Here is a 56,883-nt window from a genome sequence, read left to right on the forward strand (position 1 = left end):
GAGGTGCGGGCCGACTGGAGCCTGATGGGAGCACCGATCTGAGAACCGCGGCCCACTCGTTGACCCCCTTGCCCCCTTGACCGCCTCCACCGACCTCGCCGTCGACATCGGCGTGCCGAGTGCGCGGCGCGACCGACTCACCCGTCTGAACGTGCTCCCGTGCCGAGCTTCCCAAGCTGAGGGCACGAGTTCGACTGTCGTCACTCGCTCTTTTGAAGCCCCAGGTAAGCGGCCTGGGGCTGTTGCGTTGCACGCGGAGAGCGCGAGTGCCTGGTGGGCACCGCACGCTCACCGCCCTCATTGCCGAAGCACGCCGCTGAACCGCGGTTTCATGATCCAAGTTTCATGCGGCAGCGGGCGTTACGGCGCGGGGAAACTCGCCTCGGCGCGCAGGGGCGTCGCGCAGTACCCGGAATGCCTTGTGGCGGCCCGGAGGACGCGCGGCGCGGAAGTCGCGGCGGTCGAGGGTGAGGACGGATGCCCCACCGCACGGCTCACGGGCACAGGGACACCGATCCGCGGTATGCGGCGCTCCGCTTCGGGGCGGCAGGCCCTACCCTGATCCCCGTGAGGCAGGCAGGCGCTGGGAAGGATGATCGGCGATGACGCCCCTGAGCACCGGGGACCCGGAGTCCATAGGCGGGTACACCCTTCTCGGTCGGCTCGGGTCGGGCGGCATGGGAGACGTCTATCTTGGAGTCTCGGCCTCGGGACGGCAGGTCGCGGTCAAACTCGTGCGCGGGTCGTACGCCCAGGAGGAAGAGTTCCGCACGCGCTTCCGGCAGGAGATCGCGGCAGCGCGCAGAGTGAGCGGCGCCTTCACCGCACCTGTCGTGGACGCCGACCCGGACGCCGACCGGCCGTGGATGGCGACGCTCTATGTGCCGGGGCCCACCCTTGCCGAAGTCGTGGAGAAGGACGGCCCGCTGAGCCAGCGGGAACTGCGCGCGCTGGGGCTGGGGCTCACCGAGGCGCTGCGCGACATCCACCGGGCGGGCCTGGTGCACCGGGACCTCAAACCGGGCAACGTCCTGATGACAGGGGACGGTCCGCGCGTCATCGACTTCGGCATATCGCGCGCTTCCGACAACCAGAGCCTCACCATGACCGGGCGCATAATCGGCACTCCGCCCTTCATGTCGCCGGAACAACTGGACTCTCCCCGAGACGTCACCCCGGCCTCGGACGTGTTCTCGCTGGGGTCACTGCTGGTGTTCGCGGCCGTCGGCTCAGGGCCGTTCGACGCGGGCAGCCCCTACACGACCGGCTATCAGGTGATGCACGAGCCCCCGGATCTCGACGGGGTGCCCGATGCGCTCCTGGGCATCGTCGAGCGCTGCCTGGACAAGGACCCGGCCGCAAGGGCGGAACTGGCGGACCTGCACCGCATGCTCCAGGCGCTGCCGGAATCCGACGCCACCGCGCCCCCGAAGGCCAAAGAGTCCGCGAAACCCCGGCCCCGCCCCACCCCCTGGGGTGCGGCCGGCACCTCCGCGGCCGCTGCGACCGGCACCGGCAAGGGACGCCGAGCCCGGATGCTGCTCGCCGGCCTCGGCACGGCCCTGGCCGTCACGGGGCTGAGTATCGGGGTGGGTTTCTTCGTCTCGGGCCGGGACACGACCACAGCCTCCGACGCCACCGCCGCAACGGCCCGCGCGCGTGCGGCGTCGCTGCCCGACGGCTGGCGGCCGTGGCGCACGGCCCTTCGGCACGACGTGCCGGGTGTCCCTCTCGACTACCAGAGCCCCGGATGCGTGTCGGAGGGAAACGCCCTGTTCTGCGGCGGTACGGGCTTCACGGCCGCCAGGATCGACGCGGCTTCCGGCCGCACCCTGTGGCGGTCCGGCACCCGCCCTCAGGGAGTGCAACCGATCGGCGTTCGCGGCGGGCTGGTCTACGTGTACGAGGATCCGGACGATACGACCAGGCGCCTGGTGGCCCTCGACGCCGGTACCGGACACCGGCGGTGGCAACGCGACATCAGCAAGTCCGAGAACGCGGTTCTGTACAGGAGCGGACTGCTGACGCTGTCTGCCGACCACTCGTGGTTCGTCGCCTACGGTCCTTCCGGCAAGGAGCTGTGGCGGGGGCGCTCGTTGGACGAGTACTGCACCCCGTCGGCGCCGGGAGGCGTCCCTTACGCCCTGTGCTCGGCCGGCACCGAGCCCGGCCAGGCCCCGGTGGACCTGATGAAACTCGAACCCGGCAGCCTGACGGAAACCGCCACACTGCCCCGGAAGGCGGAAGCGCTCGGCGCTGTCGGCGGGCAACCCCTGTTCCTCGCCCCCCGGACCGCGAAGGACGTCTATGAGTCCGGGTACGAACGGCCGTACGACGCGCTGCTGCGAGTCGACCCGGAAACCGGGCAGATCAGGCGGATACCCCTGGCCCGCCCGCTGACCGGCGTGGCCACCCTTGTGGACGGTGTCGTCTACTTCGTCCGGGCCGACGGGTCGGTCACTGCGGTGTCGGCGGACAGCGGCAGACAACTCTGGCAGAAGGCGACGGACATGGAGAGTCTGTCCGCGCCCGCGGTGTCGGCGACGTACAAGCGGGTCTATTTCTCCAACCGCTTCGGCCGCCTGCTGGCACTGGACAGCCGCACCGGAGCGGAGGTGTGGCGCACCTCCGCACTGGACGACCCCGGGGACAAGGCGCAGAACACCCCGCCGCGCGTGCTGCTCGTGAAGGACGCGATCGTGGCGACGGCCGGCGACACGGCCTTCTCCCGGAGCCCGGACGGGCCCAACTGACCTGCCGACAGGTCTGCACCCACCACTGTCGGCAGGTCGTCTCGGGGTTGTTCGTCGTCCGGGCCGGCTCGGTGCCGCGCACGTCCACCGGGTCGGCGCGCCTCTCTGGACCGCACGCCCCACCTCACTGCTACGACTCTTCTCGTTCAGGTGATTTCTGTACAGTAAGCCACTTCACCGGACCTACTATCCCGTCTCGTGACAGACAGGCAGACCCGGAGAGCATCCGACGTGGTCGTCCTCGGCGCCGGACCGGCCGGGCTCGTGCTCGGCAATCTCCTTCAGGACAGCGGGATCGACTGCGTCATCCTGGAGCGTGCCGAGCGCGCACACATCCAGACGCGGGCGCGCGCCGGGTTCCTGGCGGCCAACACCGTAAGGATCCTGGAGCGGCACGGGCTGGCCGAAGGGCTGCGCCGGTGCGGACAGGCCCACAGCGCGTGCGAGTTCCGCACCGCGGACGGCAGGTTCCGGCTGGACTACAGCGGGCTCGGGCGCGGTGAGTGGCATACCGTCTATCCCCAACAACGGCTGGTCACGGATCTGTTGACGCGGTTCCTGGCATCCGGCGGGCAGGTCGAATTCGCCACCGAGGCAGTGGCCGTCCTCGACACCGACACCGATCGGCCCTCGGTGACCGTGCGCGAGGCGGACGGGCGGCCCGGCACATGGCGGGCGCGGTACGTGGCCGGGTGCGACGGGCGGCACGGCGCGGCCCGGCGGTCGCTGCCTGCCGACTCGGTGCGTCGGCACCACTGCGACCACGGCGTGACCTGGCTCGGACTGCTCGCCGAGGCGCCGCCCAGTATGGACGCCGTCGGGTACGCCGTGCACGAGCGAGGCTTCGCCGGGCACATGGCGCGCACGAGCGAGATCACCCGCTACTACGTGCAGTGCGAGCGCGGCACCCCGGCCGATGCCTGGTCCGAGGAACGGATCTGGGACGAGCTGGAGCTACGGATGCGGGGGAAGGAATACGGCCCGCTGCACCGTGGACGTGTCGTACAGCGAGCCATCGTCGACCTGGAGTCCGATGTACTCGAACCACTGCGTCACGGTTCGCTGTTCCTGGTGGGCGATGCCGCCGCCCTCGTCAGCCCGTCCGCGGCGAAGGGCGCCAATCTCGCGGTCCTGGAGGCGGAGATCCTCGCCGACGCCCTGATCGACGACATCGTCCACGACCACTCCGACGGGCTCGACGCCTACTCCGCGCGGTGCCTGGCGTACATCTGGCGTGCGCAGGAGTTCTCGCACTGGATGATCCGGTTGCTGCACGGCCCGTCCGGCTCGGACGGCACGTCGATGTTCCACAACTCCCTGCGGCGCTCCCGCATCACTTCGCTGCGTACGTCGCGCAGCCACCAGGACTGGTTCGCCGAGCACTACGTCGGCGTCTGAGGTCCGGATCCTGTCCCGTCTCCCCGCCCCGTCTTCCTGCCCCTTCCCGGTCCTTCCTGTCCCGTCTTCCTGTCTGTCTTCCTTCCTGCCCCGCGTCATCCCAGACCTGAATGAGGAATCCCCGCAATGATCACGACGTTGTCGGGCGACACGTCCCGCCTGCTCGCGACCGTCGACTTCGTCAAGGAACAGGACACCGCCACCCTGCTCCCGCTCCTGTTCCCCGGGCTCGACGGTCCGGAGCTGCGGACTCTCACGGAGCACTGCCGTTTCTCCCACGCCGCGCTGCTCGTCTTCCCGTCGGACGAGGCGGAGTTGCGCGCCATGCTCACCGACTGCGGGCTCGTCGCGGACGCGCCACCCCGGCCGAGTGTCGTCGTACGGGAGCGACTGGCCGTGCGGTATCGGCGGCCGGCGGCCGAACTGGACGTCGGCATCCTGCGCCCCGCAGTGCTCGGCGCGGACGGGGCGCACCGTATGGTCGAGGTGTTCGCGCTGACCGTGCCGCCGGGATCGGGCCTGGACGCGATTGCCGTGGCCGAGCGGGAGCGGCAGCACGAGGCACATGTCGCCTTCGAGGTCGTAGCGCCCGACCCGCTGGTGCTGCGTGGCCTGTGCGCGACCTTCGCCCGCTACGGAGCCACCCCGGACGGCGGCGGCTACAACCCGCACGAGAACGGCACGGTCTTCTACTTCGGCGCGGCCGCCGAAGCCAAGGTCGGTTGCCGGCGCGTGGAGCTGTACGTTCCCGGCGACCACCGCGACGTGCTCGCCGCCCACCTCGACGAGCATCGCGCCCGACAGCCCGCCGAAACGCTCCTGCGCCTGCTGACGGGGGCTTGGACGACGCAGGCGCTGACCGCGTTCACTCAGCTCCGGGTACCTGACGCCATGGATGGCGAGCGAGGGGCGGACGTCGAGGAACTGGCTCGGGAAGTCGGCGCGAGGCCGCGGAATCTGGCGACGCTGCTGCGCTATCTCGCGATGCTGGGCGCGGTGACGGAAGGCCGCGACGGCTTCCGGCTCACCGAGCTGGGCGCGCTGCTGCGGGCCGGCGCCCCGGGGTCGATGCGGGCGCTGGCGCTGATGTACGGCGGCCCGTTCTACCAGTCATTCGCCGGACTCGGGCACACCGTGCGCACGGGGCACGTCGCCTTCGAGCACCTCTTCGGCGAGAACCACTTCGACCATTTCGCCCGCGACCCTCACCTCGCGGAACTCTTCGACCAGTCCATGGCCGCCGGATCCGCCATGTTCGACCCGGTCCCCACGCATCCCGCGCTCACCGCCGCGGCCGAGGCACCCGCCGGTGGCACGGTGGTCGATGTCGCGGGTGGCAACGGGGAACTGCTCGGCCGCATCCTCGCCGCGCACCCCCGTCTGGACGGGGTCCTGCTGGAGCGCCCGCACGCTGTCGAAGCCGCCCGCCACCGACTCGAGGAGGCCGGCCACGGCACGCGATGCGTCTTTCTGGCCGGCGACTTCGCGGACGTACCCGCGGGCGGTGACGTCTACGTCCTGTCCCGCGTCCTGCACGACTGGGACGACGAGCGCTGCCGCGAGATCCTGCGCCACTGTGCCCGCGCGATGCCCGATCACGCCGATCTGCTCGTCATCGAACGAGTACTGCCCCCCGACGGCTCGGTCTCGCTGGCAACCGCCTGGGATCTCCACATGATGTGCAACGTCGGCGGGCGCGAACGGCACGCCGACCACTACGGCACGCTGTTCGCCGACGCCGGCCTCGCCCTGGTGGACCGGACACCGCTGCCCCTGGAGGGCCATGTGTTGCACGTCAGAAAGGCCCGGTCGGCCTCGGCGTGATGGCAGGGAGTGCTCCGGCGGTGCAGCTGATGTATGGGCGCGGAGCCGCAGCCGTCGCCCTCCGAACGGTCGGAGGGCGCAGCGGCAGTGAGTGTCCGAGTGACGTGACAGGCCGACGTACATCGGCGGACGAGCGCGGACGCGTACGGACCACCGAAGCGGGCGCTCCGCTAGGGTGCGCCGCATGATCGACGAAGCCCCGGCCTGCCCCGAGTGCAGCCGGCCCATGGCGTCCGGCGGCCTCGTGCTCTCCAGGCGGGGGGACGACGGCCGGCGGACGTGCCGGTCGCTGTGGAGGTGTGCCGGTCGGCATGTCTGGTGGGGCTGGGCCGACCGGCCGGATGAGCCGTTGGAAGTCTGCCCGGTGCCGGGGCTCTTCCGCTGACATTCGACTCTGACATCAACGACCACGGGCGGCGACGACAGTCGGCAGCCGTGTGCGGCACTGGTGCACGACCGGGACGTGCCGGCCGCAGACGCGGTCCCGGGGGAGCCGGGCGGCAACCGTCGCAGCTCTCCCCGTAGGGACCCGGATCACCGGCAAGGTCATCGGCCGGCGAGCCTTCGGTGTCATCACAGAGTGTGCTGGGCGGGTGACGGGTGAATCCTTCCTGGGGCGTCTCCGCGCCGTGCGAGGCCGTCCTGGGCCGGTCGACGGCGACCGACAGTGACAGACGAGCCACCGTCGCCACCAGCGAAGCCCCAGGTCAGGGCCCCCGGATCAAACGGGTTACCACCCAAGGCTGGCAGTCAGGCAAGATGGGGTGTATCTGCCCACTGCCAGATTTCAAGCTGCCGGACGGTTTCTCTTGGCTGAGTTCATTTACACCATGCGCAAGGCGCGCAAAGCGCACGGCGACAAGGTGATCCTCGACGACGTCACCCTGAACTTCCTGCCGGGTGCCAAGATCGGCGTCGTCGGCCCGAACGGTGCCGGTAAGTCGACCGTGCTGAAGATCATGGCGGGGATCGAGCAGCCGTCGAACGGCGACGCGTTCCTGTCGCCGGGCTACAGCGTGGGCATCCTGCTGCAGGAGCCGCCGCTCACCGAGAGCAAGACCGTCCTGGAGAACGTCCAGGAGGGTGTCGCCGAGATCAAGGGCAAGCTCGATCGGTTCAACGAGATCGCCGAGCTGATGGCCACCGACTACTCCGACGCGCTGCTCGACGAGATGGGCAAGCTGCAGGAGGAGCTGGACCACGCCAACGCATGGGACCTCGACGCCCAGCTCGAGCAGGCCATGGACGCGCTCGGCTGCCCGCCCGGCGACTGGCCCGTCACCAACCTCTCCGGTGGTGAGAAGCGCCGCGTCGCGCTCTGCAAGCTGCTGCTGGAGCAGCCCGACCTGCTGCTCCTCGACGAGCCCACCAACCACCTCGACGCCGAGTCGGTGAACTGGCTGGAGCAGCACCTGGCCAAGTACCCGGGCACCGTCGTCGCGGTCACCCACGACCGGTACTTCCTCGACAACGTCGCCGGGTGGATCTGCGAGGTGGACCGCGGCCGTCTCCACGGCTACGAGGGGAACTACTCGAAGTACCTGGAGACCAAGGCCTCCCGCCTCAAGGTCGAGGGCCAGAAGGACGCCAAGCGGCAGAAGCGGCTCAAGGAAGAGCTGGAGTGGGTGCGGTCGAACGCCAAGGGGCGTCAGGCCAAGTCCAAGGCCCGTCTCGCGCGGTACGAGGAGATGGCCGCCGAGGCCGACAAGATGCGGAAGCTGGACTTCGAGGAGATCCAGATCCCGCCGGGGCCGCGGCTCGGCAACGTCGTCGTCGAGGTCGACAAGCTGAACAAGGCCTTCGGTGAGAAGGTCCTCGTGGACGGCCTCAGCTTCACGCTGCCGCGCAACGGCATCGTGGGCGTCATCGGTCCGAACGGTGCCGGCAAGACCACGCTGTTCAAGATGATCCAGGGCCTGGAGACCCCGGACTCCGGCGACATCAAGGTCGGCGAGACCGTCAAGATCTCCTACGTCGACCAGAGCCGCGAGAACCTCGACCCGAAGAAGACGCTGTGGGAGGTCGTGTCCGACGGGCTCGACTACATCAACGTCGGCCAGGTCGAGATGCCGTCCCGCGCGTATGTGTCCGCCTTCGGGTTCAAGGGGCCGGACCAGCAGAAGCCGTCCGGTGTCCTCTCCGGCGGTGAGCGCAACCGTCTCAACCTGGCGCTGACCCTGAAGCAGGGCGGCAACCTGCTGCTCCTCGACGAGCCCACCAACGACCTCGACGTCGAGACCCTCAGCAGCCTGGAGAACGCCCTGCTGGAGTTCCCCGGCTGCGCCGTGGTCGTCTCCCACGACCGGTGGTTCCTCGACCGAGTCGCCACGCACATCCTCGCCTACGAGGGTGAGTCGCGGTGGTTCTGGTTCGAGGGCAACTTCGACTCGTACGAGAAGAACAAGATCGAGCGGCTCGGCCCGGACGCCGCGCGTCCGCACCGCGCCACCTACAAGAAGCTGACCCGGGGCTGATCTCTTGCGTCACGTCTACCGCTGCCCCCTGCGCTGGTCCGACATGGACGCGTACGGCCATGTCAACAACGCGGTCTTCATCCGTTACCTGGAGGAAGCCCGCATCGACTTCCTGTTCCGCCCGGAAAAGGAGTTCAAGCAGGGGTCCGTGGTGGCGCGCCACGAGATCGACTACAAGCGGCAGCTCGTCCACCGGCACCACCCGGTGGACGTCGAGCTGTGGGTCAAGGAGATCAAGGCCGCGTCCTTCACCATCGCCTATGAGGTGAAGGACGACGACCTGGTCTACGTACGGGCCGTGACGGTGGTCGTGCCGTTCGACTTCGAGGCCCAGCGGCCCCGCCGGATCACGTCCGAGGAGCGCGAGTTCCTCGAGGAGTACATGGACCGGGCCGAGGAGACCGACGAGGAGGCCGTCGCCGCATGACGGTGCTCCACCTCGCCGACGAGACGGAGGCGGCGGACCTCGCCGCCTTCCTCTCCCGGCTGCTCCACTACGACCGTGGAGCCGCGGTGCGCCTGCAGGCGATCGGGACGGCGCTCGCCGTGTTCGGGCGCCCGCCGTCCTTCGAGGTCCTGGTGGTCCGCGCGGTACGGCTGGCCAAGCCGTACGAGAACGGACTCGATGTCACCCTCGACGTGACCGTCTCGGCCGGCGAGTTCCTGGAGTTCCTGGACGAACGGGCGGCCACGGCCGCCGTACCGGCCGCGGTCACCGGACCGCCGTGGGCCGGTGTCCTGCCGCCGCGCGGCGGCTGGCGGCCCGAGCCGGGGCTGCCCGTGCCGGACACGCTGCGCAGAACGGTCACCGAGGCCGTCGCCGAATTCCGTTCCCGCACGGACGAGTTGGCGCCGGACCGGCGTACCCGTGCGGAGCTGGACCGGATCGGGCGGGACATCTGGTCCCGGGAGATAGCGGAGACCCGGCTTCCCGTGCGGGCCGTGCACGCGGCGCAGTCCCTGGGCTTCCTGCGGCCGGGGGCCGCGGCGGCCGACATCGGACTGTTCTCCTCCGGCGCATGGCTCAGGCTGCGGACGCCGTACGGGTCCGTCGTGGTGCGGCGAGCGGGCCTCGGCACCCTCGGCGTCAGCGTGCGCTGACCGGTCCAGCTCAGGCGCCCTCGTGGTCAGTGTGTGCTGACGGGTCCAGCTCAGGCGCCCTCGTGGTCAGTGTGTGCTGACGGGTCCAGCTCAGGCGCCCTCGTGGTCAGTGTGTGCTGACCGGCCCAGCTCAGGCGCCCACGCCGTCAGCGTGCGCCGACCGGCCTCGCCCCCGCCCCTACCTCTCCTCGCTGTCGTCCGGCCACACGCCGATGTGGTCCGGTTCCAGCTCCAGCGCCACTCGGTCGCGCATGTTCAGGGCCTTCGTGTACTCGGCGGGCAGCTGGAGACGGCCCGCGCGGTCGAGCATGGCGTACTCGCGGGCGACCACCGTCTCGTGGCCCGTCGTGGCGTCCACCTCGCTGCGGCGCAGCACCTCGGTGGAGGTGCGGCCGTCGCGGATGGCGACCGTGCGGCGGACCTCGCCGGCCACCGTCTGGTCGTGGGTGACGATCACGATGGTGGTGCCCAGGGTCTCGTTCGCCGTGCGGAACGCGTCGAAGATCTGCGCGCCGGTCTGGGAGTCGAGTTCGCCGGTGGGTTCGTCGGCGAGGAGGACCGCGGGGGCGTTCGCGAGGGCCACCGCGATCGCGGTGCGCTGCTGCTGGCCGCCGGACATCTCGTGCGGGTGGCGGTCGCGGCAGTCGGCCACCTGGAGCAACTCCAGCAGTTCCAAGGCGCGTTCGGTGCGGGCGCGGCGGCTGGTGCGGGTGCCGGACAGCTGGAGGGGAAGGGCGACGTTCTGGGCCGCGGTGAGGTAGGGGAGCAGGTTGCGGGAGGTCTGCTGCCAGACGAAGCCGACCACCTCACGACGGTAGGCGAGGCGGTCCTTCGCGGTCATGGCGAGCAGGTCGCGGCCGGCGACCCGGGCCGCTCCGGCGGTGGGGGTGTCCAGGCCGGCCAGGATGTTCATGAGGGTGGACTTGCCGCTGCCCGAGGCGCCGACCAGGGCCATCAACTCGCCTTCGCGGACGAGGAGGTCGAGGCCCTGGAGGGCCTGCACCTCCACGCCGTCCGCGGAGAAGATGCGGACGAGGCGGTCGCAGGTGATGAGGGCGTCATGGCCGTAGGCGGGGCGGTTGCGGGTTTCGGTGACCCGGTCGGCGAGGTCGGTGAGGCTCGGGTGGGATGTCATGGGGTCTCCTGCAGGGGTGCCCTGTGCTGCTGCCGGCCGGGGATGGGGTCGCCTGCCCGGGCTCGCGGGATGCGTACGTACCTGCGCTCGCTCATCGCCCGTCCCCCGCCCGCAACTCCCGTACCGACCCGCGTCTTCCCGTCCACCACGCCTGTATCGCTGCGACGCCCACCGCGAGGGCCACGACCGTGACCGCCGGTGCCGTCAGCGACCAGGTGTCCGGATGGAGTACGACCTCGTCCACCCCGGCCTGGGGTGAGGTGAGGGCGATGGTCGTCAGGTCGATGCCGGGGGAGAGGAGGCGGACGGCCGCCCAGCCGGTCAGGGTGCCGCCGGCCGCGGCCAGGAGGGCCTGGGGGAGGGACTCCAGGACGAGGAGGCGTCGGCCCTGGGCGCGGGTGAGGCCCATCGTGCGCAGGCGGGCCAGGAGCGCGGCGCGCTCGGGAGCCGCCCGCAGCAGCGCGAGGAGCAGGGCGAGCACGGCGAAGCCGGCGCCTGCCGCCACCGCCGCCGTGTAGACGTGCCCGGCGCCGGTCTGCAGCGGAGAGTCGGCGTACCGGGACCGCTCCTCGGCCCGGGCGTGGACCGAGGCCGCGGCGGGGGCCGCACGGCGCAGCGCGTCCGCGTCCAGGTGGGCGCCGGTCAGCAGCAGTGACGTCGGGCGGGCGGCCGCCGAGGGGAGCCCGGCGCGGTCGACGACCAGGAAGTCGGCGCCGGGCACCGCGGGAGTGCGGTCGCGGACCGTGGTGATCCGGACGGTGACGGCGCTGCCGTCCGCCAGCCGTACCAGGAAGGGGCGTTGGGTGCCGTAGGCCCGGGCGACGGAGGGGGAGGCAACGGCGGGGAGGGTGTCCGCGCCCTTCAGCCGGCCGGAGGGGAAGGCTCCCAGGCCGGTGCCGGACGCCAGCTTCGCGTACGGGGCGGGGTCCACGCCCACCAGCTGTACCGTGTCCTCGCCGTCCAGCGGCTGCGCCTCGTAGGTGATGCTCACTGCCGCCACCGCCCCTACCCCGGGCAGCCTGCCCATCCGAGCGGCCAGGCCCGTCGGGAGCGGGGCGGCCGAGTCCAGGCGGGCGTCGGCCCCCACGGTGAGCAGGGCCGCCCGGTCCCTGGCGTCGGCCACGCCCGCCAGGACCGAGCCGCCGAAGGCCGCCGTGGTGAGCGCGGTCAGCAGGGCGAGCAGGGGCAGCACCGCGGAGGTCCTGGTGCCTCCGGCGCGGGCCAGGGACAGATGGCCCACCGCCCCGCGCAGCCGCCCGGCCGGGCGGGCGAGGCGGCGCAGCAGCAGGGGGTAGAGGCGAAGCAGCAGCAGGGCCGCGATGATGCCGGTCAACACGGGGGCCAGGGAGACCAGCTGACCGGCCGAGGTGCCGCTTCTGCGCAGGGTCGCCACCGCCCCGGCCGCCAGGGCCAGCAGCGTCACCTCGGCGACCGTGCGGCGCCGGGAGGGCCGTACGGCCGTCACGTCCTCGCGCGGGGCTGTCATCCGTACCGAGCGGTGGACGAGCGCCGCGTTCAGCGGGAGGGCGGCGCAGGCGGTGAGGGTGACGGCCAGGGCGGCGGCGACGGCGTGGCCGGTGCGGGCGCCGGGGAAGAGCAGGAGCGCGGCCGCCAGACCGGTCGCGCCCGCGGGTACGGCGACCACGGCGGTCTCGGCCAGCAGCCGGCCGGTGAGGCCGGGCAGGGAGGCGCCCCGGGCGCGGAGCAGGGCGAGTTCGGCGCGACGGCGGTCGGCGGCCAGACCGCCCGCCATGAGCAGCACGACGGCGACGACCGTCGCCGTGCCGGCGGCGGCCACCGCGACCAGCGGGGAGATGCCCTCGCGCAGGCGGGAGAAGGAGGCGAGGACGTCGTCCAGGCCGGTGAGGACGTCGCTCTCCGGGTCGGTGAGGGCGCGGGCGCGTCTGAGGCCGGGGCCGGACTCCAGCGAGGCGACGGCGGAGTTCAGACGGTCCGGGTCGTGGGCGCGCAGGCTGTCGAGCCGGGGCGCGAAGTACCAGTAGCGGAAGAACTTCGCACCGGTGCTCGGCAGGGCGGGGGCCGCCTCCTGCGGGAGCAGGAGCGCGCCCAGCCAGTAGTACTGCGGCGGGCCGGGTACGTTCATCCGGGCCAGGCTGGGCGTGCGCAGCAGCGGGACGGTCGACCAGTAGGCGCCGGCGGGGTCGCGCGGGACGAGGACGCCCGTGACCCGGACGGCGAGGGGACCGCCGTCGATGCCGGGTACGTGGATGACCGAACCCGCCTTGATGTGCATGCTCTTGGCGGTGGCCGCGGTGACGGCGGCCTCCGCCTCGTGCGTACTCGCGTCCACGGGGCCCGAGGTGCGCGGCAGCCGGCCCTCGCGGACGCGCGCGTGATCGGCCAGACCGCTCTGCGCGACCAGCGAGACCTGGGCGGGCACACCGCTCGGACGCGGGATCCAGGGATCGACGACCGTGCTGCCGGTCTCGGTGGCGACGCCGTACGCCGACTGGTCGCGGTCGATGGGCAGCGAGCCCCCGACCGTCGTGAGCAGCTTCTCGTACTGCCGTTTCAGCGCGTCGGGCCGGAGCAGCGTGTCCGGATCGTCGTCGGACATACCGAACGGGGGCGGCGGTGCGCTCACCCGCACGGTGGTGCGCTCGGGCTGGGCCTGATGGAGGGCGTGCCGCAGGCCCGCGTCCTCGTACCGGTCGACGGCGCGCGGGAAGGCGCCCGCCAGACAGGCGGTCAGCGCGACCAGCAGCGCGAGCGCCAGGGCGGCACCGGGCGCGGCGCGCAGCCGGGTACGCACCCAGGGCGCGACGGCAGGCACGGAACTCACCTCACTCACCACCCTGTTCGCGCAGCGCCCGCGCGGGATCGGCCCGGCGCAGGGCCGCCACGGCCGAGACCACGAGCGGAGCCGCGGCGACGGCCACCAGGAGCAGCACCACGCGGCCGGGTGGGAGCCGGACCAGCAGGTCCGGCACCGGCCGGGTGGCCTCGCCGGTCAGCACGATCAACGGAAGCACTCCCCGGGCCAGTACGGTGCCGAGGGCGACCCCCACCGCCAGGGCCAGACCCACCAGGACCGCCTGCTCGACGGCGACCGTCCGGGCCAGCCGGCGGCGCGGGGCGCCCAGGGCGCGCAGGACCGCGAAGTCCGCCTCCCGCGCCCGCAGCGACCCGGCGGCGCCCACGGCGAAGCCGACCGCGGCGAGGGCCGCCGCCACCACGGCCGCCGCGGCGAACGCGGCCGTCGGACCGGCGCCGAAGGGGTCGTCGCGCAGCTCGGCGGCGATCTCGTCCCGGACCACCACCTGCTCCGGGTCGACGTCCGGCAGCGCCCGCACGGCGGCGGCGACCCGGGCAGCGGCGCCCGGCGCGGTGCGCAGCCACCACTCGTCGGGTGTGACGCTGCCCCCGTACCGCGCCTGCAACGCCCGGTTCGCGGCGCGCAGATCGACCAGGACGGCGCCTCCGTCGTGGCTGCCGGAGGCCGCCGGGGCGCCGGTGGTGGGCAGCGCGTGCACGGACCGGACGATCCGCACCGGCAGGCTCTGGTCGCCGATCGTCACGTCCACGCGCTGTCCGGTGCGGGCGCCCGCCGAGTCCAGGAACCGGTCGGTCACGACGGCCGTCACCTCGGGCGGCGCGGGGCGGGCCACCCGGAGCTGGACGGACACGCTGGCGACCGTCCAGCTGCTCGCGTCCGGAAGGTATCCGGTGCCGTAGGAGACGGTCAGCGGCCGGGTGGAGACCACCCGGGGCCGGCTGGGGCTGGTGGTGGGGCCGGAGACGGCCGCGCCGCCGGTGTCCACGGCCGTGCTCCACGAAGCCGGCAGCGCGAGCGGGCGTCCGGTCCCGTCGGTGCCCACCGCCGTCAGGTCCCGGACCGTGAGCCGGTGTCGCTCGGCGCGCTCCGTGGGCTGGATCATGTCCAGCTGGAGTCCGGTGAACATCGCCCCGCCGGGGGCGGAGGTCAGATCGAGGGTGAGGGCGTGCGGGCGCCCGTCGGCGGGGAGCAGGCCGAGCGGCACCTGGTACGGCACCCCGTACCGGTCCTCGAGACCGGCCGTGACGTCGGCGGTCGTCCCGGGACCGGCGGAGCTGTGCAGGCTCGCCGTCAGCCGCAGCCGTGCGGTGTGGGCCGGCACCCGGGTCCCGGCCGGGGAGTCCTTCGGCGCCAGCGCGGCCAGCAGCGGCTTCACCGGTACGGCCGCCAGGTCCGGGCGCATCAGCATCGCGTCCGCCGTGTGCGCGGTGTCCATGGCCAGGACCGTCGCCGTGCGGTCGCCGGACAGGGGCTGCTCGCCGCGCGCGGCGGGGACCGCCTCGCGCACCCGCGGAAGCGCCGCGTACAGGTCCGTACGGCCCAGTCCGCTGTCCGCGGTGGACAGCACCCGCACCGGCACCCCGGCGCGGAAGTCGGCCTGGTCGTCCTGCGAGCGGTCCCAGGAGGACGCCTGCCCGATGGCCAGCATGCCGAGCGCGACGGCGAGCACGAGCAGCAGCACCGGACCCGCGGCGCGCGCGGTACGGCGGCTGAACTGCCAGCCGGCCAGCGCCATCGGCAGCCCCCGCCCGGCCGCCGCCCACCGTTCGGCGAGCCGGGCCACGGGCGGCAGCAGCCGCAGGGTCAGCACGGTTCCGGCGAGCAGCGCCAGCGCGGGCGCGGCGACCAGCAGCGGATCGACAGCGAGTGCCCCCGACCGGTCGGCGGCCACACCTCCCGAGTCCTGCTCCCCCAACTGCCAGTAGGCCACGGCGGCCACGGCGAGCAGGCCGAGGTCGGCACCGGCGCGAAGCGGGGTGGGCAGCAGACCGCCACCGGCGCGCCGGGCACGAGGTGCGGTCCGGGCATCGGACGCGCCGGAGGAACGGCCCTGCCCGAAGCGGGAGACGAGCGGGCGCGTCCGGCCCGGTTCCGCGCCCGGCCGTGCGCGCCTGCCGGGCTGTTCCGCGTCGGCTCCCGTCAGCGCCGGCAGGGTGACCATCAGCGCACAGCCCAGGGCCACGCAGGCCGCCACCAGCCACACGCCGGGGCTGCCGCCGGGCGGGAGGTCCAGGTGCAGGTCGAGGCGGGTCAGCGGGCCGTGGGCGGTCAGCAGGGTGGTGAGCGGTCCGGCGAGCAGGGGCGCGCAGACGGCGGCCGGGAGGGCGAGCAGCAGGGCCTCGGCCGCGGCGAGGGCGGCGATCCGGGCCCGGGAGGCGCCACGGGCCCTCAACAGCCTTGTCTCTGCGGTCCGTTCGGTGCCCAGCAGCCGGGCCACCAGCAGCAGCGCGTACCCGGCGAGCAGCACCAGCTGGAGCACGACGATGAGCAGGGTGGAGCGGGAGACGAGCAGGGAGCGGTCGGCCCGGTCCAGGACGTCGGGCAGCGAGGTCGTCGACGCCGTCACGCCGGGCAGGGCGTGGGACGTGCGCAGCGCCCCGCTCCCGGTCCGCGCCGCGGTCCGCAGCGCCCCGATCCGTCCCGTCGTCACCGAGCCGAAGTCGGCCGACGCCAGCCAGGCCGTCGGTCCGGTGCTCACCCGTCGGCCGGTGAGGACCGAGGGGTCGGCGAGCAGGGGCCCGTACGTCGTGAAGCCGGACTTCTTCACGCCGCGTCCGAGCAGGTCGTCCAGCTGCCAGTACGGCGCGTCGGTGGCGGCCGGCCGGTAGAGCCCGGTGACGCGCACCCGGACCGTCCCCTCGCCCAGCCGGTCGGCCAGCGCGAGTCGGTCGCCGGGCTTCAGCCCGAGCGCCTTTCCGGCCGCCAGGGGGAGGGCCACCTCGACCTCGCCGGCCGTGCGGCCCGGGAGCCGCCCTGACGTCGCCCGGACCTGCGTATGGTCCAGCGCCGCGAGATAGGTCAGGTCCGGGTCGCCCGACCGCTGGTCGGGTGCTTGCAGTGAGCGGGGCAGCGCGTACGGGCCCGAGCGGCGCAGCGTCCGTACGGTCACCGGCAGTCCAAAGAAGGTCCTGCGCGCGCCCCGGAGGACGGCGGCGTCGGCGGCGGCGCGTTCGCCGGCCGGCACGTCGGCCTTGACCGTCAGCGAGGTGGCGGCCGCGTTGCGCGGGTCGTTCAGCACGTGGCGCAGCGCCGCGTCACCGATCGCCCCGGAGTACGCCGCGAGCGTCGCCAGCACCGCCGTGGTCAGCAGCACGGTGAGCAGCGCGGAGCCCAGCAGCAGTCGGTGTGCCCGCGCGCGCGAGACGACGAACCCCGTCACCCGACCCCCGTGTCGTCCGGACTTCCAGAATCTGTTTCCAGATCTTCGGGCGATGCTTGCAGAGGCAACAGCCACGGGTAAGCGATTGTCGACCGGTCTATACCGGATCGTGACCGGATTCCGGCGTCAGGCGACCGGAATCCGGCGTTCAGTGACTCCTGTGGCCGGAATCCTGCGTTCCGGCGGGCGTCGGCCGGGCGTGGGTCAGTCCGGCGTGTTCACCATCGACTGGGCCGCGTACGTCAGGTAGTTCCACAGCGTCCGCTCGTGCTCCTCGGACAGCCCCAGCTCGTCGACGGCCACCCGCATGTGCTTCAGCCAGGCGTCGTGCGCGGCGCGGTCCACGGTGAACGGTGCGTGCCGCATGCGCAGCCGGGGGTGGCCGCGGTTGTCGCTGTAGGTGGTGGGGCCACCCCAGTACTGGATGAGGAAGAGGGTCAGCCGCTCCTCGGCCGGGCCCAGGTCCTCCTCCGGGTACATCGGTTTGAGGATCGGGTCCCCGGCGACTCCCTCGTAGAAACGGTGGACGAGCCGGCGGAAGGTGTCCTCCCCGCCGACCTGCTCGTAGAAGGTCTGCTCCTGAAGCGTGCCGCGCCGAATCTCTTTCACCCGTCCATCGTCTCAGACCGGGTGACGCAGGACTCAAGGCTTGGGACCGCTGTCCCGGGTCGGCCCTAGTGTGGGGATATGGGCGCCTACGACACCGGGATCGAGGCCCTCGCCGACGTGGCGCGGGCCGCGTTGGTGCGGGAGATCGACGCCGACGGGACCTGGGACGAGGACCCGGTGTGGCGCGAGGCGTTCATGGCGGTGCCCCGGCACCTGTTCGTGCCGTACTACTACCTCGGCGTCGAGGGCGGCTACGAGCGCCGCTGGGGGGAGAGTCCGGAACCCGAGGCGCGGGCACGCTGGGTGCGTGGCGCCTACGCCGACACCCCGCTGGCCACCCGGCTGCGCGACGGTGAGCTGCTCTCCTCCAGCAGCCAGCCCTCACTGATGGCGCGGATGCTGGTCGCGCTGCGGGTCGAGGACGGCAACCGGGTCCTGGAGGTGGGCGCCGGCACCGGCTACAACGCGGCCCTGCTCGCCCACCGGCTCGGCGACCACGACCTCGTCACCACCGTCGACCTGGAACCGGAGATCACCGAGTCGGCCCGGCGGCACCTGGCCGCGGCCGGGTACCACCCGGCGGTCGTCACCGGCGACGGCGCGCGCGGAGTGCCCGAACGGGCCCCGTTCGACCGGATCATCGCCACCTGCACGCTGCCCACGGTGCCGCGGGCCTGGCTCGCCCAGTGCCGCCCCGGCGCCCGCATCCTGACCCCGATGGCGACCGGACTGCTCGCCCTCACCGTCCACGACGCCGGACACGCGGAGGGCTGTTTCCTGCCCGGGGCGGCCTACTTCGTGCCGCTGCGCGGCACGGTCCGGGCCGAACCGGGGGAGGTGTCCCTGCACGGGCTGCCCAGGCAGGCCCGCGTGCACGAGCTGTTCCGTTTCCTGCTCGCCCTGACCCGGGGCGGCCTCGACCCGGAGGAGGCATGCGCGCTGTGGGAACACGAGGGCAGGCCGGGCCGGGGCCGGTACGGCGTCACGGTCGGCGCCGATCGCGTGTGGGCGTGGCTGGACGATCCGGAGGGGCCGTACGCCTGGCCCCTCCCCTGAGGCCGCTCCGGCGGATCAGGTCCCAGGGGCTCCGGCCGGCTCAGCCGCCGCAGCGGCTTCGGCCGGCCGGCTCAGCCCCTGCGGATGGTGATCGTCGTCCAGGCGCCGACATGCACCCGGTCGCCGTCCTGCAGCGGCACCGGCACGAACGGCTGGATCGGCTCGTCCGAGCCGTTGACCGTGGTGCCGTTCGTCGAGTTCTGGTCGACGACGGCCCAGCTGCCGTCCGGCTGCTGGACCAGCACCGCGTGCTGGTGCGAGACACCCGGGTCCTCCGGCGGCACCGAGAGGTCGACGTCCGGGGTGTCGCCGGTGGAGTGCCGGCGGCGGCCGATGGTGACCTGGTTGCCGGTGAGCGTGCGCTGCTGCTCGGGCGAGTAGGCGGGCAGGTTGAGCCCCGCGGCCTCGGGGCCCGAGCGGTGCATCATCGCCATGAAGTACTCGCGGTCCGGGCCGATCGTCGCCGTCCATGTCAGCGGACCCTGCGGCGCGTGCGGGAAGCCGGGGCCGGGAGGGGCCTGGGTGGCGCCGGGCGACGGGTAGCCGTAGCCGCCGGGGCCGCCGGAGAGGCCGGTGGACGACGGCGGGGAGATCACCCAGTCGTCCTCGCCGCCGCCGAAGGCCGGACCGCCGGCCGGGGGCCGGCCGGTCTCCTGCGGGAAGGCGGGCGGTGCGGGCGGGCCGGACTGCTGGAAGGCCTGCGGCGGACCGCCGGCCGTGCCGCCGGGACCGGCGGGCGGGGTCGGGCCGGGCGGCGGCGGAACCGGACGCGAGGGATCGCCGCCGAAGCCGGAGGGGCCGGGCGCGCCGGGACCGGAGGGCTCACGGCCGAAGGGCGGCGGGCCGGACGGCCCGCCGGGACCCTGCCCCGGACCGCCGCCGAAGCCGGACGGGCCGCCGGGACCGCTCTGGCCCTGCCCGGGGCCGCCGACGAAGCCCGACGGCGGACCGGACGGATGCCGGCCGCCACCGAAGCCGGACGGGCCACCCGGCCCCGCCGGACCGCCCGTGGTGGGCGGCGGGCCGGACGGGCGGCCGCGTTCGCCGGCGAACGGCGTCGGACCCGACGGCTCGCTGCCGAAGGACGGGATCGGCTCGGCGGGCCGGTTCATCTGCGAGGGCCGCGAGCCCTGGTACTCGTACGAGTCACCGCTGCCGTAGGTCGCGCTCGGCGGCTGGAAGCGGGGCTGGGGCGGGTGCGGGGCCGCCGGGGTGTAGGAGGTGGCCGTGTTGGTCAGGAAGTTCCACCGGCACTCCTCGCAGAAGGGCGCACCCCCCTCGCGGGGCGTACGGCACTGCGGGCACAGCTCCGGCTCGGGCCCGCCGGGCGCGGACGGGCGGCCGCCGGGCTGGCCGCCCTGCGGGGGCGGGAAGCCGTAGCCGCCGGCGGGCGGGGGCGGCGGGGGCGGAGGTACGGCACCGGCCATGCGGTGACCGCAGACCTCGCACCAGTCGTCGGAACCCGACTGGTGTCCGTTCGGGCAGGTCGGCATGTCGGCGCTTCCCCCTCTCCTTCAGGTCCTGCTCAGTGCTGCTACGTCACTACTTCTTTACACGAACAGTCTTTGTGGACCGTGTCTCGAGAGTCATCTCGTCGGCCTCCGCGACCTTCGCCTTCAGTCGCACAGTACCTGTCGCGGCATCGACCACGTCCACCACCTTCGCAAGCAGTTTCGCAGTATCGGCGTTCCCCGAGGCGCTCGCGAGCTGAACAGCGCGCCCCAGTTTGGCCGTTGCTCCATCGAAATCGCCCGCTTTGCGAAGATCGAGCCCTTGCTGGATGGCTTGTGCCAGTTCGGCCTGCCCGGTGTAGTGGGCCACTTGGGGGCTGATCGAGGTCGAGGCCGTCATGTCGTCGGTCCACACGGCCCGTACCAGCCCCTGCGCACCGAGGTTCTGCACCGAGCCTCCCCCGCTCCCGGCTGCGCCCGGGCGGGAGGTGTCTCCGGGCTGCGGGACGACCAGCGAGACCCGGGCGGCGAGCATCTCCTGGCCGAGGCCGGCCGCCGGGACCTCCACGCACAGGTGGTAGTCGCGGGACTCGTCGCCCCAGGACCCGGTGGGGTAGTCCCCGGCACGCGGTCCGGCCTCCGTGCGCCGGCCGGTCAACTCCTCCACCGTGGGCGCCACTTGCTTGACGAACCTGATGGTCGTACCGACCGGAGTCCACACCCGCAGCGCGACGTCGGCGACCTCCTTGCCCATCGCCGTCTCCATCATCCGCGTGAAGTCGTCGGCGAGGCCCGCCGGGTCGGCGACGATGTCGGCGGTGCCGAGCAGCGCGGAGGCGATGCCTGTGACTTCTTTCACTTCCCAGTCGGTGCCCACGCCCCGCGCGTCACAGGTGAACCGTCCGGCGCACTCGGTCAGCGCGGCCCGGAGATCCTCCGGTGACTCGTGCTCGTTGCGTCCGTCGGTGAGCAGGATGCCGTGCCGGATGGTGACGTCCGCCGCGGACAGCAGCCGGTCGGCGAGCCGCAGCCAGGTGCCGATCGCCGTCCCGCCGCCCGCGCTGAGCCGGCGCAGCGCCTGCTTGGCCTGCTCGCGCGTGGTGGCGTCGGCGACCGCGAGACGGCCGGCGCCGGGGTAGACCTCCTTGGCGACGTGCGTACCGCCGATCACCGCGAAGCGGGTGCCGTCGCGCAGGGTGTCGATCGCGGCCGCCGTGGCGTCTCGGGCGTTGCGCATCTTGGTCGGCGGGTAGTCCATGGAACCCGAGCAGTCGACCATGATCGCCACCGCTGCCGAGGGGCCCTGGCCGGGCGCGTACAGGTGCGGGGCCAGGGTGGCGGCGCTCCCGATCGTGCCGCCGCCGGTCGCGGTCACGGTGACGATGGCGTTGACCTCACGGCCGCCCTCGGGCAGGTACTCGTTCTGGTAGACGTCCATCGAGAACTGCGGGGCGTTGGACTTTGCGAAATTGGCCATGCTGGTTCGAATCCCCCTCGGACACCCCGCTGACGCAGGGCGGTGCGTGTGGACGGACCGGTCCCCTCCGGCCCGCCGTGCTTCCCCGTGGTGTTGCGGCCTCAGGCCGATCCTGCCCCCTGCGGCGGTGCCGGGAACGGCAGGACGGCCACTGTTACGTTGTCGTGGCCCCCGCCGTCCAGGGCGTGGCCGACCAGAACCCGGGCGCTGTGCAGCGGCCGGGCGGCCGCGTCCGGCGGGACGATCTCGGACATCTCCTCGGCCGTCTCGGCGTAGTTCCACAGGCCGTCGGTGCACACCACCACGACCCCGGGCCGGTCCGGCTTGAAGGAGGCGGTGTGCGGCTCCAGTTCGTAGGCGTCCGCGCCGAGCCAGCCGGTGATCGCGTGGGCGCGCTCGTCGGCGTACGCCTCCGCCTCGCTCATCAGGCCGGCCGCCACCATCTGGGCGGCCCAGGAGTCGTCCTCGGTGAGCCGGGCCGGGGGCCCGCCGCCGTCCGCCGGCACCCAGTAGGCGCGGCTGTCGCCGACCCAGCCGACCACCAGCAGCCCGGGGGTGACGATCGCGCCGACGATGGTGCAGGCCGGGGCGTTCTGGTGCGGGGCGTGCTCGCGGGCCGTAGCGGGCTCCTCCGCCAGCGCGTTGACGGACTGCGCGGCGGCGACGATCGCCTCGTGCATCGCCTGCTGCGGGTGGGTGCCGCGCGGCAGGGCGGCCAGCAGGATGTCACCGGCCGCCTGGGAGGCGGCCGCCGAGGCCTCGTCGGGACGGGTCGCCGAGGACACGCCGTCACAGACGATCGCCAGGGCGACCGGCGAGCCGTCGGACAGCGCGGTGTGCCCGACGGTGAACGCGTCCTCGTTGCGGTGGTGGCGCAGACCGCGGTCGCTGACCGCGGCGACCGGGCCCGACTCCCGCTCCATGTGGTCGCGTTCGCGGGGCTGGGCGTGTCCGCAGTTCTCGCAGTAGCCGTCGCTGTCCACCCGGCCCGACCGGCAGGCCACGCAGACCTTCTGCGGGTCGGCGGGCACGGTGGAGGCGTCGACCGCGCGCGGGTCCGGTGCCTGCAGCGGGTACTCGTCGGGCTCCGGGGGCCGGTCGAAGCGCACCCCGGAGACCGGGGGCTGCTCGGACCCGGCCGGCTGCTCCTGGGCATGCAGGGGCTTGCCGCCCGAGTCGGTGCCGGGCAGATCGGCCGGCACATGCACCGCGCCCGGCGTGCTGCCGGAACCGGCCGGCTCGGGGGCGGGCCAGTCCGTTCCGTCCCGCGGCGCGGGAGCCATGGTCAGCGTCGGATGGTCCTGCGGCGGGACGGGCACGACGGAGAGGTCGTATCCGCACGCGCCGCAGAACAGGTCACCCGACTCGAGCGGCTCCGCACAGCTCGGGCACTTCGACAGTGCGGTCTGCTGGGGCATCTGCGACATCAACTACACCCACGTCCGGGGGCGGTAACGGTTGGCCCGTTCCACCAGCTCGATCCTCTCCTCGCCGCCGGTCGCCAGCCGGGCCAGCGTGCGGTACGCGCGCTCCAGGCCGAAGCGGAGACCCCGCTCGTCCAGACCGCTGCCGAGCAGCACCCGTCCGACGGCGGCGGGCTGGGCGGTGTCCTGGCCTCCGGAGAGTATCCAGTCCAGCGCGCTGCCGAGCACTTCGGCCGACAACTGCTCGCGCCGGGCCGGATCCAGACCGTACGCGTCCAGTGCCTCGACCTGGCCTGCGGCGGCGGTCAGGTCGTCCAGGAACGGTACGTCACCCGCGCTCGCCGTGCGCTGTCTGAGCCGGGCCCGGACGGCCGCGACCCGGGCGGCCGTGTAGTGGATGGAGGACTCCGGCACCGACTCCAGGGTCCGTACGGAACCCTGCCGGTCGCCGGCCGCGAGCCGGACCCGGGCGAGGCCGAACGCGGTGCTGACGAAGCTCGGATCGGTCGCCCACACCAGGCGGTAGTACTCGGCCGCGTTGTCCAGCTGGCCGAGCACCTCCGCGCACAGGCCGAGGGCCAGCTTGGGCGCGGCCTCGCCGGGGAAGGCGTCGTAGATCGCGTCGAAGGCGACCGCGGCGCCCTCGAAGTCGCGGGTGACCAGGGCGGCCACGCCCCGGTACCACACCACCCGCCAGTCGTCGGGCCGTTCCTCGTCCAGCTTGGCCAGCGCCATCAGAGCGGCCTCGTGGTCGCCGCTCTCCAGCCGGGCACGGATCTGCCGCAGCCGGGTCTCGACGGTCGGCGCGGGCGCCGCCTCCAGAGCACTGATCAGCTCGGCCGGCGCCGACGTCATCAGGCCCGCCAGGAAACCGGCGTTGGGGTCGCCCGGATCGACCAGCGGGACGGGCAGGGCGAGGGCCGCGGCGGGGGTGTCGACGGGTTTGACGAGGGCCGCCGGGGGCAGCCCGGCCTCGGGCGCGGCCTCCCGCGCCCCGAGCCGCGACACGTCCCCGACCGGCTTGGGGAACAACTCCGTGTCCGTGACCTTCACTTCGGGTCCGAACAGCGTCGACAGCGCGGGCCGGGACTGCCCGGTCTGCAGCGAGACGACCTCGCGCAGGACCCCGGTCAGCTGCTCGGACATCTCCTGCGCGGAGGCGAACCGGCGGGCCGGGTCGGGGTCGGTGGCGCGGACCAGGAGCCGGTAGAAGGACTCGTAGCGGCGGAAGACCTCGATGTTGTCGGGGTCGGGCAGGGAGTCCACGAAGATGTTCGTGTAGCCCTGGAAGTCGAAGGTGAGCACCGCGAGGGTACGGCCCACCGTGTACAGGTCGCTCGCCACCGACGGGCCGACCTCCGCGACCTCCGGTGCCTGGTAGCCCACCGTGCCGTAGATCGCCGACTCGTCGTCGTCCATGCGGCGCACCGCGCCCATGTCGATCAGCTTGAGCTGGTCCTCGGTCTGGATGGCGTTGTCGACCTTGAAGTCGCAGTACAGCAGGTTCCGGCTGTGCAGATGGCCGAGCGCCTCAAGAGCCTCGATGCCGTAGGCGCACGCCTGCTCCACCGGCAGCGGATCCCGCCGGCCGTCGGCGGTGCGGCGGTCGTTGGCGATCTCCTTCAGCGACTTGCCGCCGACGTACTCCATGACGATGTAGCCGTCGAGGGAGCCGGTGCGCTGGTCGAGGTGCTCCACGAAGTTGTAGATCCGCACGATGTTGGCGTGCTCGATCTCCGCGAGGAACCGCCGCTCGGAGATCGCGGCCGCCATCGCGTCCTGGTCACCGGTGTCCAGCAGGCCCTTGAGCACCACCCACCGGTCGGACACGGCCCGGTCCACGGCGAGATAGATCCAGCCCAGGCCGCCGTGCGCGAGACAGCCCACGACCTCGTACTGGCCGTGCACGATGTCCCCGGCCTTGAGCTTGGGCACGAACGAGTACGGGTGCCCGCACTTGGTGCAGAACCCCTCCGTGCGCCCCGGCCTCTCACCCCGTGCCCGGCCGACCGGAGCCCCGCAGTCGGAGCGCGAGCAGAACCGCTTCCGCTCGGGCACCTCCGGATTCTCCAGCACCATCGCGCGCGGGTCGGGCCGCGGCACCTGCGGCACCGAGACCAGCCCGGCGCCCAGCCGCCCGCGCGTGGAGGTGCCGGAGGAGGAGCCGGAGCTGCGCACGGACACCGAGCGGCCGGTGGAGTTGCCCGACAGGGAGCGCGAGAGCCGCCCGGACACCGAGCGCCGCGACCTGGACGACTGCGAGGACGTACGCGCGCTGCGTGAACTGCCGCTGCCGGCCGACCCCTTGCCGCCACCCGTGATCCCGGTAGGCGGCGACTCGACCATCCCTCCCCCAGAGGGGGGACCCCCGGTCGAGACGACCGGCGCGAGACCGCAGGTGTCGCAGTACAGCTCACCGCCGCCGACGTCCTCGTACGTCCCCTCGCACCCCGGCCGCTGGCACGCCTGCTGTGCCTGACTCATGACGACTCACTCCTACGATCCTGAGATCCGCCCTGCGGGGGAATCCTCGGTCCGCCGAACTGCTCCGCCGCCGCCTGCTGGTAGCGCAGTACCGCCTGTTCGGCCACCCGAAGGTCGCAGGGCGCGCTCCACAGCATGCGTCGGGCGCTGTCGTACCGTTCGATCAGCAGCGGGTCCTCGGCCAGCCCGTGCCGGGCCACCTTCGCCTTGTACGCGTCTAGGCGGCCGCGCAGCTCGGCGCGGACCGCCAGCGGTGCGGTGACCGCCGTCAACGACTCGCGGGCGCGGAGCAGTTCGTCCTCGGCCTTCTGCTCCAGGGACTCCAGGAGCGGGGAGAGCCGGTGCCACTGCGCCTGCCGCCGGTACTCCGCCGCGGTCGCCAGCTGCTCCTGCAGCGCGGTCGGCGGCCCGCTGACGACGGGCACCTCGGTCGCGGCGATCTTGGCGAGCACCTCGCCGCGCGCGGTGCGCGCCTCGGCGAGGGTGCGGTCCGCGCGGGAGAGCACGTCCCGGAGCTTGATCAGCCGTGCCTCCGCGTCCTGGCGCACCGTCAGCACGGCGTCGATCTCCCGCCGGACGTCCTCAAGGGCGCGCGCCTCGCGGTCGTACACCGTGGTGTCCGGCCGGCCGCCGCCGGGCGCCGAACTGCCCTCGGCCGGCACCCAGAAGGACAGCGGGTCGGTGACGACGTCCTCGCGCAGCCTGGTCAGCGTGCGCGTGATGCGCTCCAGGTCGTCGCCGGCCGGGTGCTCGCCCGGGCGTACGCCGACGGAGTGCGCGAGCTTGCGGGTGCGCTGGAGCTCCGCGGCGAGTAAATCGATCCGGGCGGGCAGCGCCGACCAGACCGCGTCGGCGGTGACGACCATGTCCAGCGAGGAGGCGTACAGCTCGTTCATCCGGTCGACCAGGGTGCCGAGCGAGAACTGCTCGCTCAGCTTGCCGGAGCCGGTGACGGAGGGCGCGTTGGCGCTGCCGGGCACGGTGACGCCCTCGCCGCGCAGCAGTTCGGTCAGCTCCACCAGGTCCTCACGGCTGGACCAGCGGCGCCGGGCGCGGATCTCCCGGGCGGAGCGCAGTGCGGCCGTGTAGGCGTCGAAGTACGCCCACAGCAGGGTGATCGACGCCTCCGTGGCCGTCCAGCGTTCCCTGGTGGCGCCGGTCAGTTCGGCGCCTTCGAGGAGTCTGCGGCCCGCGTGGTCCTGGAGGGCGAGCAGAGAGGTCTCGATCGCCTCGTGCTCCGCGCCGAGCCGCGCCAACGCACGGTCCACCTCGTCCCGGTCCATCACCGGCCCGGCGGGGTCCGTGACGCCCATCGATCACCTCTCGCTGCTGTGTGGTTGGCCTGGGGCGGGTTGTCGTCGGGGCTGGGTCAGCTCGTGCGCAGGTACTGCGGTGCGGGCGGCTTGGACGGTCCCGAGTCCTTCCCCAGTGTGGCCGACAGCCATGTGTCGTACGACGCCTGCCAGCCGTTCGCGCGGTAGTCGACCAGGATGCGATTGACCCGGCGTACCAGATCGGTGGCGTCCTTCTTCATCGCCACGCCGTAGTACTCGGTGGTGAACGCCTCTCCCTTCAGTTCGACCGTCGGGTCCTGGGCGGCCTGGCTGGCGGCGAGCGCGCCGTCGGTGACCACCGCGTCGACCTCGCCGAGCTGCAGCCGGACCAGGCAGTCGAGCTGGTTGGGGACGGTGGTGGAGATGTCGGTGGAGCCGGGCAGGGTTCCCTTGTCCCGGTCCGCCTTCAGCTTGCTGTAGGCGGTGGAACCGGAGGCCGTGCAGATCTTCTTGTGCGCGAGCGTGTCGTCGTAGCCGGTGACGGGCGAGGACTTGGGTGCCAGCACCTGCTGCCCGGTCTTGAAGTAGGGTGCGGAGAAGGCGACTTCGCCCAGCCGCTGGCAGGTGATGGTCATCGTGCGCACGACCATGTCGACCCGGCCGTCCTGGATGGCGGGAATACGCTGGCTGGTCGGTATCGCCTTGAACTGCACCGCGTCCGGGTCGCCGAGGATGTCCTGCGCGATCCGGTGCGCCAGGTCGATGTCGAAGCCCTCCAGCTCCGCGCCCTCGGTGTTCGGGTTGCGGTAGCCCCAGTGGTAGCTGTTCTGGTCGACGCCGACCACCAGCTTGCGCTTGGCGCCCGTACGGGACTTGATGGCGTCGATCGTCGGCCCGTCGGCACCGGACGGCGACAGCGTCTGCTTCTGCGCCTGCGCGTCCTTGCAGTCCTCGGCACGCGCCTGGCTGACGTCGGCCACCCCCTGGCCGGCCGTGCGCACGCCCTTCTGGTGTGTCTGGGTCCGCGGCAGCAACAGGACGAACGCCAGCGCCAGGGCGCACAGCACCGCCATCGCGCCGACTCCGCCCCAGCCCCGCAGGGCGGCCCGTGCACGTGCTGCGTACATCGTCCTGCCCCCTGTCACCGGTACTCCGAAAGCCTGCGCCCGATGCCGGCGACCGCGCCCGCTGCGCCGAGGACCGCCAGGACCGCGGCACCGACGGGCAGTCCGGTCATCGCATCCCGCCCGCCACCGGCGGACTGCTTGAACTCGGTCTGCTCGTGGTCGATGGCACGGGCGAGATTGCTGTCGACGCTGTCGAAGCACTCACCGGTCGCGCCCTTGCCGCCGATCACCATGTCCAGCGCCTGCTGGTAGTTGCCGTTCTCGTCCTCGGTACGGGCCGAGGCGTGACGTTGCTTCCACACCGCCATGTTGCCCTCGGCCGCCTTGACCGGCTCGGTGCCCGCCCGGTCGTCGGCGAGCCCGTCGGCCTCGGTGAGGCCCTTGCCGAGCACGGTCATGTCCTTGTCGAAGTCGTGGTAGTAGGCGTCGTACTGCTGTCCGCCGACCGTGACGGTCTCGGCGCCGCGCGCCACCAGGCTCAGGTTCTCGTTGCCGCGCGCCTTCAGGGAGGCGATCCGCGCGTCGTGCAGCACCTTCAGCGAGCGGATGCCGTGGTCGTAGGAGTCGTCCAGGCCCGAGCGCGCGACGGTGTGGCCGACGACCAGCCAGAGCAGCACCACGCCGGTGGCGGCGGTGGCGGCGACGAGGCCGTGGTTGAGGACGCGGTTGGTGCGCCGGTAGGTGCGGTGCTGGGCCCAGCCGAGCGCGGCCAGGGCGAGCACGCCGAGCGCGATGGCGACCCAGGGGTACGGAGTCGCGTCGCCGTAGTCGGCGTCGAGGCGCTGGTTCTCCTTCGTGTAGAGATCCTCCGCCGCCGGGAGCATCTCTTTCTGCATCTTCTCGTTGGCGTACCGCAGATACGCACCACCGACCGGATATCCCTGCCGGTTGTAGGTCCGGGCGCGTTCGATGAGTCCCTTGTACTGGGGCAGCAGCCGGTTCAGCTTGGCGATGGTCGCCTCGGAGGGCGAGCCGGGCTCCGCGTTGGCGGCGGCCGTGACGAGCCCCGAGGCGGCCGTGCGGATGTCCTTCTCGTACCGGTCGCGCGAGTCCGCGGTCTCCTGCCCGCCGGCCAGGAACCCGCTGGAGGCGGCGGTGTTGGCATCGGCCAGCGAGCGGTAGATGCCGGCCGCGCCGGAACTGAGCGGCTGGCTGCGGTGCAGCACGTCGTCGGCGGCGGCGGCACGCTCGGCGGCCTGCCAGGCGGTGACCGCTCCGAACGCGACGACGAGCAGCGCGAGGACGGCGCCGATGATCCGCAGCCGCCCCGGCTCGGTGGTCGCGGCGGCCCGCACCCGCTCCACGCCCTCGGCGAAGGCGGTACGGCGCGCGGGCGCGGCGGGGGAGACGGCCGGGACGACCGGAGGCCGGCCGGGCTGAGCGGGGATCCCGGGCACGGCGGAACCCGCCGGTGGCGCTGCCGTGCTGCTCTTCGGCGGGTGTGTCACCTGACCTCCCCCGTGGTCATCCGTTCGCCGCCCAGTATCACCGCCCGGACCGACATCCGCACCAGCCTTCACTCGATCTTGATCGGATCGCAGCGCAACCCACAGATGCGACGGCGCGGGGAGCGTGTCGCGCCACCCCCTGTTGATGAACACGCGGGGTGCGCCGGATCGGTTCCCCGGTAGCCTTCGGCGGCATGCACGGACGACCCGGCCATGACCCCGGCACCCCTCGCAGGTCCCGACACGACTGGTGGGGCGTGGTGCTGGAAGCCCCCGATCCGCACGCGCTCGCCCGCTTCTACGCCGAACTCCTCGGCTGGGAGATCGCCAAGGAGGACGCCGAGGGAGCGGCGGTCGCCCCGCCCGAGGGCGTGGCCTACCTCGCCTTCCAGTTCGCGGCCGGCCACGTCCCCCCGGTCTGGCCCGCCCGCGAAGGGGCCCAGCGCATCACGATGCACCTCGACTTCGAAGTGGAGGACCTTCCGGCCGCGGTGGCCCACGCGCTGGACCTCGGCGCCCGGGAGGCGGACCACCAGCCCCAGGACAACGTCAGGGTGCTGCTCGACCCCGCCGGGCACCCCTTCTGCCTCTACCTGGACCAGTAGGCCCGCGCCCGCTCCTGCGCCCGCACCCCCGCCCCCAGCCGGTCAAGGCCCAGCAGGGCCGCGCCCAGGACCGGGCCGGCCCTCACCACCCGGACGTCCGCCTTGGGGGCCCGGGAGGACAGCAGGTCGCGGATGCCGTCGTCCAGTTGGGTGTGGCCCGCGGTCAGGACGCTGCCGCCCAGCAGGACCGGGGTCTCCTCGGCGAGGAGGTCGAGGCGGGTGAGAGCGACCGTGGCCATCGTCGCGACCTCCTCCGCGAGGCGGTGCACGATCGAGCGGGCGACCGGATCGCCCTGCGCGGCGGTCTCGAAGAGGACCGGGGTCAGTTCGTGCCGGCGGCCGTGCTCGACCTGCTCCAGGTGCAGGGCCTCGATCAGGGCGTACATCGAGGCGAGGCCGAAGTGGGCGGGGAGCGTACGGGAGAGGGCGGTCGGCTCGCCCCGGCCGTCCTCGGCGCGGGCCGCGTACCAGAGCGCCTCCTCGGCCAGTCCCCAGCCACCGCCCCAGTCGCCGGAGATGCGGCCGATCGCCGGGAAACGCGCGGTGCGGCCGTCGGGGCGCATGCCGACGCAGTTGATGCCCGCGCCGCACACCACGGCCACGCCCCGGGGCTCGGCCACGCCCGCCCGCAGGATCGCGAAGGTGTCGTTGCGGACCTCCACCGAGGCGCCCCACCCGCGCGCGTGCAGCGCGGTCGCCAACTGCTCCTCCTCCACCGGCAGATCCGCATTGGCCAGGCAGGCGGAGACGTGCGACGCGGCGGGCAGGCCCGCGTCCGTGAGTGCCCGGGCGACCGGGTCGGCCAGCGCGTCCATCGCCGCCTCCACACCCACCGCCGGCGGGCGGAAGCCGCCGCCGCGGGCCGTGGCCAGCACCTGCCCGCCGGCGGTGACCAAGGCCACGTCGGTCTTGCTGTTGCCCGCGTCGATGGCAAGGACGGTCGAGGTCAGGCCCACGCGAGGTGCTCCCGGTTGTGCGCGATCAGTTGGTCGGTGAGGGTGTCGGCGTACTCGTACTGGCCGATCAGGGGGTGAGCCAGCATCGCCCTGAAGACGCGGTCCCGGCCGCCGCGCAGGGCCGCCTCCAGGGCCAGGTCCTCGTACGCCGTCACGTTCGCCACCAGGCCCGCGTAGAGCGGGTCCAGGTCCGCCACCGGCAGCGGCGCGGGTCCGCTCGGGCCCATCGCCGCCTGCACCTCGATCACCGCGTCGTCCGGCAGGAAGGGCAGGGTGCCCTTGTTGAGCGTGTTCACCACCTGGTACGGGCTTCCGGCCCCGCCCAGCAGGGCCGCCGCCAGGTCGACCGCCGCCTCCGAGTAGAAGGCGCCGCCCCGCTTGGCCAGCAGCGCCGGCTTCTCGTCGAGGGACGGGTCGCCGTACATCGTCAGCAACTCGCGTTCCATGGCCGCGACCTCCGCCGCCCGGGAGGGCTTGGTGCGCAGCTCCCCCACCACCTCGTCGTGCGCGTAGTAGTAGCGCAGGTAGTAGGAGGGGACGACCCCCAGGCGGTCCAGCAGGCGGCGGGGCAGGTGCAGGTCGTCGGCGATGGTGTCGCCGTGTTCGGCCAGGAGTTCGGGCAGGACGTTGGCGCCCTCGGGGCCGCCGAGGCGCACCCCCGTCTCCCAGGTGAGGTGGTTCAGGCCCACGTGCTCCAGGTGGACGTCCTTCGGGTCGGTGCCGAGCATCGCCGCGAACTTGCGCTGGAAGCCGATCGCCACGTTGCACAGGCCCACCGCCCGGTGGCCCGCCTGGAGCAGGGCGCGGGTGACGATGCCGACCGGGTTGGTGAAGTCGATGATCCAGGCACGCGGGTTGGTACGGCGGACCCGTTCGGCGATGTCGAGGACGACGGGGACCGTGCGCAGCGCCTTGGCCAGGCCACCCGCGCCGGTCGTCTCCTGGCCGATGCAGCCGCACTCCAGGGGCCAGGTCTCGTCCTGCAGACGGGCCGCCTGGCCGCCGATGCGCAGCTGCAGCAGCACGGCGTCGGCGCCTTCGACTCCCGCGTCCAGGTCGGAGGTGGTGACGATCCGGCCGTGGTGGGCCTGCCGGGCGAAGATCCGGCGGGCCAGGCCGCCCACCAGCTCCAGACGCTCGGCGGCCGGGTCCACGAGCACGAGTTCCTCGATGGGCAGGGAGTCCCTGAGGCGCGCGAAGCCGTCGATGAGTTCGGGGGTGTAGGTCGAGCCTCCGCCGACCACAGCGAGTTTCATATGTGGTTTAACCCTTCACTCCGGTGAGCGTGACGCCTTCCACGAACGCCTTCTGGGCGAAGAAGAACACGAGGATCACGGGGGCCATGACCAGCACGGTCGCGGCCATGGTGAGGTTCCAGTCGGTGTGGTGCGCGCCCTTGAAGGACTCCAGTCCGTAGGAGAGGGTCCAGGCGCCCGGGTTCTCCGAGGCGTAGATCTGGGGGCCGAAGTAGTCGTTCCAGGCGTAGAAGAACTGGAAGAGGGCCACGGCGGCGATGCCCGGTTTCGCCATCGGCAGGACGACCCGCAGCAGGGTCCTGAGGTCGCCGCAGCCGTCCACCTTCGCCGCGTCGACATACTCGTTCGGAATGGTCATCAGGAACTGGCGCAGCAGGAAGATGGAGAACGCGTCCCCGAACGCCATCGGGATGATCAGCGGCCACAGCGTGCCCGACAGGTCCAGCTGCTTCGCCCAGAACAGGTACATCGGGATGATGATCACCTGCGGGGGCAGCATCATCATCGAGATCACCAGCATGAGGGACAGACTGCGGCCCCGGAAGCGGAACTTGGCCAGCGCGTACGCCACCGGGATGGAGGACCCCACGGTCAGCACGGTGCCGAGACCGGCGTAGATCAGCGTGTTCTTCCACCAGGTCAGAAAGCCGGGTGTGTCGAAGACCTTCTTGTAGTTGCCCCACTGCCAGGTGTGCGGGATCAGGTCCCGGCTGAGCGCCTGCGTGTCGCTCATCAGCGAGGTCAGGAACACGAACACGAAGGGGAGCGTGAAGAACAGCGCGGCGGCGATCCCGAGGGAGTGGACCGCGATCCATTCGAGCAGCGCCCTGCGGCGGGCGGTCCGCTCCGCCCCGGACACCTGCGGCGCCAGTTTCACCGGCTGGTCCAGTACTTGGGTCATGGTCAGTCACCTGCCTGGATGAGACCGCCCCGGCGCCGCATCAACAGCGCGGTGAAGGCCATGGACAGGACGAACAGCACCAGAGCCACCACACAGGCCGAGCCGTAGTCGAAGCGCTGGAAGCCGAGGTTGTAGACGAGCTGGGGGAGGGTGAGCGTGGACTTGTCCGGGTAGCCGGGCTCGAACTGGGTGCCCGCGCCCTGGATCACGCCCGAGGCGACCTTCCCCGCGATCAGCGGCTGGGTGTAGTACTGCATCGTCTGGATCACACCGGTGACCACGGCGAACATCACGATCGGCGAGATGTTCGGCAGGGTGACGTAGCGGAACCGCTGCCATGCCGACGCGCCGTCCAGCTCGGCCGCCTCGTACTGCTCCTTCGGTACGTCGAGCAGCGCGGCCATGAAGATGACCATCAGGTCGCCGATGCCCCACAGCGCCAGCAGGGTCAGGGCGGGCTTGGACCAGGTGGGGTCGTTGAACCAGCCCGGCGCCGGGATGCCCACCTTCTCCAGGATCGAGTTGACCGGGCCCGTACCGGGGTTGAGGAGGAAGGCGAAGGCCATCGTCGCCGCCACCGGCGGGGCGAGGTAGGGCAGGTAGAAGAGGGTGCGGAAGACTCCCGCAGCCGTCTTGATCTTGGTGATGAGCAGGCCCACACCAAGTCCGAAGACGACCCGGAGGGTCACCATGACCAGCACCAGCCACAGGGTGTTGCGCAGGGCGGGCCAGAAGAGCGGGTAGTGCTCGAAGACGTACGTCCAGTTCTTCGTGCCGCTCCACGTCGGCGGCTTGAAGCCGTCGTAGTGCATGAACGAGAAGTAGACGGTCGAGATCAGCGGGTACGCGAAGAAGACCGCGAAGCCGATCAGCCAGGGCGACATGAAGGCGGCCGTCCGCAGTGCCTGTTTCCGCTGCTTCGCGGCGAGGCCGGCACTGCGGCGCTTCGAGGCGAGCGTGATCGTGTTCATCGGCTACTTCGCCTGCGCGATGTCCGTGTCGATCTGCGCGGCCGTCTTCTTCAGGCCGGCCTTCAGATCGGTGACCTTGCCGCTCTCGTAGTCGTAGCCGAACTGCTGGATCGTCACCAGGTACACACCGCCGTTGATGGAGGCGGGAGTGGTGGTGGAGTCCGGGTTCGCGGCGATGTCCAGGAAGGTCTTGAACCGGGGGTCGTACTTCAGCTTCGGGGACTTCAGCGCGGCGAGCGTGGAGGGCACGTTGTGGATGTCGTTGGCGAAGCCGACCACCGCGTCCGTGTCCGTGGTCATGTACTTCACCAGCTCCCAGGCCGCGTTCTGCTTGTGGCTGGTGGCGGCGATGCCCGCGATGGTGCCGGTGATGTAGCCCTTGCCGTACTGGGCGGCCTGGTCGTCCGGCACGGGCAGCGGGGCGACGCCGATCTCGAAGCCCGGCTTGGCCTCCTCGGCCATGCCGAGGCGCCACTCGCCGTCCAGCTGCATGGCCACCTGGCCGGTGTGGAAGGGGTGCTTCGGGCCCCACTCGTCACCGAGTGTGGCCCGGAACTTCTCCAGCTTCTGGAATCCGCCGAGTTCGTCGACGAGTTTCTTCTGGAGGGTGAAGCCCTTTTCGAACGCCGGGTCCTCGGCGAGGTCGGACTTGCCGTTCTTGTCGAAGTACGTCGGTGAGAACTGCCCGAAGTAGTGCTCGGTCGTGGACTCCCAGCCGTGGTAGTCCGGCATGAAACCCAGCTGCTTGAAGCTGTCGCCCTGGCTGATCGTCAGCTTCTTGGCGTCGGTCTCGAATTCGGACCACGTCTTCGGCGGCGCCGTGATGCCCGCCTTCTTGAAGGCCGTCTTGTTGTAGTAGAGGCCGTACGCGTCGCCCAGCAGCGGCACCGCGCAGCGGTTGCCGTCGAACTGGGTGTACTCGTTCATCGTCTTCGGGAAGGTCGTCTCCGGGTCGATCTTCGCCTTCTTGAAGAAGGGGTTCAGATCCACCAGCGCGCCCGAGGAGCAGAACTTGCCCACGTTGTTGGTGGTGAACGAGGAGATCACGTCCGGGGCCTTGTCGCCGCCCGAGCGCAGCGCCTGGTTGATCTTGTCGTCGGTCATGTTGCCGACGATGTTCACGTGGATGTTGGGATGGGCCTTCTCGAAGCCGGCGACCAGGGACTTGACCGCCTTCACCTCGTTCGGCGCGCTCCACGCGTGCCAGAAGTTGATCGTCGTGTCCTTGGAGGCGTCGTCGGTGGCGCCCGAGCCGGACTGGCCGGTACAGGCGGTGGTGAGCAGGGCCAGCGACGCGGTCAGGGCAAATGCCGTCTTTCGGGCAATGGAGGGTACGACTTCGGGCATGGCGAGGTCTCCCGGGGCGGGGTGGGTGAGAAGGGGAACTGCGGGGGGAGGGTGGGGCTCAGCGCGAGGTGTCGAAGACCTCGTCACGGGTGGTCGCGAGCGCGGACTCCAGTGCGCCGCGCAGCACGGGGTGTTCACGCACGTCGCCGACGACGAGCCGGGGGCGGGCCGCCGCCAGCTCCTCCAGCTCGGCCTGGACGAGGGCGCGCAGCACCTCGCCGCCGGCCGTCAGGGCGGAGCCGCTGAGGACGACGAGTTCGGGATCGAGGACGGAGACGAGCGAGGCGAGACCGGTGGCCAGCCGGGTCGCGTAGGTCGCCAGCAGCTCCCGGTGCGGTCCGCCCGCGTGGTCGGCGGCACGGGCCAGGAGGTGCGCGGCCGCCTCGGTGTACGAACCCGACGGCACGTCCTCGATGCCGAGTTCGCGGGCCAGCTTCGGTAGGGCCTGGGAGCCGGCCAGCTCCTGGTAGCCGCCGCTGTTGGCCTTGGTCACCTGGCGTACCAGGGGGGTGCCGGGCACGGGGAGGAAGCCGACCTCGCCGGCGCCGCCGGTCCAGCCGCGGTGCAGCCGGCCGCCGAGGACCAGGGCGGCGCCCATGCCCTCCTGGTTCCACAGCAGTACGAAGTCCGCGTGGCCGCGGGCCGCGCCCAGCCGCTGTTCGGCGATGGCGACGAGGTTGACGTCGTTCTCGTACTCGACCGGCATCGGGAGCGCCGCCGCGAGGTCGTCGAGCAGCGCGGGGGAGTGCCAGCCGGGCAGGTGGGAGGCGTAGCGCAGCCGGCCGGTGCCCGGGTCGAAGGCGCCAGGGGTGCCGATGACCAGCCGGTGTACGTCGTCCCGGGCCAGCCCGGCGGCCTTCACGGCGCCGTCGAGGGCGTCGGTGACCTGCTGGACGACCGGGTGGGCCGGACGGCGGCCAGGGGTGGGAAGTTCGTGTTCGCCCACCGTGCGGCCGGTGATGTCGGCGACGGCGGCGCGGATGCGGCTCGGGGTGACGTCGAGTCCGGCGGCGTACGCGGCCGTCGGGTTGACGGCGTACAGCTGGGCGTTGGGGCCCGGCCGACCCTCGCTGATGCCGGTGACCCGGACCAGGCCGGCGGCCTCCAGGCGGGCCAGCAACTGGGAGGCGGTGGGCTTGGACAGGCCGGTGAGCTTGCCGATCCGGGTGCGGGACAGCGGCCCGTGCTCCAGCAGGAGATCCAGGGCGGCGCGGTCGTTCATGGCGCGCAGGACGCGCGGGGTGCCCGGCGTACCGGCGGTTCCTGCCATGGGTTTCGACACCTGCCTTTCCAGCTGTCCAGCTTCCCAGCGACCCCGGCCGGACGTCCAGCCTTGATCACTGGACGGCGGGAGATCACTGTTAGGAAACTTTCCTATTGGGGTGGGAGGAACGTAAGCCCAGGACGAAGGGGGCGTCAATAGACAACGCCCCCGAGGCAACAGAGTCGTTACCTCGGGGGCGCTCGAAGACGGCGCGGTGCGGCCGGTCGGTGCTGGGGGACCTCGATGTGGTCGGCGGCGGGTACGGCCGGGCGGCCGGGGCCGGGCGTCGCCGTGCGTCAGCCGTCGATGAAGGGGGCCGTGTCCAGGGTGGGGTAGGGGGCCGGCAGCGGGAGGGTTTCGCCGAGACCGACCTTGGTGTCGGTGTCGTAGTACGCCTCGGTCGGGTCGTCGCCGGGGAGGACCGGATCCGTGTAGCAGTGTGCCGTCTTGGAGTGGCGGTCGATGAGGACGTAGACGGGGATACCGGCGGCGGCGTAGGTGCGGAACTTGGGGCCGGTGTCGGTCTCGTGGTTGGTGGAGGTGACTTCGCCGACCAGTGCGAGCATGGCGATGGGGTACCAGCCCCTGTGGGTTTTGCGGTACGACTCGTCGAGCTCGGTCGGATTACGGCGGCAGACGTAGAAGTCCGGGACGACCAGAGCCATCGTCCGACCATCTGGGTGGGGCACTCGGAAGCCGTCGTTCACGCCGGCCGTGTCGAGTCCGGCCAGGTGGAACTGGACGATGATCTTCACTGCACCTGCGTTGTGCTGATGCTCCGGTTGAGGTGGCAAATAGCCCGTCCCCTCGATGTACTCCGCTCGAATCGGCATCGGTGACGCTGCCTTCTCGAACGCGTTCAACAAGTCGATGGGGTCCACCTGCGGCATGACCGGCTCCATGATCGGTTCGGCGCTCATCGCTTCTCCTTGTCACGCTGCTGCCAGGCTAAGCCCGCGCTGGGCGCCCCGGCAGAACGATGGGGCACCCGGCGCGCACTCGGCGCCGGGTGCCCCATCGTTCACTCGAACGAGCGTGCTGAACCGTTCCGCTGTTGTGCGCCCTACTTCGGCGCCGACCGCTGCTGCGGAGTGATCGGCGAAGCCGCCGTCGACTGCGGCGACTCCGCGTTGGAGTACACCGAGGGCGCCGCCACCACCGAGGTCGGGTCCGGGGTGCCCTCGACGTCCTCCACGGCCGTCGCCCCGCCCACGATGCGGATGCTCGCCGCGTCGAACGCCCGCTTGATGCGCCAGCGCAGCTCGCGCTCCACGGTGACCGACTTGCCGGGCATGGTCTTGGCCGAGACCCGGACCACCATGGAGTCGATCAGCACGCTGTCCAGGCCGAGCACCTCGATCGGCCCCCACAGCAGTTCGTTCCAGGGCTCTTCCTTGCTCATCTGCTCGGCGACGTCGTCCAGCGTGGCCTTCACCCGGTCCAGGTCCTCGCTCGCCCGCACGGTCACGTCGACCCCGGCCGTCGCCCAGCCCTGGGAGAGGTTGCCGATCCGCTTGACCTCGCCGTTGCGGACGTACCAGATCTCGCCGTTGTCACCGCGCAGCTTGGTCACGCGCAGCCCGACCTCGATCACCTCGCCGGAGGCCACTCCCGCGTCGATCGAGTCGCCGACGCCGTACTGGTCCTCCAGGATCATGAACACGCCGGAGAGGAAGTCCGTGACCAGGTTCCGGGCGCCGAAGCCGATCGCCACACCGGCCACACCTGCCGAGGCCAGCAGCGGCGCCAGGTTGATCTTGAAGGTGGACAGCACCATCAGCGCGGCCGTGCCGAGGATCACGAAGCTCGCCACCGAGCGCAGCACCGAGCCGATCGCCTGCGAGCGCTGCCGGCGCCGCTCGGCGTTGACCAGCAGCCCGCCCAGCGCGGTGCCGTCCACCGACTCCACGGTCCGGTTCATCCGGTCTATCAGCTTGGTGATCGCCCGCCGCACCGCCGCTCTGAGCGCGAACGCCACGACCAGGATCAGCAGGATCTGCAGGCCCATCGCGAGCCAGGTCGACCAGTTCTGCTCGACCCAGCTCGCCGCGTTCGTCGCGCTCTCCTGGGCGTCCTGCAGGGACGGCACGGCAGGGGCCGTCGACCCCGAGGGAGACGGGGTCGGCGTCGCACCGGCGGCCGGTAGGGCGACGGGCAAGGACACGGCTGGTACCTCCATGGTGCTGCGCGGTCCGCTCCGGTGGGGCGGTCAAGGTCACGAAAAGGTCACCGGGCGGACAGAACCAACACACTAACGGGGCATTGTGTGTGCTCCGCGCCGATCCGCACAGGAGAGACCGTTCTCACCCGGGCTTGAACAGGCCATGATCCTGGGGATGAATCGGGTGTGGTCGAAAACACTCCCAGCCCGTTACCGGGACATGGTGGCGCTTCCACCAGGCATGAGGGGAGACTGGCTGCAGATCGTCCCGGCGCGAGCCACGCGCCGCCGACGCCCAAGGAGGCCCCCGTGCCGCATGTCCTGGTCCTCAACGCGTCGTACGAGCCGCTCGGCGTCGTACCGCTTCGCCGCGCGCTCGTCCTCGTCCTGGAGAACAAGGCGGTCTCCCTCGAGGAATCCGGCGCCTATATGCACAGCGCAACCGTCACAGTCCCCGCACCCAGCGTGGTCCGGCTCAAGCGATTCGTCCGGGTTCCCTATCGGGGGCCCGTTCCTCTTACCCGCAGGGCGCTGTTCGCCCGCGACGGGGGCCGGTGCATGTACTGCGGTGGCGTCGCAACCAGCGTCGACCACGTCGTCCCGCGCAGCCGCGGAGGCAAGCACGTCTGGGACAACGTGGTGGCCTCCTGTCGCCGCTGCAACCACGTGAAGGCCGACAAACACCTCGTCGAGATCGGCTGGCGGCTGCGCCACAAACCAGCCCCGCCCACCGGTCTGGCCTGGCGCATCATCGGGACCGGACATAGGGACCCGCGCTGGCTGCCCTACTTGCAGCCGTTCGGCGCGGACGACGCCATGGCCCGGATCGACGGCATTTCAGCCTGACGATCCGGGCCTTCGTACACCCCGTGGCCGAACGGCCCCGTTCAGCCACGGGGCCCTTCGGCCCGCGATCCCCGTACGACATACAGGGCGCCGCCCACCACGAACGCGGCCAGCGCCGCCGACCAGGCGCCCGGTTGGACGCCCGGCTGCATCGGCCACGCCCACACCGTGACCGCACGCCCGCGCGCCCCAGACGAGGCCAGATACACCGCGGTGACATAGCCGAACGCCGGAAGCCAGCTCAGCCGCGCGCCGAGCAGGACGGCCGCGGACGCCGTGACGCCCGTACAGCCGAGCGTGTTGCGGATCATGGCAGGCGGGCCGAAGGTCCCCGAGTGCCCGAGCACCGCCAGCGGCAGAAGCGCCGCCGCCAGCGCGGTCAGCGCGGTCAGCTGCACCAGCCGCCGCGGCCACCAGGGCCGTACGGCAGTCCGGTCCAGCTCCTCCGACGCCGTGTACAGGCTCGTGCCGATCACGGCAGCCGCCAGCAGCGGGGCCAGGGCGACGATCGGTACCCGGCGGTCGGGGTCCAGATAGCTGTCCAGCCGGTCGGCGGCCCAGACGGCGAATGCGGTGGTGCCGGCGAGGGCGGCGAGCGTGGCCGGCAGCGCGCGGGAGCGGGCGTACAGGAGGAGTCCGGTCACAGGGACGGCACCTCCTCGGGGTCACAGTCGCCCCGGGTCGCGAAGTAGGCCGACAGCCACTCGCGGCGCTCGTCGTCGCCCATGGCGGCCAGGTGAGCCCGCGCCGAGCGGCGGTCCCTCAGTTCGGCGCGCTGTGCCGCGGTGCCGTGCGCGTCCGCGTCGTCGAAGTCCTTCTCCGCGGGACTGGGCGCCAGATAGTGCTCCACGGCGTCGTCGACCCTGCTCATCCGTGGGTTCGGGCCGTTGCACTCCATGTGCCCCGCCAGCGCGACCACGGCCTCCCACGCGTACTGCTCCCGATCCGTCAGCCGTCCCCGTACGACGGACCAGCCGAGCGGTGTCAGCATCGGCAGCCGGGCCTTGTCGGCGTGCGGGTCGCCGTCCCGGTCCTCCCAGCGGACCGGAAGGTTGCGTACGCCCTTCAGCCTGCCCGTGATCCCCGACAGCGCGTCCCGGACCTGCGGGAGCATGCCCGGGTACCGGGCGCTGACACAGACTGCCGGGGTGGTGGAGGTGTCGCAGACCTGGCGTCGCGCGAGTGGGTCGGGATGCCACAGGGCGTTCCCGCTCTGCACGAGCAGCGTGCCGGCCGCCAGGGCGGCTGCCAGCGGCAGCAGGGCCGTGACCCTGCGCCGGGCGGCGTACGCCAGTGCCGCGGCGAGTGCCGGCCCGCCCGTCCACACCGCCATCGCCCATGGCTGCCACCACACCGGCAGCTCGCTGTCCAGGACCGGGAAGGCGGGGTTGAGGTGGACGCCGTAGCCCGTGCGGGCGGTGGCCACGATCCCGAGCCCGACGTACCCGGCCATCGCGAGCAGCGGGGCCGCCAGCCGTGAGGGTGCGACCCGCCCCACCACATGCCCGGCCAGCGCGGCCGCCGCCAGGGCCACCGCGTCCCCCGGCAGCAGGGCGAGGCGCGGCCCGTCGCCCCGGGAGTACGGCCAGGTGGCGAGCATGGCCAGGCCTGCCGCGACCAGGTAGCCGGCGGCCGCCCAGAGCGCCACCGGCAGAGCGGACGCCAGCAACCGCACGAGCGGCGCCCGGACGACCGTCCCCCACAGCTCGTCGGTGCGGCGCCGTCGCTCCCGCCCGCCCTGCCAGCAGCCCGCGGCGGCCGCCAGCGGCAGGGCGATCAGCAGCGCGTTGTGGGTCCTGGAGGCGGTTTCGGCCCAGCCGCCCTGCCAGCGGGCGGAGGAGCCGGCCAGCATGACGCCGACCGTCAGCAGGACGGCGGCACCGGCGAACGGGGCGAAGCCGCGGACGGCCTCGGCGCGCAGGGGGTGCGGGGTTCGGGCGGCTGCCTTCGGTTCGGCTACGAGGGTCATCGGACCGCCTCCCGCGTGCCCGCCGTGCGGTGGGCCCGCAGCGCGGCCGTGTAGCCACGCTCGATCGGGTGGTCGCCAGGGCCGTCGGAGGCCTCGCCGAGCAGGGTGAGCGCCCTGGGCGTGCCCCGGTAGGCGACCCGGCCTCCGTCCAGCAGGGTGACCTCCGTGCACGCGGCGGCCACGTCCTCCACGAGGTGGGTGGAGACCACCACCGTGGCCGAGACGCCCAGCTCCCGCAGCAACTCACGGAACTCCATGCGCTGTTCGGGGTCGAGACCGGCGGTCGGCTCGTCCAGCAGCAGCACGCTCGGGTCGTTGACGACAGCCTGGGCGATGCCGACACGCCGGATCATGCCCCCGGACAGTCTCTTGATCTTCGCGTCGATACGGTCCGCGAGCCCGACCCGGGCCACGGCCCGCTCCACGGCGGCCGGGACGCGGTCGGCGGGCAGCCCCTTCAGCCAGGCGACGTACGCCACGAACTCCCGGACCGTGAAGCCGGGGTAGTAGCCGAACTCCTGCGGCAGATAACCCAGTCGACGCCGGATCTCGGCCCGCCCGCGATGGTCGCCGCTGTCCTGCCCGAGGATCTCCACCCCTCCGCCGGACGGCTGGGCCACGGTGGCCAGCACCCGGATCAGCGAGGTCTTCCCGGCCCCGTTCGGCCCGAGCAGCCCGTGCACACCGGTGCCGAGATCCAGGTCCACGGAGTCGAGGGCGAGCGTCTTGCGGTGCCGGACCTGCAGGCCCGTTACGTGTATGGAACTCAAGGTGTCTCCAGGGAGAAGCGCCGGCAGGGGCCGCAGGGCGGTCGCGGTCACCGGCGGTTCGGGTGTTCGCGGGCGGTGCGGCGCATGGCCGCCGGCCGGTGGTTCGGGTGTTCGGCTGTTCGTGGGCGACGCGGTCAGCGGCCGGGCCGCACCGCGGTCGCCGTGCTCACCTGCGGATCAGCCGGTCGTAGGCCGGGCGGCGGGCGGTCAGCAGTGCGGCGCTCAGGGCGGCCGCTGCCGCCCATGCGCCCTGGGCTCCGGCGCCGTCCAGACAGCGGGAGAGCTGGTCGGCCAGGCGTGCGGTGGCCTCGCCGGCCGTGGCGGCGGGTACCGGGGCGAGTACGGCGCACAGCCAGCCGCCCGCCGTGATCCCGGCCGCTGTCCGGTGGCCGATGAAGGAGGCCAGGGTCAGCGTGGCCAGGGTCAGGGCCAGTCCGGGCAGCAGCCAGGCCGCGGCCGCCGGGGCGCCGGAGGCGGGCAGCAGCAGGCCGGTGAGGGTCAGCAGCGGCAGGCTCACCGCGAGGACCGCGGCCGTCCGGGTCAGCGCCAGCCGCAGCCCCCCGGCCGGGGTGGCCGCCGCGACCTCGTACAGCGGGTCGGCGTGCGGCCCGTAGGACAGGACGACCCCCATGACGGGCATGACGGGAGCGATCGCCAGCAGCAGCGCCCGTGCACCGGGCACGCCGCCCCCGTACCCCAGGGCCATCGCCCCCACGGCCACGAGCAGTACCGCGGGCAGCCATGCCCCGCGGACGGCGGGCCCGGCGGCCCACAGGAGGCGGGCGAGACGGGGCAGCACGCGTGCAGGGACCGGTGCCTTCGCGAGCGCCTCCCGTGCGGGCGCCGCGCCCAGTACCGCCTCCCGCACCTCCGCCAGGACCAGACCCGTCTCCATGTCGCGCACCGCCGCGGACACCCGCGTCGCGCACCCCGCGCAGCCCTCCAGATGCGTCTCCAGGGACCACGCGTCCGGCTCCGGCAGGGAGCCGTCGGCATAGCGGACGACGAGGTCGTCGGAGGCGTGCCAGACACGCGCCTTGCCGTGGGTCATGCCGTGCCTCCCAGCGGGGACGTGTTCAACTGCGCGAGGGCGGACCGCAGTTCGGCGCGGGCCCGCCGGGCGCGGGACTTGACCGTGCCCTCGGGTATGCCGAGCAGCCGGGCCGCCTCACGGGTGCTCAGCCCGTCGACGACGGTCGCGCGCAGCACCTCGCGCAACTCGGGGGAGATCCGGTCGAGGGCGGTACCGACATCGCCGTACTCCAGAGCGGCCAGCACCCTGTCCTCCGCGGAGGCTGCGGGCTCGCACCGCCCGTGCGGCAGGGGCTCCGGCGGCAGTGCCGCCACCCGCGCGGCCCGCTCCTGCGCCCGCCGGGCGTCCACCAGCCGCCGCGCCGCGATGGTCCACAGCCAGCCGCCGGCCTCCTGCCCGCGGTGCCCGGCTGCCGACCGCCACACCGTGACGAAGGTGTCCTGCAGCACCTCCCGGACGACCTCCGGATCGGCACAGCGCCGCGTCAGCCGCGCGTGCAGCCAGCCCGCGTGCCGGTCGTACAGGTCGGTCATCGCCGCAGGATCCCCCGCCGCGACGGCCCGCAGCAGTACTGCGTCCCCCGCGCCGTCCTTCTCCCGCTGGCCCCTCATGGGGCGGAACAGTCTCACACCCCGTCTATCGATCAGCAGGGCGGCACCGGATCACGACGGGCGCTCACCTGCGCTCCGCCGGTCCTGGAGAGTGCCTTGGCCGTCACGGGGTAGGCCTGCCGTAACCGCAGCAAGCCGCAGCATTCGACCCAGTGACGAGGAGGCCCCCGTGGCCGCACCGGCTCATCTTCCGATCCCGGCCCAGTGGAAACCCGTGGCGGAGCCCGCCGCCGATTCCCACGAGACGCAGGTGTGCGTCTTCAGCGCGGAGAGCGCGTGCGCGGAGGCGCCGCTGACCAGCGAGCCGCCGCTGCCCGATGCCGAGCCCCTGACCAGCGAGCCGCCGCTCGCCGACGCCGCCCCGCTGACCAGCGAGTCCGACCCGGTCCCGGACTCCTTCGTCGCGGGGCTGTAGATGGCCGCGGCGCACGAGGACGAGGAGCTGTCCCGGCTCGCCGGTCTGCACGGGGTCGCCACCTCCTACAGCCCCGCCCCGGACCGCACGGTCGCCGTCTCCGCCTCCGCCGTTGTCGCCGCCCTGGCCGCCCTCGACGTCGACGCGGGCACCCCGGACGCCGTCCGCACCGCGCTCGCCGCGCGGGAGCGCGAGCTGCGCGAACGGCTGCTGCCGCCGACCGTGGTCCGGTGGGCCGGTACCGAGGAGCCGCCCGCCGCCCTCGCCGCGCTGCCACCCGGCACCCGCCTGTGCGTCGAGACCGAACAAGGGGAGCAGCGCAACGGAATCGAGGGGCTGCCCGCCGGTGTGCACCGGGTCGGCGCCACCGCCCCCGACGGCCGCACCGGGCACGCGCATCTCGTCGTCGCCCCGGACCGGCTGCCCGCCCCCGCCACCCGCACGTACGGCCTGCTCGTGCAGCTCTACTCGCTGCTCTCCCGGCGTTCCTGGGGCATGGGCGACCTCGGCGACCTCGCCCAGCTGGCAGAGTGGGCCGGCCGCACCGCCGGGGCCGGGTTCGTGCAGGTCAACCCGCTGCATTCGGCCGTACCCGGTGCCCCGACCGACCCGTCCCCGTACCGGCCGTCCTCGCGCCGCTTCCCCGACCCCGTGCACCTGCGGATCGAGCAGATCCCCGAGTTCGCACACATCGAGGACCCCCGGGACCGCGCCCGGATCCGCGCGCTGCTGGAGCGCGCCGAGCGGCTGCGCGCCGACGTCCTCGACAAGGGCGCCCTCATCGACCGGGACGCGGTGTGGGAGCTGAAGCGCGAGGCCCTGGAGCTGGTCCTCCGGGTCCCGCTCGAGCCGCAGCGACGGGCCGCGTACGACGCCTTCCGCGCCGAGGAGGGGCAGGCGCTCCAGGACCACGCCACCTGGTACGCCCTCGCCGAGACCCACGGCTCCGACTGGCCCGGCTGGCCGGAAGGGCTGCGCGACCCGCGCTCCGCCGAGACCGCCCGCGCCCGCGCCGAGCTGGCCTGCCGCGTCGACTTCCACTCCCGTCTCGCCTGGCTCACCGACGGCCAGCTCCGCGCCGCCCAGCACGCGGCCCGGGAGGCCGGCATGCCCGTCGGGATCGTGCACGACCTCGCCGTCGGCGTGCATCCCGGCGGCGCGGACGCCTGGGCCCAGCAGGACCACTTCGCCGCCGGCATGTCGGTCGGCGCCCCGCCCGACGCCTTCAACGCCCGCGGCCAGGACTGGGGTCTGCCGCCCTGGCGACCCGACCGCCTGGCCGCCTCCGGCCACGCCCCCTACCGCCATCTCCTGCGCGCCCTCTTCCGCCATGCCGGCGCCCTGCGCATCGACCACGTGATGGGCCTGTTCCGGCTGTGGTGGGTGCCCCGGGGCTGCCCGCCCACCGAGGGCACCTACGTCCGCTACGACGCCGACGCCATGCTCGCCCTGCTGGCCCTGGAGGCCTCCCGCGCCGGGACCGTGGTGATCGGCGAGGATCTGGGCACCGTGGAACCGGGTGTGCGCGAGACGTTGCAGCGGCACGGGGTGCTCGGCACCTCCGTGCTGTGGTTCGAACGGGACTGGGAGGGCGACGGCCGCCCGCTGCCGCCCGAGCGCTGGCGGGCCGACTGCCTGGCCACCGCCACCACCCACGACCTGCCGCCCACCGCGGCCCGGCTCGCCGGCGAACACGTCGACCTGCGCGACCGCCTCGGCCTGCTGACCCGCTCGGCCGCCGAGGAGCACGCGGAGGCGATCGCGGACACCGCGGAGTGGCTCGCCCTGCTGGGCAGCCTCGGTCTGCTCGACAGCCCGGCCGCCGGACCACCCGGATCCGACGAGGAGGCGGAGATCCAGGGCGTGTACCGCTTTCTGCTGCGCACCCCGGCCCGCCTGCTCGGGGTCTGGCTCCCGGACGGCGTCGGCGACCGCCGCCCGCAGAACCTGCCGGGTACGTGGGACCAGTACCCGAACTGGCGGCTGCCGATCGCCGACGCGGAGGGCAGGCCGGTCACCCTGGAGGAGCTGACCGGCTCGCCACGGCTGAGGGCGCTGCTGGCGGTCCTGCGTGAGCGCCTCGGCCCGCGCGGTGACTGAGTACGGCACCCCGGGCGCGCGCCCCTTCCGACCGTTCGCTAACTTGGGGAACGTGGACAAGAAGAACGCCCTGCGCGCCGGCGCCCTGGCTGCCGGTACGACGCTGATGATGCTGCTCATGTCGTCCCCCGCGCTCGCGCTGGCCCGCGACGACGGCGACGACCCCGGCCAGGGCCTCAGTGTCGTCCAGACGCTGGGTCTGTTCGTGCTGCTGCCGCTGGCCCTGTTCGTGGTCATCGCGGGCCTGGTGATGGTCCTGGACAAGTCCAAGATCCGCGTGATCAAGCCCGGCCAGGCGAAGGCCCGGGCGAAGGCCTGAGCGCAACCTGACCTCTGCCGAGGGCGCCGTCCCACCGCACCTGTGCGGTGGGCCGGCGCCCTCGGTGTTTTCCGGGCCGGGGCCCCTCGGTGTTGTCCGGGCGCGGCCCTCAGGCGTTTTCCGGACGGGGCTCAGGGGCTCGGCGCGGTCAGATACCGCTGCACGGTCGGCCCCAGCCACGCCACCAGCTCCTCGCGGGGCAGCGCCACCGCCGGCGGCAGCCGCAGCACATAGCGGGTGAGCGCGAGCCCCAGCAGCTGCGCCGCGCACAGCGCTGCCCGCGTCGGCACCTGCTCGGGGTCGGGACACACCTGCCGGGTCACCGGCAGCAACTGGTCCCGGAAGATGTCCTGCATGCGCGCGGCCCCGGCCTGGTTGGTCGCGCCGACCCGGAGCACGGCCGTCAGCTCCTCGTTCTCCTCCCACAGGTCGAGGAAGTGGGTCACCAGCGCCCGGCCGACCTCCTCCCGCGGCACCTGCCCCAGGTCGGGCAGCCGCAGATCGAGCGCGACGGCCGCCGCGAACAGACCCTCCTTGCTGCCGAAATACCGCATCACCATCGACGGGTCGATGCGCGCGTCCTTGGCGATGGCGCGGATGGTGGCCCGCTCGTAGCCGTCGGCGGCGAAGCGCTCGCGGGCGGCGGCGAGGATCGCGGTGCGGGTGGCGTCGGAGCGGCGCGCCTGGGCCGTGGTGGCGCCGTCGCTCGTGATGCTGCTCTTGCTGTCAGTGCTGCCGGTCATGCCAACGAGCGTAGGCCAACATGTGTGGGTCAACAACTGTTGACATCGAATGGGGGGCCGCTGTACGTTTGCCAACAAGCGTTGACCAACAGATGTTGACCAACAAGTGTTGGCACCCAGGAGGCCACTCATGAACGGCACCACTGGAACCACCGGTACCGCAGGCATCACCGGCACCAACGGCGCCACGCCCCGCGTCCTCGTCGTCGGCTCCGGCCCCACCGGCCTCCTCCTCGCCGGCGATCTCGCCACCGCCGGCATCCCGGTCACCGTCCTCGAAAAGCGCCCCCACGGGATCAGCAACCTCTCCCGCGCCTTCGTCCTGCACGCCCGCACCCTCGAACAGCTCGACGCCCGGGGCCTCGCCGAGGGGCTGGAGGCGGCCGGTCAGCCCCTGGACCGGCTGCGCCTCTTCGGGCGGCTCACCCTCGACCTCGGCACCCTCCCCTCCCGCTTCAACCACCTGCTGGTCCTTCCGCAGTACGAGGTGGAGAAGGCGCTGGAGCGGCGGGCGGTCGAGGCGGGCGTCGACTTCCGGCACGAGACCGAGCTGACCGGACTCACCCAGGACGCGGACGGCGTGACGGTGGAAACCCGCGGTCCCGGAGGCCGGACGGAGAGCCTGCGGGCCGCGTACGTCGTAGGCACCGACGGCATGCGCAGCGCCGTGCGGGACGCGATCGGGCTGCCGTTCCCGGGCAGGTCGGTGATCCGTTCCGTCGTCCTGGCCGACGTCCTGCTCGCCGAGAAGCCCCCGACCCTGCTCACCGTGAACGCCGTCGGCGACGCCTTCGCCTTCCTCGCCCCGTTCGGCGACGGCTACTACCGGGTGATCGGCTGGCACCGCGGCCGCAACGTGCCGGACAGCGAGCCGCTGGACCTGGCCGAGGTCAAGGAGATCACCCGGCTCGCGCTCGGCCGCGACTTCGGGATGCACGACGCCCGCTGGATGTCCCGCTTCCACAGCGACGAGCGTCAGGCGCCCGCCTACCGGGTCGGCCGGGTCTTCCTCGCCGGGGACGCCGCGCACGTGCACACCCCGGCCGGCGGTCAGGGCATGAACACCGGGCTGCAGGACGCGGCCAACCTGAGCTGGAAGCTCGCCGCGGTCGTCGCCGGTCACGCGGACCCGGAGCTGCTCGACAGCTACCAGGCCGAGCGGCACCCGGTCGGCAGGGCGGTGCTGCGCAGCAGCGGCGGCATGGTGCGCCTCGCCATGGCCAAGCGCCCCTGGACACTGGTGGCCCGCGCCGCCCTCACCACCTTCCTCGACACGGTGGGCCCGGCCCGCCGCAAGGTCACGGGCCAGGTCACCGGCATCGGCTACCGCTACCCCGCGCCCCGCGGCGCCCACCGGCTGACCGGCACCCGGGTCCCGGACGTGGCCCTGGCGGGCGGAGGCCGCCTCTACGAGGCCCTGCGCGGCGGCCGGTTCGTACTGATCACCCCGGAGCCGTACGACGGCGGGCGCGCGGACCGGCTGACCGTGGCGCGCTGGGCGAGCGACCGTCGCACGACCGTGCTGGTGCGCCCCGACGGCCATGTGGCCTGGGCGGCGGACTCCACGGACGCGGCACGGACCGAGGCGGCGCTGACCGTGCACGTCGGCGGCCGCCGCCCGGCCGCCGTCGTGTCCTAGGCCTGGTGCCCCGGCTCCTGGGTCCCGGCGAGCAAATCCCGCAGCAGGCCGGCCAGTTGGCCGGCCTGTTCGTCGTCCAGGGGCGACAGGGCCGCCGTCTGGACGGCGAGGCCCGCGCCGACCGCCTGGTCGATGACGTCCAGCCCCTTGTCGGTCAGTGTCACCTGGAGGGCGCGGCGGTCGTGGGGGTCGGGGGAGCGGCGCAGCAGGCCGGCCCGTTCCAGCTTGTCGAGGCGGCCGGTCATCCCGCCGGTGGTGAGCATCAGCGTCCCCGAGAGCCGGCGCGGGGAGAGGGTGTACGGCTCGCCGGAGCGGCGCAGGGTGGCCAGCACGTCGAACTCGCCGCGTGAGATGCCGTAGGGGGCGTAGGCGCGCTCCATACGGTCGCCCATGGTGCGGGAGAGGCGGTAGATCCGCCCGAAGACCTCCATCGCCTTCGTGTCGAGGTCGGGCCGTACGGCCGCCCACTGGTCGATGATCGCGTCGACGGGATCCCCGTGTTGCTGCCGGCCTGCACTCATGCGCCGAGTATCGCCCTCCGGACGGTCAGCCGCAAGAAAGTAGCTTGACGGAAAGTTGCTTGGCGCTAAGCTACTTTCCATCAAGTCATTTCGGAGGGGGCGGCAACGTGAAGAGGAAGAGCGGGCACGGCGAGCGGATCCCGGGGGAGTGGGCCCTGCCCGTCGCCGCCTTGGTCAACGGCGTCGGCACCGGCATGTACGTCCCGTTCACGCTGGTGTTCTTCCACTGCGTCACCGGGCTGTCCTTCACGGTCGTGGGCGCCGTGCTCACGGCCACCGGACTGGCCGGCATCGGCGCGCTGCCCCTCGCCGGGACGGCGGTGGACCGGTACGGCGCGAAGCGGGTGCAGTACGCGCTGTACGGCGTCCGCGTCGTCGGCTTCGTCCTCTACCCCTTCGCCCACTCCCTCGCCGCCTTCGCGGCCGTGGCCCTGGTCACCGCGGCCGCCGACCGTGCCTTCCCCGCCGCACAGCAGTCCCTGATCGGCGAGGTGGCGCACGGATCGGGGCGGGACCGGCTGCAGGCGTCGACGCGCGCGCTGCAGAACGCCGGCAACGGCGCGGGCGCGCTGCTGGCCACGCTGGTCATCACCCTCGCGGGCAGCACCGGTTACACATATGCGGCCTGGGGCAACGCCCTCTCCTTCGCGCTGGCGGCGCTGCTGCTGCGCCCGCTGAAGCCGGTGCGCGCGGGCGGTGGAGCCACGGTCCCGGGGCGGGCGGGCGCCGGTTACCGGCTCGTCCTCGCCGACCGGCCCTTCCTGGTCGTCACCGGCGCCAACTTCCTGAACGCGCTGAGCTATTCGGCCCTCTCGGTCCTCTTCCCGCTGTTCGTCGTGGAGTGGCTGCACGGGCCCACGGTGCTCACCGGTGCCGCGTTCACCGTCAACACCGCGCTGTGCGCGGCGGCCGGCGTCTTCGTCGGCGCGCGGGTCCGGCGGGCCGGCGCCCGGCGCACCCGGGCGGCGGCGCTGGGCGGGGCCCTGTTCGCGACCGCGTTCGCCGCGCAGATCGTGCTCGGCACCCTGCGGCCCGGCTCGGGCACGGTCCTGGGTGTCGCCCTGGGCGCCGTGGTCGTCGTCTACACCCTCGGCGAGCTGATCCACAGCCCCGCCGCCCAGGTGCTCGCCGTCGAGGCGGCGCCCGAGGCGGTGCGCGGACGGTGCCTGGCGGCCTACCAGATGTCCTGGTCGCTGGCGAAGGCGGTGGCGCCGTCCCTGTTCACGGCCCTGCTCGCGCTGGACGGCCGGGCGCCGTGGGCCGTCCTCGTCCTCACCTCGGCGGTGGCCGCCGCCCTGCTGATCCGGGTGGAGCGCCGACTGCCGGCGGAGGCGGTACGGCCCCTGCCGGTGACCGTGATCCGCGGCGCCGACGCGCCGCCCCGCTCGCCCGTGACGGCGTAACCCGCGACACCTCCGATGCAGGGCGGCCGAGAGGCCGCCAAGCCGACAAGCCGAAGGGACCGGGCCATGAAACGCCCCGTGACCGTCCTGCTCACCGCCCTCGCCCCCGTCTCCTGGGGTACCACCTACGCCGTCACCACCGAGTTCCTGCCGCCGGACCGCCCCCTGTTCACCGCCCTGCTGCGCGCCCTGCCCGCCGGACTGCTGCTGCTCGCCCTCACCCGGGTGCTGCCGCGCGGTGCCTGGTGGGCGAAGGCGGCCGCGCTGGGCGCGCTGAACATCGGCGCCTTCTTCCCGCTGCTGTTCGTCTCGGCGTACCGGCTGCCGGGCGGCATGGCCGCCGTCGTCGGCTCGGTCGGACCGCTGTTCGTCGTGAGCCTGTCGGCGCCGCTGCTCGGGCAGCGGCCGACCGCGCGCACCCTGGCCACCGGGGTCGTGGCCGCGTTCGGGGTGAGCCTCGTCGTACTCAAGGGGGCCGGTGCCCTCGACGCCGTCGGGGTGCTCGCCGCCCTCGCCTCCACCGCCTCGATGGCCGCCGGGACGGTGCTGACCAAGCGGTGGGGCCGCCCGGACGGCGTCGGCCCGCTGGCGCTCACCGGCTGGCAGCTGACCGCCGGCGGCCTGCTCATCGCGCCGGTCGCCGTCCTGGTCGAGGGCGCCCCGCCCGCGCTCGACGGCCGTGCGGCCGGCGGCTACCTCTACCTCGCGCTGGCGAACACGGCGGTCGCCTACTGGCTCTGGTTCAGCGGCATCGGCCGGCTCGGCGCCACCCAGGTCGGCTTCCTCGGCCCGCTCTCCCCGCTGACCGCAGCCGTGGTGGGCTGGGCGGCCCTCGGGCAGGCGCTCACGCCGGTGCAGGCGGCGGGCATGGCACTGGCGCTCGGGGCGACGCTGGCCGGGCAGCTGGGCGCGGGAGGGCGCCCATCGTTCAGTTCTGCTGAAAAGACCACTCGAAAAGATTCGATGGACCTGACAGATTCGGCGCTGCGACGGTAGGCGCACACCCGCCACCGTTCAGCGAAAGGACCCCCGTGGCCGCCGTCCTGCACCGGACCACCGCCCGCACCGCCCGCACCGCTCGCCCCCGCAAGGCCGCCTCTCTGCTCGGTGTGGCCCTGGCCGCGCTCGCCACGGTCGTCTGGTCCGGCAGCTTCGTCACCTCCCGCGCGCTGCACGACAGCGTCCCGCCGATCCAGCACGCCTTCTGGCGCTGGGTCATCGCCCTGGTGGCCGTGGCACCCTTCGGGGCCCGCCGGGCCTGGCGGCAGCGGGCCCTGATCCGGCGGCACGGCCGCTACGTCCTGTCGGCCTCCCTGCTCGGCGTCGCCGTCTACAACACCCTCGTCAACCAGGCGGGCCTGACCACCCCGGCCGCCACCATGGGCATGATCATGGCCGCCTCACCGGTCCTGATGGCCGCGTTCGAACGGCTGGGCGGCGTACGCCTCGGAGCGCGGCGGACCGCCGGACTGCTGACGGCCTGCGCGGGCGTGGTGCTGCTCATGGGCGGCGGGGCCGGCTTCGGCGCCGGCGACCTGTGGATGATCGCCGCGTCCTGCTCCTTCGCGGCCTACAGCGCCCTCCTCCGGCGCAGGCCCGCCGAACTGGACGGCATCGCCTTCCTGTTCACCACGTTCCTGGTCGGCACGGTCCTGCTGCTGCCCGTCCAGGCGGCCAGCCTCGCCGTCCAGGGCGGCTTCACCCCGACACCCGGCACCGTCCTGCCCCTGCTGTACGTCGGCGTGGCCTCCTCCGCGGTCGCCTTCTTCGCCTGGGGCAGGGCCATCACCCTGATCGGCGCCACCCGCTCGGGCATCGTGTACTACCTCCAGCCCGTGTGCGTGGCCGCGCTCTCCTGGGCGCTGCTCGGCGAGAGCACCGGCGGGCCGCAACTCCTGTGCATGGCGCTGATCCTGGGCGGGGTCATGCTCGGCGCGGGATCCCGTCGGTGACGGCCGGGTCCGCCATGCCGAGCAGCACCATCGCGTCGTGGCCGGGGCTGCCCGGCTCGGCCTGGTACACGATCAGCCGGTGCCCGTCGGTGGACAGCTGTCCGACCCCGCCCGCGCCGGTCGGCTTCTCCGCCGAACGGGCCCACAAGGACCTCCCCTACGCGACCCGCATGGCCGACGAGGCCGGACAGGACCGGCACCCGCCCCTCGACGGTGTCCTCTCCCTCTTCTCCGCCGCGCTCACCGAGGGCCGCGGCGAGGAGGACCGGAGCACGGTCGACCCGGTGGCACCGGAGGCCGGGACGCGGGCGGACCGAAGGTGCCGGAGGCCGGCGTGTACCGTGCCGGTATGGCCGAGTGGGACCTGAGGAAGCTGCAGATCCTGCGCACCCTGCGCGAGCGGGGCACCGTCACCGCGACGGCCGAGGCCCTGCACATGACCCCCTCCGCGGTCTCCCAGCAGCTCACCAACCTGGCCCGGCAGCTCGGCGTGCCCCTGCTGGAGGCCCAGGGCCGCCGGGTTCGGCTCACCGACGCGGCCCGGCTGGTGCTCGGGCACGCGGAGGCGGTGTTCGAACAACTGGAACGTGCGGACGCGGCGCTCGCGGCCTACGCGCAGGGCGAGGCCGGCGAGGTGCGGGTCGGCGCCTTCTCCACGGCGGTGCCCGCCCTCGTCGTACCGGCCGTACGGGCGCTGCGGGCCTCTCATCCCCAAGTGACCGTACGCGCCCGGGAGGCCGAGGCCGCCGAGGCCTACGAGCTGCTGGCCGCCGGGGAGGTCGACCTCGCCCTCTCCCTCGCCGCCGAGGCCCCGAGCGCGGCCGACTCCCGCTTCACCCGGCTCCCCCTGCTGTCCGACCCGCTGGACGTCGCCCTGCCGCCGGACCACCCCCTGGCCACGGCCCCCGGGCTGACCCTCGCCGATCTCGCCTCCGAGCCCTGGATCTTCGGCGGCAGCAACCCCTGGTCGGACATCACCCGCCGTGCCTGCGAGGCCGCCGGCTTCAGCCCCCATCAGGGCCATTCGGCCTCCGGCTGGACCGCGATCCTGGCCATGGTGGGGGCGGGGATGGGCGTCGCCCTGGTGCCCCGGACGGCGGCGGGCCGGCGCGAGGGCGTGGTGCTGCGGGAGCTGGGCGCGGACCGGCCGGTGCGCCATGTGGTGGCGGCGGTGCGGAAGGGGGCGGAGGCGGGCGCGGCCGTGGACAAGGTGCTCCGGGCCCTGCGGGAGGCGGCGCACGGCCTGGCGGGCTGACCGGGCGGAACTAGGGGCGCCGCACCTCGTACAGGAAGCACCCGTACTCCACCGCCCGCACCTGCACGAGGGCCACCTCGGGGTCGGCGAAGGCCTCGGCGAAGGCCGTCCCGAACGCGGCCGGGTCCTCGACCAGCCGGCCGCCCAGGATGCGCCCGTCGGCGGAGTAACGGCGGACCGTGCGGTGCGCGTTGGCGAAGGGCAGGGCGTCGGTGTCCGGTCCGGGGCACTCGTCGGCGTGGACGAAGACGGGGCCCTGCTCGTCGTAGGCGCCCGGGTCGGCGCCCGTCTCGGCCGCCCAGCGGCGCAGGGGCGCGTACGAGACCAGGGCGATCCGCTCGCCGGGTGTGCTGCGGCGCAGACAGCAGCGCAGCGGTGCGCCGCCCTCCTCGTCCGTGAAGGCGGACATCGGGCGGCCCGCGTCGTCAATGGCGCGCAGTTCCCTGAGGATCGTGGGTGTCAGCGGTCGTGCCGTGTAGGTGGTCATGGAGCCAGCGTGCTGCGCCACCGGGCCGCGCACCGGCGGGATCCGGACACCGCTCTGGCCGCGACCGGCGCGGTACGGAGGGATCGTCGGCGCCCGCACCGTGACCGGTGGCGCCCGGGATGTTCCCGGGGTGACGTGACTCGTGGGTCACTCTTGACGGGGTCTACTCCCGACGCTCCCATGGAGACGCTCGACATCCAGGAACGGAAGTGGAGTTGACATGGGCTATCCAGGCGTCGAGGAACTGGAGCGGCGTGCCCGGGCGCTGGTCGCGGTGGCGCCCGGGATGCTGCGGCTGCGGGCCGTCGGCGAGAGCAGGGCCGGCCGGCCGCTGTGGCTGCTGTCCGCCGGGCACGGGGAGCGGCAGATCCTCACCGTCGCCGGTGCGCACGCCAACGAGCCGGTGGGCGGGGCCTCCGCGCTCCGGCTCGCCGGGCTCTTCGCGGGCCGGCCGGACGGCCTCGCGTCGTTCGGCTGCACCTGGCACTTCCTGCTGTGTCTCGACCCGGACGGCGCCCGCCTCGCGCACGGCTGGCAGCCCGAGGAGCCGGCCCTCTCGCTGGAGGAGTGCCACCGGCACTTCTACCGGCCCGCGTTCGCCTGCCAGCCCGAGTCGCCGCCCGCCCCCGGCACGGGACGGCGGCCGATGCCCGAGTCGGCGGCGCTCGTGCGGCTGCTCGACACGCTGCGGCCCGTGGCACAGTTCACGCTGCACGGCATCGAGTTCGGCGGCGCCTTCACGATGCAGACGAGACAGCCGGCCGGTGCCGCGCGCGCCTTCCGGGAGACGGCCGCACGCCTGGGCATCCCGCTGGACGACCACCCGTGCGACGGCCCCGACTGGCACCCCGACCCGCCCGGTGTCCTGCGGCTCCCGGACGAGTGCACCGGAAGCGAACGCGACCCGAGCGGCTTCGTCGCCGAGAGCACCTGGCTGTATCCCCGGCGGTACGGCACCCTGACCGCCCTGGTCGAGGCGCCCGCCTGGGCCGCCCCGGCGGTGAGCGACCCCCGGCCGGCACATGACCCCGAACGGGAGGTCGCACAGGTGGGCGAGCTGCTGCTGGGCCGGACCTGGGAGATCAGTGAGCTGTTGGGGGAGGGGCCGGCCGCCGGCGTACCCGAGGGCCTGCTGCCGCTGTACACCGCCGCCCGGGAACTGCTCGACGTGGCACCGGCGCTCGCCGCCGCCTGGACCGCCGAGGAACGCACCGGCTCCCGGGGCCACTTCGCCACCCTCGGTGTCGCCGCCCGCCGTCTCCCGCTGCGCGCGGCGGCCATGCTGCGCCGGTCCCTGGCCCGCACCGCCCCGGAGACCGCCTGCGCCCTCACCGACCTGGTGCGCGAGTGGTGCCGGGAACTCGACAAGGCGTACGAACTGCGCTGGATACCGGTCTCCGCGCAGACCGGACTGCATGTGCGGACCATGCTGGACATCGCCCGCAGGGTGTGTGCGGAGGCAGGCTGAGCCCAGGGAAAAGGGCGCCCGGTGTCACACCGGGCGCCCCCGTCGCCGCACGGACGACCGCGACGAGTACGGCGTCTACGCCGCCGCGTCCACCGCCTGGGCCCGCAGGGCCCGCTCGACGCCCGAGCGGGACTCCGAGACCAGCCGGCGCAGGGCCGCGCCCGGCTCGGCCGCGGCCAGCCAGGTGTCCGTCCGGGTCAGGGTCTCCTCGGAGACCTGGATCCCCGGGAACAGGCCGATCGCGATCTGCTGGGCGATCTCGTGCGAACGGGAGTCCCAGACCTCCTTGAGGACCTCGAAGTACTTGTCCGTGTACGGCGCCAGCAGCTCCCGCTGGTCGGTCTGGACGAAGCCGCCGATCACGGCCTCCTGCACGGCGTTCGGCAGCTTGTCGGACTCGATGACCGACGCCCACGCCTCCGCCTTGGCCTCCGGCGTCGGGCGGGCGGCCCGGGCGGTGGCCGCGTGGCGTTCACCGGCGGCCGTCCTGTCCCGCTCGTACTCGCCCGCGATCTCCGCCTCGTCGAAACGGCCGACCGCCGCGAGCCGTTGCACGAACGCCCAGCGCAGCTCCGTGTCGACGACCAGGCCCTCGATCGTCTGCGAGCCGTCCAGCAGGGCCTCCAGCAGGTCCAGCTGCTCCGGCGTCCGGGCCGTCGCCGCGAAGGCGCGCGCCCAGG

The 56,883-nt window shown here is 73.0% G+C and carries 48 protein-coding genes (1 of these 48 cut by a window edge); 19 read left to right on the plus strand and 29 right to left on the minus strand.

What is annotated here, in order from left to right; all coding sequences use genetic code 11:
• Positions 1-602: 602 nt before the first annotated feature.
• The 6 genes from ACIRU3_RS04910 (at position 603) to ACIRU3_RS04935 (ending at position 9,550) form a co-directional block, all read left to right on the plus strand.
• Positions 603-2,753: a PQQ-binding-like beta-propeller repeat protein gene (locus tag ACIRU3_RS04910; RefSeq protein ID WP_404051413.1), complete on the plus strand. Its 2,151-nt coding sequence runs from the start codon at positions 603-605 to the stop codon at positions 2,751-2,753.
• Positions 2,754-2,951: 198 nt separating this feature from the next.
• Positions 2,952-4,151: a 4-hydroxybenzoate 3-monooxygenase gene (locus tag ACIRU3_RS04915; RefSeq protein ID WP_404051416.1), complete on the plus strand. Its 1,200-nt coding sequence runs from the start codon at positions 2,952-2,954 to the stop codon at positions 4,149-4,151.
• A 126-nt stretch (positions 4,152-4,277) separates the two neighbouring features.
• Positions 4,278-5,975, plus strand: coding sequence for a methyltransferase (locus ACIRU3_RS04920; RefSeq protein ID WP_404051418.1), 1,698 nt, complete (start codon positions 4,278-4,280; stop codon positions 5,973-5,975).
• 809 nt (positions 5,976-6,784) lie between these two features.
• On the plus strand, positions 6,785-8,449 hold the full coding sequence (gene ettA / locus ACIRU3_RS04925; protein WP_404051420.1) for an energy-dependent translational throttle protein EttA: 1,665 nt from the start codon (positions 6,785-6,787) through the stop codon (positions 8,447-8,449).
• 4 nt (positions 8,450-8,453) lie between these two features.
• Positions 8,454-8,876, plus strand: coding sequence for an acyl-CoA thioesterase (locus tag ACIRU3_RS04930; protein WP_404051423.1), 423 nt, complete (start codon positions 8,454-8,456; stop codon positions 8,874-8,876).
• Positions 8,873-9,550: a hypothetical protein gene (locus ACIRU3_RS04935; RefSeq protein ID WP_404051425.1), complete on the plus strand. Its 678-nt coding sequence runs from the start codon at positions 8,873-8,875 to the stop codon at positions 9,548-9,550. The genes ACIRU3_RS04930 and ACIRU3_RS04935 overlap by 4 nt, the downstream gene beginning before the upstream one ends.
• 178 nt (positions 9,551-9,728) lie before the next feature.
• Here the strand turns inward: ACIRU3_RS04935 and ACIRU3_RS04940 are convergent, their stop codons facing one another.
• From ACIRU3_RS04940 to ACIRU3_RS04955, 4 genes are all read right to left on the minus strand, one after another.
• A complete protein-coding gene (locus tag ACIRU3_RS04940; RefSeq protein ID WP_404051428.1) occupies positions 9,729-10,685 on the minus strand; it encodes an ABC transporter ATP-binding protein in 957 nt (318 codons plus the stop codon).
• Between the two features lie 91 nt (positions 10,686-10,776).
• A complete protein-coding gene (locus ACIRU3_RS04945) occupies positions 10,777-13,488 on the minus strand; it encodes an FtsX-like permease family protein (RefSeq protein ID WP_404051431.1) in 2,712 nt (903 codons plus the stop codon).
• Between the two features lies 1 nt (position 13,489).
• Positions 13,490-16,861 carry an FtsX-like permease family protein gene (locus ACIRU3_RS04950; RefSeq protein ID WP_404051434.1) on the minus strand — a complete coding sequence of 1,124 codons (3,372 nt, stop codon included), beginning with the start codon at positions 16,859-16,861 and terminating at the stop codon, positions 13,490-13,492.
• Positions 16,862-17,065: 204 nt separating this feature from the next.
• Entirely contained in the window at positions 17,066-17,470 is a 405-nt protein-coding gene (locus ACIRU3_RS04955; protein WP_404051436.1) for a globin, read from the minus strand.
• A gap of 78 nt (positions 17,471-17,548) precedes the next feature.
• Between ACIRU3_RS04955 and ACIRU3_RS04960 the strand changes: the two genes are divergently transcribed.
• Positions 17,549-18,526: a methyltransferase domain-containing protein gene (locus ACIRU3_RS04960; RefSeq protein WP_404051439.1), complete on the plus strand. Its 978-nt coding sequence runs from the start codon at positions 17,549-17,551 to the stop codon at positions 18,524-18,526.
• 71 nt (positions 18,527-18,597) lie between these two features.
• Here the strand turns inward: ACIRU3_RS04960 and ACIRU3_RS04965 are convergent, their stop codons facing one another.
• From ACIRU3_RS04965 to ACIRU3_RS04995, 7 genes are all read right to left on the minus strand, one after another.
• The gene (locus tag ACIRU3_RS04965) at positions 18,598-20,019 is read right to left on the minus strand and encodes an FHA domain-containing protein (protein WP_404051442.1); all 1,422 of its coding nucleotides are present in this window, start codon (positions 20,017-20,019) and stop codon (positions 18,598-18,600) included.
• A 49-nt stretch (positions 20,020-20,068) separates the two neighbouring features.
• Entirely contained in the window at positions 20,069-21,454 is a 1,386-nt protein-coding gene (locus tag ACIRU3_RS04970) for a VWA domain-containing protein (RefSeq protein WP_404051445.1), read from the minus strand.
• Between the two features lie 101 nt (positions 21,455-21,555).
• On the minus strand, positions 21,556-22,881 hold the full coding sequence (locus ACIRU3_RS04975; protein ID WP_404051448.1) for a PP2C family serine/threonine-protein phosphatase: 1,326 nt from the start codon (positions 22,879-22,881) through the stop codon (positions 21,556-21,558).
• A gap of 3 nt (positions 22,882-22,884) precedes the next feature.
• Positions 22,885-25,362, minus strand: a complete 2,478-nt coding sequence (locus ACIRU3_RS04980) for a tetratricopeptide repeat protein (protein ID WP_404051450.1) — start codon at positions 25,360-25,362, stop codon at positions 22,885-22,887.
• Entirely contained in the window at positions 25,359-26,675 is a 1,317-nt protein-coding gene (locus ACIRU3_RS04985) for a hypothetical protein (RefSeq protein WP_404051453.1), read from the minus strand. Before ACIRU3_RS04985 ends, ACIRU3_RS04980 begins: the two co-directional genes overlap by 4 nt.
• A 56-nt stretch (positions 26,676-26,731) precedes the next feature.
• Positions 26,732-27,763, minus strand: coding sequence for a glutamate ABC transporter substrate-binding protein (locus ACIRU3_RS04990; RefSeq protein ID WP_404051455.1), 1,032 nt, complete (start codon positions 27,761-27,763; stop codon positions 26,732-26,734).
• 14 nt (positions 27,764-27,777) lie between these two features.
• On the minus strand, positions 27,778-29,211 hold the full coding sequence (locus ACIRU3_RS04995; RefSeq protein WP_404051458.1) for a hypothetical protein: 1,434 nt from the start codon (positions 29,209-29,211) through the stop codon (positions 27,778-27,780).
• 194 nt (positions 29,212-29,405) lie between these two features.
• On the opposite strand from ACIRU3_RS04995, the gene ACIRU3_RS05000 reads away from it, so the two are divergent.
• Positions 29,406-29,816 carry a VOC family protein gene (locus ACIRU3_RS05000; RefSeq protein WP_404051461.1) on the plus strand — a complete coding sequence of 137 codons (411 nt, stop codon included), beginning with the start codon at positions 29,406-29,408 and terminating at the stop codon, positions 29,814-29,816.
• On the opposite strand, the gene ACIRU3_RS05005 is transcribed toward ACIRU3_RS05000, so the two are convergent.
• The 8 genes from ACIRU3_RS05005 to ACIRU3_RS05040 all read right to left on the minus strand — a co-directional run bounded on the left by ACIRU3_RS05005 (position 29,801) and on the right by ACIRU3_RS05040 (position 38,675).
• Positions 29,801-30,772, minus strand: a complete 972-nt coding sequence (locus ACIRU3_RS05005; RefSeq protein WP_404051464.1) for an N-acetylglucosamine kinase — start codon at positions 30,770-30,772, stop codon at positions 29,801-29,803. The genes ACIRU3_RS05000 and ACIRU3_RS05005 overlap by 16 nt on opposite strands.
• Complete coding sequence (locus ACIRU3_RS05010; protein ID WP_404051467.1) at positions 30,763-32,028, minus strand: 6-phospho-beta-glucosidase; 1,266 nt, start codon at positions 32,026-32,028, stop codon at positions 30,763-30,765. Before ACIRU3_RS05010 ends, ACIRU3_RS05005 begins: the two co-directional genes overlap by 10 nt.
• Positions 32,029-32,035: 7 nt before the next feature.
• Entirely contained in the window at positions 32,036-32,929 is an 894-nt protein-coding gene (locus ACIRU3_RS05015; protein ID WP_404051469.1) for a carbohydrate ABC transporter permease, read from the minus strand.
• A gap of 2 nt (positions 32,930-32,931) precedes the next feature.
• Positions 32,932-33,900: a carbohydrate ABC transporter permease gene (locus ACIRU3_RS05020; protein WP_404051472.1), complete on the minus strand. Its 969-nt coding sequence runs from the start codon at positions 33,898-33,900 to the stop codon at positions 32,932-32,934.
• A gap of 3 nt (positions 33,901-33,903) precedes the next feature.
• Positions 33,904-35,247: an ABC transporter substrate-binding protein gene (locus ACIRU3_RS05025; RefSeq protein ID WP_404051474.1), complete on the minus strand. Its 1,344-nt coding sequence runs from the start codon at positions 35,245-35,247 to the stop codon at positions 33,904-33,906.
• 58 nt (positions 35,248-35,305) lie between these two features.
• Positions 35,306-36,517 (minus strand): ROK family protein, encoded by a 1,212-nt coding sequence (locus ACIRU3_RS05030; protein WP_404051477.1) that lies wholly within the window; start codon positions 36,515-36,517, stop codon positions 35,306-35,308.
• Positions 36,518-36,807: 290 nt separating this feature from the next.
• Entirely contained in the window at positions 36,808-37,431 is a 624-nt protein-coding gene (locus tag ACIRU3_RS05035) for a Uma2 family endonuclease (RefSeq protein ID WP_404051480.1), read from the minus strand.
• Between the two features lie 143 nt (positions 37,432-37,574).
• Positions 37,575-38,675, minus strand: coding sequence for a mechanosensitive ion channel family protein (locus ACIRU3_RS05040; protein WP_404051483.1), 1,101 nt, complete (start codon positions 38,673-38,675; stop codon positions 37,575-37,577).
• Positions 38,676-38,981: 306 nt separating this feature from the next.
• Between ACIRU3_RS05040 and ACIRU3_RS05045 the strand changes: the two genes are divergently transcribed.
• Positions 38,982-39,518, plus strand: a complete 537-nt coding sequence (locus ACIRU3_RS05045) for an HNH endonuclease (protein ID WP_404051486.1) — start codon at positions 38,982-38,984, stop codon at positions 39,516-39,518.
• Between the two features lie 41 nt (positions 39,519-39,559).
• Here ACIRU3_RS05045 and ACIRU3_RS05050 read toward each other — a convergent pair whose 3' ends face one another.
• From ACIRU3_RS05050 to ACIRU3_RS05070, 5 genes are all read right to left on the minus strand, one after another.
• Positions 39,560-40,162 (minus strand): hypothetical protein, encoded by a 603-nt coding sequence (locus ACIRU3_RS05050; RefSeq protein ID WP_404051488.1) that lies wholly within the window; start codon positions 40,160-40,162, stop codon positions 39,560-39,562.
• The gene (locus ACIRU3_RS05055; protein ID WP_404051491.1) at positions 40,159-41,487 is read right to left on the minus strand and encodes a hypothetical protein; all 1,329 of its coding nucleotides are present in this window, start codon (positions 41,485-41,487) and stop codon (positions 40,159-40,161) included. Before ACIRU3_RS05055 ends, ACIRU3_RS05050 begins: the two co-directional genes overlap by 4 nt.
• Positions 41,484-42,257, minus strand: coding sequence for an ABC transporter ATP-binding protein (locus ACIRU3_RS05060; RefSeq protein WP_404051493.1), 774 nt, complete (start codon positions 42,255-42,257; stop codon positions 41,484-41,486). The genes ACIRU3_RS05055 and ACIRU3_RS05060 overlap by 4 nt, the downstream gene beginning before the upstream one ends.
• 166 nt (positions 42,258-42,423) lie before the next feature.
• Positions 42,424-43,308, minus strand: coding sequence for a zf-HC2 domain-containing protein (locus ACIRU3_RS05065; protein ID WP_404051496.1), 885 nt, complete (start codon positions 43,306-43,308; stop codon positions 42,424-42,426).
• The gene (locus ACIRU3_RS05070) at positions 43,305-43,901 is read right to left on the minus strand and encodes an RNA polymerase sigma factor (protein WP_404051498.1); all 597 of its coding nucleotides are present in this window, start codon (positions 43,899-43,901) and stop codon (positions 43,305-43,307) included. Before ACIRU3_RS05070 ends, ACIRU3_RS05065 begins: the two co-directional genes overlap by 4 nt.
• A gap of 169 nt (positions 43,902-44,070) precedes the next feature.
• On the opposite strand from ACIRU3_RS05070, the gene ACIRU3_RS05075 reads away from it, so the two are divergent.
• Genes ACIRU3_RS05075 through ACIRU3_RS05085 form a run of 3 tightly spaced genes read left to right on the plus strand, consistent with a single transcriptional unit; the run spans position 44,071 to position 46,735 of the window.
• Positions 44,071-44,316: a hypothetical protein gene (locus tag ACIRU3_RS05075; RefSeq protein WP_404051501.1), complete on the plus strand. Its 246-nt coding sequence runs from the start codon at positions 44,071-44,073 to the stop codon at positions 44,314-44,316.
• Positions 44,317-46,416 carry a 4-alpha-glucanotransferase gene (gene malQ / locus ACIRU3_RS05080; protein ID WP_404051502.1) on the plus strand — a complete coding sequence of 700 codons (2,100 nt, stop codon included), beginning with the start codon at positions 44,317-44,319 and terminating at the stop codon, positions 46,414-46,416. It abuts the gene before it with no gap.
• A gap of 52 nt (positions 46,417-46,468) precedes the next feature.
• The gene (locus ACIRU3_RS05085; RefSeq protein WP_404051504.1) at positions 46,469-46,735 is read left to right on the plus strand and encodes a hypothetical protein; all 267 of its coding nucleotides are present in this window, start codon (positions 46,469-46,471) and stop codon (positions 46,733-46,735) included.
• 131 nt (positions 46,736-46,866) lie between these two features.
• Here ACIRU3_RS05085 and ACIRU3_RS05090 read toward each other — a convergent pair whose 3' ends face one another.
• Positions 46,867-47,478, minus strand: coding sequence for a TetR family transcriptional regulator (locus ACIRU3_RS05090; protein WP_404051506.1), 612 nt, complete (start codon positions 47,476-47,478; stop codon positions 46,867-46,869).
• A 130-nt stretch (positions 47,479-47,608) separates the two neighbouring features.
• Here ACIRU3_RS05090 and ACIRU3_RS05095 point away from each other — a divergent pair, with 130 nt between their 5' ends.
• Positions 47,609-49,117 (plus strand): FAD-dependent monooxygenase, encoded by a 1,509-nt coding sequence (locus ACIRU3_RS05095; RefSeq protein WP_404051508.1) that lies wholly within the window; start codon positions 47,609-47,611, stop codon positions 49,115-49,117.
• On the opposite strand, the gene ACIRU3_RS05100 is transcribed toward ACIRU3_RS05095, so the two are convergent.
• Positions 49,114-49,638, minus strand: coding sequence for a MarR family winged helix-turn-helix transcriptional regulator (locus ACIRU3_RS05100; protein ID WP_404051510.1), 525 nt, complete (start codon positions 49,636-49,638; stop codon positions 49,114-49,116). The genes ACIRU3_RS05095 and ACIRU3_RS05100 overlap by 4 nt on opposite strands.
• A gap of 107 nt (positions 49,639-49,745) precedes the next feature.
• On the opposite strand from ACIRU3_RS05100, the gene ACIRU3_RS05105 reads away from it, so the two are divergent.
• From ACIRU3_RS05105 to ACIRU3_RS05115, 3 genes are all read left to right on the plus strand, one after another.
• Positions 49,746-51,041 (plus strand): MFS transporter, encoded by a 1,296-nt coding sequence (locus tag ACIRU3_RS05105; protein WP_404051512.1) that lies wholly within the window; start codon positions 49,746-49,748, stop codon positions 51,039-51,041.
• Positions 51,042-51,107: 66 nt separating this feature from the next.
• On the plus strand, positions 51,108-52,037 hold the full coding sequence (locus ACIRU3_RS05110) for an EamA family transporter (RefSeq protein WP_404051514.1): 930 nt from the start codon (positions 51,108-51,110) through the stop codon (positions 52,035-52,037).
• 35 nt (positions 52,038-52,072) lie between these two features.
• Positions 52,073-52,993 carry a DMT family transporter gene (locus tag ACIRU3_RS05115; RefSeq protein WP_404051516.1) on the plus strand — a complete coding sequence of 307 codons (921 nt, stop codon included), beginning with the start codon at positions 52,073-52,075 and terminating at the stop codon, positions 52,991-52,993.
• Here the strand turns inward: ACIRU3_RS05115 and ACIRU3_RS05120 are convergent.
• Positions 52,965-53,141, minus strand: a complete 177-nt coding sequence (locus ACIRU3_RS05120; RefSeq protein ID WP_404051519.1) for a hypothetical protein — start codon at positions 53,139-53,141, stop codon at positions 52,965-52,967. The genes ACIRU3_RS05115 and ACIRU3_RS05120 overlap by 29 nt on opposite strands.
• Positions 53,142-53,163: 22 nt before the next feature.
• On the opposite strand from ACIRU3_RS05120, the gene ACIRU3_RS05125 reads away from it, so the two are divergent.
• On the plus strand, positions 53,164-53,361 hold the full coding sequence (locus ACIRU3_RS05125) for a hypothetical protein (RefSeq protein WP_404051522.1): 198 nt from the start codon (positions 53,164-53,166) through the stop codon (positions 53,359-53,361).
• On the plus strand, positions 53,343-54,248 hold the full coding sequence (locus tag ACIRU3_RS05130) for a LysR family transcriptional regulator (RefSeq protein ID WP_404051525.1): 906 nt from the start codon (positions 53,343-53,345) through the stop codon (positions 54,246-54,248). Before ACIRU3_RS05125 ends, ACIRU3_RS05130 begins: the two co-directional genes overlap by 19 nt.
• Before the next feature lie 10 nt (positions 54,249-54,258).
• Here the strand turns inward: ACIRU3_RS05130 and ACIRU3_RS05135 are convergent, their stop codons facing one another.
• Positions 54,259-54,735, minus strand: coding sequence for a DUF1203 domain-containing protein (locus ACIRU3_RS05135; RefSeq protein ID WP_404051527.1), 477 nt, complete (start codon positions 54,733-54,735; stop codon positions 54,259-54,261).
• Positions 54,736-54,955: 220 nt separating this feature from the next.
• Here ACIRU3_RS05135 and ACIRU3_RS05140 point away from each other — a divergent pair, with 220 nt between their 5' ends.
• Positions 54,956-56,203, plus strand: a complete 1,248-nt coding sequence (locus ACIRU3_RS05140; RefSeq protein ID WP_404051531.1) for a M14 family zinc carboxypeptidase — start codon at positions 54,956-54,958, stop codon at positions 56,201-56,203.
• Positions 56,204-56,278: 75 nt separating this feature from the next.
• Here the strand turns inward: ACIRU3_RS05140 and pepN are convergent, their stop codons facing one another.
• On the minus strand, positions 56,279-56,883 hold the final stretch of the coding sequence (gene pepN, locus ACIRU3_RS05145; RefSeq protein ID WP_404051533.1) for an aminopeptidase N. It continues 1,966 nt past the right edge of the window; only the last 605 of its 2,571 coding nucleotides appear in the window; the start codon falls outside the window, past its right edge; its stop codon occupies positions 56,279-56,281.

Origin of the sequence: Streptomyces sp. NPDC101151 (assembly GCF_044768335.1) — a bacterium.
Classification (GTDB): domain Bacteria; phylum Actinomycetota; class Actinomycetes; order Streptomycetales; family Streptomycetaceae; genus Streptomyces.

What these genes read in the sequence shown, in the direction of transcription:
- ACIRU3_RS04965 (WP_404051442.1), bottom strand. Translation starts at nt 20,019, where the DNA reads ATGCCGACCTGCCCGAACGGACACCAGTCGGGTTCCGACGACTGGTGC.
- ACIRU3_RS05090 (WP_404051506.1), bottom strand. Translation starts at nt 47,478, where the DNA reads ATGACCGGCAGCACTGACAGCAAGAGCAGCATCACGAGCGACGGCGCC.
- ACIRU3_RS04970 (WP_404051445.1), bottom strand. Translation starts at nt 21,454, where the DNA reads ATGGCCAATTTCGCAAAGTCCAACGCCCCGCAGTTCTCGATGGACGTC.
- ACIRU3_RS04910 (WP_404051413.1), top strand. Translation starts at nt 603, where the DNA reads ATGACGCCCCTGAGCACCGGGGACCCGGAGTCCATAGGCGGGTACACC.
- ACIRU3_RS05065 (WP_404051496.1), bottom strand. Translation starts at nt 43,308, where the DNA reads ATGACCCACGGCAAGGCGCGTGTCTGGCACGCCTCCGACGACCTCGTC.
- ACIRU3_RS05140 (WP_404051531.1), top strand. Translation starts at nt 54,956, where the DNA reads ATGGGCTATCCAGGCGTCGAGGAACTGGAGCGGCGTGCCCGGGCGCTG.
- ACIRU3_RS05030 (WP_404051477.1), bottom strand. Translation starts at nt 36,517, where the DNA reads ATGGCAGGAACCGCCGGTACGCCGGGCACCCCGCGCGTCCTGCGCGCC.
- ACIRU3_RS05100 (WP_404051510.1), bottom strand. Translation starts at nt 49,638, where the DNA reads ATGAGTGCAGGCCGGCAGCAACACGGGGATCCCGTCGACGCGATCATC.
- ACIRU3_RS05125 (WP_404051522.1), top strand. Translation starts at nt 53,164, where the DNA reads ATGGCCGACGAGGCCGGACAGGACCGGCACCCGCCCCTCGACGGTGTC.
- ACIRU3_RS05010 (WP_404051467.1), bottom strand. Translation starts at nt 32,028, where the DNA reads ATGAAACTCGCTGTGGTCGGCGGAGGCTCGACCTACACCCCCGAACTC.
- ACIRU3_RS04980 (WP_404051450.1), bottom strand. Translation starts at nt 25,362, where the DNA reads ATGAGTCAGGCACAGCAGGCGTGCCAGCGGCCGGGGTGCGAGGGGACG.
- ACIRU3_RS05020 (WP_404051472.1), bottom strand. Translation starts at nt 33,900, where the DNA reads ATGAACACGATCACGCTCGCCTCGAAGCGCCGCAGTGCCGGCCTCGCC.
- ACIRU3_RS04960 (WP_404051439.1), top strand. Translation starts at nt 17,549, where the DNA reads ATGGGCGCCTACGACACCGGGATCGAGGCCCTCGCCGACGTGGCGCGG.
- ACIRU3_RS04935 (WP_404051425.1), top strand. Translation starts at nt 8,873, where the DNA reads ATGACGGTGCTCCACCTCGCCGACGAGACGGAGGCGGCGGACCTCGCC.
- ACIRU3_RS04990 (WP_404051455.1), bottom strand. Translation starts at nt 27,763, where the DNA reads ATGTACGCAGCACGTGCACGGGCCGCCCTGCGGGGCTGGGGCGGAGTC.
- malQ (WP_404051502.1), top strand. Translation starts at nt 44,317, where the DNA reads ATGGCCGCGGCGCACGAGGACGAGGAGCTGTCCCGGCTCGCCGGTCTG.
- ACIRU3_RS05035 (WP_404051480.1), bottom strand. Translation starts at nt 37,431, where the DNA reads ATGAGCGCCGAACCGATCATGGAGCCGGTCATGCCGCAGGTGGACCCC.
- ACIRU3_RS05095 (WP_404051508.1), top strand. Translation starts at nt 47,609, where the DNA reads ATGAACGGCACCACTGGAACCACCGGTACCGCAGGCATCACCGGCACC.
- ACIRU3_RS05055 (WP_404051491.1), bottom strand. Translation starts at nt 41,487, where the DNA reads ATGACCCTCGTAGCCGAACCGAAGGCAGCCGCCCGAACCCCGCACCCC.
- ACIRU3_RS05130 (WP_404051525.1), top strand. Translation starts at nt 53,343, where the DNA reads ATGGCCGAGTGGGACCTGAGGAAGCTGCAGATCCTGCGCACCCTGCGC.
- ACIRU3_RS05015 (WP_404051469.1), bottom strand. Translation starts at nt 32,929, where the DNA reads ATGACCCAAGTACTGGACCAGCCGGTGAAACTGGCGCCGCAGGTGTCC.
- ACIRU3_RS05025 (WP_404051474.1), bottom strand. Translation starts at nt 35,247, where the DNA reads ATGCCCGAAGTCGTACCCTCCATTGCCCGAAAGACGGCATTTGCCCTG.
- ACIRU3_RS04975 (WP_404051448.1), bottom strand. Translation starts at nt 22,881, where the DNA reads ATGTCGCAGATGCCCCAGCAGACCGCACTGTCGAAGTGCCCGAGCTGT.
- ACIRU3_RS05070 (WP_404051498.1), bottom strand. Translation starts at nt 43,901, where the DNA reads ATGAGGGGCCAGCGGGAGAAGGACGGCGCGGGGGACGCAGTACTGCTG.
- ACIRU3_RS05000 (WP_404051461.1), top strand. Translation starts at nt 29,406, where the DNA reads ATGCACGGACGACCCGGCCATGACCCCGGCACCCCTCGCAGGTCCCGA.
- ACIRU3_RS04985 (WP_404051453.1), bottom strand. Translation starts at nt 26,675, where the DNA reads ATGGGCGTCACGGACCCCGCCGGGCCGGTGATGGACCGGGACGAGGTG.
- ACIRU3_RS04940 (WP_404051428.1), bottom strand. Translation starts at nt 10,685, where the DNA reads ATGACATCCCACCCGAGCCTCACCGACCTCGCCGACCGGGTCACCGAA.
- ACIRU3_RS05135 (WP_404051527.1), bottom strand. Translation starts at nt 54,735, where the DNA reads ATGACCACCTACACGGCACGACCGCTGACACCCACGATCCTCAGGGAA.
- ACIRU3_RS04920 (WP_404051418.1), top strand. Translation starts at nt 4,278, where the DNA reads ATGATCACGACGTTGTCGGGCGACACGTCCCGCCTGCTCGCGACCGTC.
- ACIRU3_RS05110 (WP_404051514.1), top strand. Translation starts at nt 51,108, where the DNA reads ATGAAACGCCCCGTGACCGTCCTGCTCACCGCCCTCGCCCCCGTCTCC.